Origin of the sequence: Anaerobacillus sp. 1_MG-2023 (assembly GCF_030547345.1) — a bacterium.
Taxonomy (GTDB): Bacteria; Bacillota; Bacilli; order Bacillales; family Guptibacillaceae; genus Guptibacillus; species Guptibacillus hwajinpoensis_B.
Genome location: NZ_JAUORD010000001.1, coordinates 633050 through 689629 on the forward strand (window position 1 = coordinate 633050; position 56580 = coordinate 689629).

The 56580-nt window shown below is 39.2% G+C and carries 65 protein-coding genes and 1 other annotated feature (2 of these 66 only partly in view); of the genes, 23 read left to right on the top strand and 42 right to left on the bottom strand.

Annotation, left to right across the window (positions count from 1 at the left end; all coding sequences use genetic code 11):
* Positions 1-142, bottom strand: partial view of a tyrosine-type recombinase/integrase gene (locus Q4550_RS03345; RefSeq protein ID WP_303530344.1) — the 5' end (the start) only. It extends 416 nt beyond the left edge of the window; the window shows 142 of its 558 coding nt (coding positions 1-142); the start codon lies at positions 140-142; its stop codon lies off the left edge, out of view.
* 153 nt (positions 143-295) lie between these two features.
* On the opposite strand from Q4550_RS03345, the gene Q4550_RS03350 reads away from it, so the two are divergent.
* A complete protein-coding gene (locus Q4550_RS03350) occupies positions 296-868 on the top strand; it encodes a thioredoxin family protein (RefSeq protein WP_303530346.1) in 573 nt (190 codons plus the stop codon).
* Positions 869-1048: 180 nt separating this feature from the next.
* Positions 1049-1858, top strand: coding sequence for a ZIP family metal transporter (locus tag Q4550_RS03355; RefSeq protein ID WP_303530347.1), 810 nt, complete (start codon positions 1049-1051; stop codon positions 1856-1858).
* A gap of 83 nt (positions 1859-1941) precedes the next feature.
* Here the strand turns inward: Q4550_RS03355 and Q4550_RS03360 are convergent, their stop codons facing one another.
* The 3 genes from Q4550_RS03360 to Q4550_RS03370 all read right to left on the bottom strand — a co-directional run bounded on the left by Q4550_RS03360 (position 1942) and on the right by Q4550_RS03370 (position 4455).
* The gene (locus Q4550_RS03360; protein ID WP_303530348.1) at positions 1942-2295 is read right to left on the bottom strand and encodes a hypothetical protein; all 354 of its coding nucleotides are present in this window, start codon (positions 2293-2295) and stop codon (positions 1942-1944) included.
* Between the two features lie 138 nt (positions 2296-2433).
* The gene (locus Q4550_RS03365) at positions 2434-4023 is read right to left on the bottom strand and encodes a BCCT family transporter (RefSeq protein WP_303530350.1); all 1590 of its coding nucleotides are present in this window, start codon (positions 4021-4023) and stop codon (positions 2434-2436) included.
* Between the two features lie 198 nt (positions 4024-4221).
* Entirely contained in the window at positions 4222-4455 is a 234-nt protein-coding gene (locus Q4550_RS03370; protein ID WP_303530352.1) for a hypothetical protein, read from the bottom strand.
* A gap of 248 nt (positions 4456-4703) precedes the next feature.
* Between Q4550_RS03370 and Q4550_RS03375 the strand changes: the two genes are divergently transcribed.
* Complete coding sequence (locus Q4550_RS03375) at positions 4704-5543, top strand: transporter substrate-binding domain-containing protein (RefSeq protein WP_303530353.1); 840 nt, start codon at positions 4704-4706, stop codon at positions 5541-5543.
* 80 nt (positions 5544-5623) lie between these two features.
* On the opposite strand, the gene Q4550_RS03380 is transcribed toward Q4550_RS03375, so the two are convergent.
* A complete protein-coding gene (locus tag Q4550_RS03380) occupies positions 5624-6043 on the bottom strand; it encodes an organic hydroperoxide resistance protein (RefSeq protein ID WP_303530354.1) in 420 nt (139 codons plus the stop codon).
* A 175-nt stretch (positions 6044-6218) separates the two neighbouring features.
* Here Q4550_RS03380 and Q4550_RS03385 point away from each other — a divergent pair, with 175 nt between their 5' ends.
* The gene (locus Q4550_RS03385; protein WP_303530355.1) at positions 6219-6746 is read left to right on the top strand and encodes an isochorismatase family protein; all 528 of its coding nucleotides are present in this window, start codon (positions 6219-6221) and stop codon (positions 6744-6746) included.
* A 4-nt stretch (positions 6747-6750) separates the two neighbouring features.
* On the opposite strand, the gene Q4550_RS03390 is transcribed toward Q4550_RS03385, so the two are convergent.
* Positions 6751-7422 (bottom strand): HAD family hydrolase, encoded by a 672-nt coding sequence (locus Q4550_RS03390; protein ID WP_303530356.1) that lies wholly within the window; start codon positions 7420-7422, stop codon positions 6751-6753.
* A gap of 124 nt (positions 7423-7546) precedes the next feature.
* On the opposite strand from Q4550_RS03390, the gene Q4550_RS03395 reads away from it, so the two are divergent.
* Both Q4550_RS03395 and Q4550_RS03400 read left to right on the top strand, forming a co-directional pair.
* Complete coding sequence (locus Q4550_RS03395) at positions 7547-8353, top strand: GNAT family N-acetyltransferase (RefSeq protein WP_303530358.1); 807 nt, start codon at positions 7547-7549, stop codon at positions 8351-8353.
* Positions 8354-8593: 240 nt separating this feature from the next.
* Positions 8594-9349 carry a FixH family protein gene (locus tag Q4550_RS03400; protein WP_303530360.1) on the top strand — a complete coding sequence of 252 codons (756 nt, stop codon included), beginning with the start codon at positions 8594-8596 and terminating at the stop codon, positions 9347-9349.
* A gap of 38 nt (positions 9350-9387) precedes the next feature.
* Here Q4550_RS03400 and tyrS read toward each other — a convergent pair whose 3' ends face one another.
* The 6 genes from tyrS to Q4550_RS03430 all read right to left on the bottom strand — a co-directional run bounded on the left by tyrS (position 9388) and on the right by Q4550_RS03430 (position 14915).
* Complete coding sequence (gene tyrS, locus Q4550_RS03405) at positions 9388-10635, bottom strand: tyrosine--tRNA ligase (protein ID WP_303530362.1); 1248 nt, start codon at positions 10633-10635, stop codon at positions 9388-9390.
* Between the two features lie 57 nt (positions 10636-10692).
* Positions 10693-10916: a binding site (T-box leader), on the bottom strand.
* A 130-nt stretch (positions 10917-11046) separates the two neighbouring features.
* Positions 11047-11982 carry a ferrochelatase gene (gene hemH, locus Q4550_RS03410; protein WP_303530364.1) on the bottom strand — a complete coding sequence of 312 codons (936 nt, stop codon included), beginning with the start codon at positions 11980-11982 and terminating at the stop codon, positions 11047-11049.
* 376 nt (positions 11983-12358) lie between these two features.
* Positions 12359-12709, bottom strand: a complete 351-nt coding sequence (locus tag Q4550_RS03415) for a hypothetical protein (protein ID WP_194220377.1) — start codon at positions 12707-12709, stop codon at positions 12359-12361.
* Positions 12710-12785: 76 nt separating this feature from the next.
* Entirely contained in the window at positions 12786-13160 is a 375-nt protein-coding gene (locus tag Q4550_RS03420; RefSeq protein ID WP_303530366.1) for a permease, read from the bottom strand.
* Positions 13161-13162: 2 nt separating this feature from the next.
* A complete protein-coding gene (locus Q4550_RS03425) occupies positions 13163-13366 on the bottom strand; it encodes a helix-turn-helix transcriptional regulator (RefSeq protein WP_303530368.1) in 204 nt (67 codons plus the stop codon).
* A 370-nt stretch (positions 13367-13736) separates the two neighbouring features.
* Positions 13737-14915 (bottom strand): MFS transporter, encoded by a 1179-nt coding sequence (locus Q4550_RS03430; RefSeq protein ID WP_303530369.1) that lies wholly within the window; start codon positions 14913-14915, stop codon positions 13737-13739.
* A gap of 434 nt (positions 14916-15349) precedes the next feature.
* Between Q4550_RS03430 and Q4550_RS03435 the strand changes: the two genes are divergently transcribed.
* From Q4550_RS03435 to Q4550_RS03445, 3 genes are read left to right on the top strand one after another with little or no spacing between them, the layout of a single operon-like run.
* Entirely contained in the window at positions 15350-16498 is a 1149-nt protein-coding gene (locus Q4550_RS03435; RefSeq protein ID WP_194220372.1) for an NAD-dependent epimerase/dehydratase family protein, read from the top strand.
* A gap of 31 nt (positions 16499-16529) precedes the next feature.
* The gene (locus Q4550_RS03440) at positions 16530-17672 is read left to right on the top strand and encodes a glycosyltransferase family 4 protein (protein ID WP_303530371.1); all 1143 of its coding nucleotides are present in this window, start codon (positions 16530-16532) and stop codon (positions 17670-17672) included.
* A gap of 16 nt (positions 17673-17688) precedes the next feature.
* Positions 17689-18144, top strand: a complete 456-nt coding sequence (locus tag Q4550_RS03445) for a GtrA family protein (protein WP_303530373.1) — start codon at positions 17689-17691, stop codon at positions 18142-18144.
* A gap of 36 nt (positions 18145-18180) precedes the next feature.
* Here the strand turns inward: Q4550_RS03445 and Q4550_RS03450 are convergent, their stop codons facing one another.
* Complete coding sequence (locus Q4550_RS03450) at positions 18181-19005, bottom strand: DUF368 domain-containing protein (protein WP_303530375.1); 825 nt, start codon at positions 19003-19005, stop codon at positions 18181-18183.
* Positions 19006-19247: 242 nt separating this feature from the next.
* On the opposite strand from Q4550_RS03450, the gene Q4550_RS03455 reads away from it, so the two are divergent.
* Positions 19248-20135: a DMT family transporter gene (locus Q4550_RS03455; RefSeq protein WP_303530376.1), complete on the top strand. Its 888-nt coding sequence runs from the start codon at positions 19248-19250 to the stop codon at positions 20133-20135.
* Positions 20136-20207: 72 nt separating this feature from the next.
* Here Q4550_RS03455 and Q4550_RS03460 read toward each other — a convergent pair whose 3' ends face one another.
* A complete protein-coding gene (locus Q4550_RS03460) occupies positions 20208-20705 on the bottom strand; it encodes an NUDIX hydrolase (protein WP_303530377.1) in 498 nt (165 codons plus the stop codon).
* A 209-nt stretch (positions 20706-20914) separates the two neighbouring features.
* On the opposite strand from Q4550_RS03460, the gene Q4550_RS03465 reads away from it, so the two are divergent.
* The gene (locus Q4550_RS03465; RefSeq protein ID WP_303530378.1) at positions 20915-21508 is read left to right on the top strand and encodes a membrane-associated sensor domain-containing protein; all 594 of its coding nucleotides are present in this window, start codon (positions 20915-20917) and stop codon (positions 21506-21508) included.
* Between the two features lie 66 nt (positions 21509-21574).
* Here Q4550_RS03465 and Q4550_RS03470 read toward each other — a convergent pair whose 3' ends face one another.
* From Q4550_RS03470 to fabG, 3 genes are all read right to left on the bottom strand, one after another.
* Complete coding sequence (locus Q4550_RS03470) at positions 21575-21961, bottom strand: gamma-glutamylcyclotransferase family protein (protein WP_194220366.1); 387 nt, start codon at positions 21959-21961, stop codon at positions 21575-21577.
* 70 nt (positions 21962-22031) lie between these two features.
* On the bottom strand, positions 22032-23753 hold the full coding sequence (locus Q4550_RS03475) for a pyruvate oxidase (RefSeq protein WP_303530379.1): 1722 nt from the start codon (positions 23751-23753) through the stop codon (positions 22032-22034).
* Between the two features lie 111 nt (positions 23754-23864).
* Positions 23865-24626 carry a 3-oxoacyl-ACP reductase FabG gene (fabG, locus tag Q4550_RS03480; protein ID WP_303530380.1) on the bottom strand — a complete coding sequence of 254 codons (762 nt, stop codon included), beginning with the start codon at positions 24624-24626 and terminating at the stop codon, positions 23865-23867.
* A 148-nt stretch (positions 24627-24774) separates the two neighbouring features.
* On the opposite strand from fabG, the gene Q4550_RS03485 reads away from it, so the two are divergent.
* The 3 genes from Q4550_RS03485 to Q4550_RS03495 all read left to right on the top strand — a co-directional run bounded on the left by Q4550_RS03485 (position 24775) and on the right by Q4550_RS03495 (position 26693).
* Entirely contained in the window at positions 24775-25152 is a 378-nt protein-coding gene (locus Q4550_RS03485) for a thiol-disulfide oxidoreductase DCC family protein (protein ID WP_303530381.1), read from the top strand.
* A gap of 77 nt (positions 25153-25229) precedes the next feature.
* Positions 25230-25847, top strand: a complete 618-nt coding sequence (locus Q4550_RS03490) for an NUDIX hydrolase (RefSeq protein WP_303530382.1) — start codon at positions 25230-25232, stop codon at positions 25845-25847.
* 21 nt (positions 25848-25868) lie between these two features.
* Complete coding sequence (locus Q4550_RS03495; protein ID WP_303530383.1) at positions 25869-26693, top strand: AraC family transcriptional regulator; 825 nt, start codon at positions 25869-25871, stop codon at positions 26691-26693.
* Here Q4550_RS03495 and Q4550_RS03500 read toward each other — a convergent pair.
* The 4 genes from Q4550_RS03500 to Q4550_RS03515 form a co-directional block, all read right to left on the bottom strand.
* Positions 26610-27839, bottom strand: a complete 1230-nt coding sequence (locus tag Q4550_RS03500) for an MFS transporter (protein WP_303530384.1) — start codon at positions 27837-27839, stop codon at positions 26610-26612. The genes Q4550_RS03495 and Q4550_RS03500 overlap by 84 nt on opposite strands.
* 65 nt (positions 27840-27904) lie before the next feature.
* The gene (locus Q4550_RS03505) at positions 27905-28507 is read right to left on the bottom strand and encodes an SGNH/GDSL hydrolase family protein (protein ID WP_303530385.1); all 603 of its coding nucleotides are present in this window, start codon (positions 28505-28507) and stop codon (positions 27905-27907) included.
* The gene (locus Q4550_RS03510; RefSeq protein WP_303530493.1) at positions 28504-28881 is read right to left on the bottom strand and encodes a DUF4937 domain-containing protein; all 378 of its coding nucleotides are present in this window, start codon (positions 28879-28881) and stop codon (positions 28504-28506) included. The genes Q4550_RS03505 and Q4550_RS03510 overlap by 4 nt, the downstream gene beginning before the upstream one ends.
* Complete coding sequence (locus Q4550_RS03515) at positions 28881-29456, bottom strand: DNA-3-methyladenine glycosylase I (RefSeq protein WP_303530387.1); 576 nt, start codon at positions 29454-29456, stop codon at positions 28881-28883. Before Q4550_RS03515 ends, Q4550_RS03510 begins: the two co-directional genes overlap by 1 nt.
* Positions 29457-29568: 112 nt before the next feature.
* On the opposite strand from Q4550_RS03515, the gene Q4550_RS03520 reads away from it, so the two are divergent.
* Positions 29569-30204, top strand: coding sequence for an FMN-dependent NADH-azoreductase (locus Q4550_RS03520; RefSeq protein ID WP_283152915.1), 636 nt, complete (start codon positions 29569-29571; stop codon positions 30202-30204).
* A 71-nt stretch (positions 30205-30275) separates the two neighbouring features.
* Here the strand turns inward: Q4550_RS03520 and Q4550_RS03525 are convergent, their stop codons facing one another.
* The 3 genes from Q4550_RS03525 to Q4550_RS03535 form a co-directional block, all read right to left on the bottom strand.
* Positions 30276-30431: a hypothetical protein gene (locus tag Q4550_RS03525; RefSeq protein WP_194220355.1), complete on the bottom strand. Its 156-nt coding sequence runs from the start codon at positions 30429-30431 to the stop codon at positions 30276-30278.
* 66 nt (positions 30432-30497) lie between these two features.
* Positions 30498-30995 (bottom strand): GNAT family N-acetyltransferase, encoded by a 498-nt coding sequence (locus Q4550_RS03530; RefSeq protein WP_303530389.1) that lies wholly within the window; start codon positions 30993-30995, stop codon positions 30498-30500.
* Positions 30996-31082: 87 nt separating this feature from the next.
* Positions 31083-31862 carry a hypothetical protein gene (locus Q4550_RS03535; RefSeq protein ID WP_303530391.1) on the bottom strand — a complete coding sequence of 260 codons (780 nt, stop codon included), beginning with the start codon at positions 31860-31862 and terminating at the stop codon, positions 31083-31085.
* 214 nt (positions 31863-32076) lie between these two features.
* On the opposite strand from Q4550_RS03535, the gene uptA reads away from it, so the two are divergent.
* Positions 32077-32673 carry an undecaprenyl phosphate transporter UptA gene (gene uptA, locus Q4550_RS03540; RefSeq protein ID WP_303530495.1) on the top strand — a complete coding sequence of 199 codons (597 nt, stop codon included), beginning with the start codon at positions 32077-32079 and terminating at the stop codon, positions 32671-32673.
* 108 nt (positions 32674-32781) lie between these two features.
* Here uptA and Q4550_RS03545 read toward each other — a convergent pair whose 3' ends face one another.
* Both Q4550_RS03545 and Q4550_RS03550 read right to left on the bottom strand, forming a co-directional pair.
* Positions 32782-33189, bottom strand: coding sequence for a GNAT family N-acetyltransferase (locus Q4550_RS03545; RefSeq protein WP_303530393.1), 408 nt, complete (start codon positions 33187-33189; stop codon positions 32782-32784).
* An 11-nt stretch (positions 33190-33200) separates the two neighbouring features.
* Positions 33201-33689 carry an NUDIX domain-containing protein gene (locus tag Q4550_RS03550; protein ID WP_242057330.1) on the bottom strand — a complete coding sequence of 163 codons (489 nt, stop codon included), beginning with the start codon at positions 33687-33689 and terminating at the stop codon, positions 33201-33203.
* 171 nt (positions 33690-33860) lie between these two features.
* On the opposite strand from Q4550_RS03550, the gene Q4550_RS03555 reads away from it, so the two are divergent.
* On the top strand, positions 33861-34142 hold the full coding sequence (locus tag Q4550_RS03555) for a hypothetical protein (protein ID WP_194220351.1): 282 nt from the start codon (positions 33861-33863) through the stop codon (positions 34140-34142).
* Positions 34143-34211: 69 nt separating this feature from the next.
* On the opposite strand, the gene Q4550_RS03560 is transcribed toward Q4550_RS03555, so the two are convergent.
* Together Q4550_RS03560 and Q4550_RS03565 are read right to left on the bottom strand one after the other, a co-directional pair.
* Positions 34212-35903: a M3 family oligoendopeptidase gene (locus tag Q4550_RS03560; protein WP_303530396.1), complete on the bottom strand. Its 1692-nt coding sequence runs from the start codon at positions 35901-35903 to the stop codon at positions 34212-34214.
* Positions 35904-36166: 263 nt separating this feature from the next.
* Positions 36167-36898 carry an MOSC domain-containing protein gene (locus tag Q4550_RS03565; RefSeq protein ID WP_303530497.1) on the bottom strand — a complete coding sequence of 244 codons (732 nt, stop codon included), beginning with the start codon at positions 36896-36898 and terminating at the stop codon, positions 36167-36169.
* A 132-nt stretch (positions 36899-37030) separates the two neighbouring features.
* Here Q4550_RS03565 and Q4550_RS03570 point away from each other — a divergent pair, with 132 nt between their 5' ends.
* Positions 37031-37213 carry a hypothetical protein gene (locus Q4550_RS03570; RefSeq protein ID WP_098442379.1) on the top strand — a complete coding sequence of 61 codons (183 nt, stop codon included), beginning with the start codon at positions 37031-37033 and terminating at the stop codon, positions 37211-37213.
* On the opposite strand, the gene abc-f (Q4550_RS03575) is transcribed toward Q4550_RS03570, so the two are convergent.
* The gene (gene abc-f, locus Q4550_RS03575) at positions 37210-38892 is read right to left on the bottom strand and encodes a ribosomal protection-like ABC-F family protein (protein WP_303530399.1); all 1683 of its coding nucleotides are present in this window, start codon (positions 38890-38892) and stop codon (positions 37210-37212) included. The two genes, Q4550_RS03570 and abc-f (Q4550_RS03575), sit on opposite strands and share 4 nt — an antisense overlap.
* A gap of 553 nt (positions 38893-39445) precedes the next feature.
* Here abc-f (Q4550_RS03575) and Q4550_RS03580 point away from each other — a divergent pair.
* Complete coding sequence (locus Q4550_RS03580) at positions 39446-41197, top strand: N-acetylmuramoyl-L-alanine amidase (protein ID WP_303530400.1); 1752 nt, start codon at positions 39446-39448, stop codon at positions 41195-41197.
* A gap of 46 nt (positions 41198-41243) precedes the next feature.
* Here the strand turns inward: Q4550_RS03580 and Q4550_RS03585 are convergent, their stop codons facing one another.
* The 4 genes from Q4550_RS03585 to Q4550_RS03600 form a co-directional block, all read right to left on the bottom strand.
* Entirely contained in the window at positions 41244-41681 is a 438-nt protein-coding gene (locus Q4550_RS03585; protein ID WP_303530401.1) for an OsmC family protein, read from the bottom strand.
* The gene (locus Q4550_RS03590; protein ID WP_303530402.1) at positions 41674-42252 is read right to left on the bottom strand and encodes a TetR/AcrR family transcriptional regulator; all 579 of its coding nucleotides are present in this window, start codon (positions 42250-42252) and stop codon (positions 41674-41676) included. The genes Q4550_RS03585 and Q4550_RS03590 overlap by 8 nt, the downstream gene beginning before the upstream one ends.
* 79 nt (positions 42253-42331) lie before the next feature.
* Positions 42332-43024: a DsbA family oxidoreductase gene (locus Q4550_RS03595; RefSeq protein WP_303530403.1), complete on the bottom strand. Its 693-nt coding sequence runs from the start codon at positions 43022-43024 to the stop codon at positions 42332-42334.
* 65 nt (positions 43025-43089) lie between these two features.
* A complete protein-coding gene (locus Q4550_RS03600) occupies positions 43090-43590 on the bottom strand; it encodes a carboxymuconolactone decarboxylase family protein (protein WP_303530405.1) in 501 nt (166 codons plus the stop codon).
* 236 nt (positions 43591-43826) lie between these two features.
* Between Q4550_RS03600 and Q4550_RS03605 the strand changes: the two genes are divergently transcribed.
* Entirely contained in the window at positions 43827-44939 is a 1113-nt protein-coding gene (locus Q4550_RS03605) for a diguanylate cyclase (RefSeq protein ID WP_303530407.1), read from the top strand.
* Positions 44940-44999: 60 nt separating this feature from the next.
* On the opposite strand, the gene coaW is transcribed toward Q4550_RS03605, so the two are convergent.
* The 8 genes from coaW to Q4550_RS03645 form a co-directional block, all read right to left on the bottom strand.
* A complete protein-coding gene (gene coaW, locus Q4550_RS03610; RefSeq protein WP_303530409.1) occupies positions 45000-45806 on the bottom strand; it encodes a type II pantothenate kinase in 807 nt (268 codons plus the stop codon).
* A gap of 137 nt (positions 45807-45943) precedes the next feature.
* Positions 45944-47785, bottom strand: a complete 1842-nt coding sequence (locus tag Q4550_RS03615) for a PAS domain-containing sensor histidine kinase (protein WP_303530411.1) — start codon at positions 47783-47785, stop codon at positions 45944-45946.
* A gap of 152 nt (positions 47786-47937) precedes the next feature.
* Complete coding sequence (locus tag Q4550_RS03620) at positions 47938-48744, bottom strand: AAC(3) family N-acetyltransferase (RefSeq protein ID WP_303530413.1); 807 nt, start codon at positions 48742-48744, stop codon at positions 47938-47940.
* The gene (gene abc-f, locus Q4550_RS03625) at positions 48741-50597 is read right to left on the bottom strand and encodes a ribosomal protection-like ABC-F family protein (protein ID WP_303530415.1); all 1857 of its coding nucleotides are present in this window, start codon (positions 50595-50597) and stop codon (positions 48741-48743) included. Before abc-f (Q4550_RS03625) ends, Q4550_RS03620 begins: the two co-directional genes overlap by 4 nt.
* Positions 50598-50797: 200 nt before the next feature.
* Positions 50798-50926 carry an RAxF-45 family protein gene (locus Q4550_RS03630; protein ID WP_303530417.1) on the bottom strand — a complete coding sequence of 43 codons (129 nt, stop codon included), beginning with the start codon at positions 50924-50926 and terminating at the stop codon, positions 50798-50800.
* A gap of 56 nt (positions 50927-50982) precedes the next feature.
* Entirely contained in the window at positions 50983-51300 is a 318-nt protein-coding gene (locus Q4550_RS03635; protein WP_303530418.1) for a DMT family transporter, read from the bottom strand.
* A gap of 12 nt (positions 51301-51312) precedes the next feature.
* Positions 51313-51636, bottom strand: a complete 324-nt coding sequence (locus Q4550_RS03640) for a DMT family transporter (protein ID WP_303530421.1) — start codon at positions 51634-51636, stop codon at positions 51313-51315.
* 1 nt (position 51637) lies between these two features.
* The gene (locus tag Q4550_RS03645; RefSeq protein WP_303530423.1) at positions 51638-52222 is read right to left on the bottom strand and encodes a TetR/AcrR family transcriptional regulator; all 585 of its coding nucleotides are present in this window, start codon (positions 52220-52222) and stop codon (positions 51638-51640) included.
* Between the two features lie 696 nt (positions 52223-52918).
* On the opposite strand from Q4550_RS03645, the gene Q4550_RS03650 reads away from it, so the two are divergent.
* The gene (locus Q4550_RS03650) at positions 52919-54076 is read left to right on the top strand and encodes a zinc-ribbon domain-containing protein (protein ID WP_303530425.1); all 1158 of its coding nucleotides are present in this window, start codon (positions 52919-52921) and stop codon (positions 54074-54076) included.
* A gap of 22 nt (positions 54077-54098) precedes the next feature.
* The gene (locus tag Q4550_RS03655) at positions 54099-55262 is read left to right on the top strand and encodes a S1C family serine protease (RefSeq protein WP_303530426.1); all 1164 of its coding nucleotides are present in this window, start codon (positions 54099-54101) and stop codon (positions 55260-55262) included.
* Positions 55263-55321: 59 nt separating this feature from the next.
* On the opposite strand, the gene Q4550_RS03660 is transcribed toward Q4550_RS03655, so the two are convergent.
* Positions 55322-56152 (bottom strand): SPL family radical SAM protein, encoded by an 831-nt coding sequence (locus tag Q4550_RS03660; protein ID WP_303530427.1) that lies wholly within the window; start codon positions 56150-56152, stop codon positions 55322-55324.
* 111 nt (positions 56153-56263) lie between these two features.
* Here Q4550_RS03660 and Q4550_RS03665 point away from each other — a divergent pair, with 111 nt between their 5' ends.
* Positions 56264-56580, top strand: the 5' portion of a protein-coding gene (locus Q4550_RS03665) for a hypothetical protein (RefSeq protein WP_303530428.1). 85 nt of this gene lie beyond the right edge of the window; 317 of the gene's 402 nt are visible here — the first part of the coding sequence; its start codon is at positions 56264-56266; its stop codon lies beyond the right edge, outside the window.

The following is a 56580-nucleotide window of genomic DNA, read 5'->3' on the forward strand; positions in this document are numbered from 1 at the left end:
TGAGATGTAAAAGAGGTGTTAAACGAATACCGGTATTAATACTGAGTATGAAAAGCAAATAATCTCGTTTTGATCGATTTATTAACGCTTCTTTTAAATGATAGATCTGTTTTGTATTTTGAATAGCTTCGACGGCATTCACTCTTATCACATCCTTTAATGTGACTCAATTGTATCACAGCATAGGTTATGTCACTATTGATATGCTTCTTTTAAAGAAAGCTCCACTGTAAAAAAAGGAATTCGTGTCTCTTTCGTAGTATAATAACTGTGTAGGAATAAAGGAGGGATCTCAATGAATCTAACAAATTGGTTTGACCAGGGTATGACGATGCAACAATACATTCATAGTATGGACGAGCACAAAGATGATCTATTAACCATCTACAACCATTTCGAGCTCGAAAAATCCAATTTTGAATTTCTTCATTCTCTTCAATCTGAGAAACTTCGTGCCCTTGTGATAACAGCTGACTGGTGCGGTGATGCGATGGTAAACCTTCCTATTTTCATGAGAATGGCTAATGAGGCCTTAATAGAATGCAAATATTTTATCCGCGATAACTATCTTGAATTGATGGATCTCTATTTAACGAATGGAACAGCGAGATCGATTCCAATCATCGTATTAATTAATTCAGAGGGTAATGAAGTTGGAAGATGGGGACCACGTGCTCCTGAAGTTCAAGCATATGTGGACCAAGCCAAACAGGCCCTTCCTCCAAAAGGAGATCCGAACTTTAAAAAGGCCTTTCTTTCATTTATAAGCGAAACGACTGAACGTTTTACGACTGATCATGACATGTGGACACATATAAAGGATGATATGCTCGCAATGCTGAGTCAATCGGTAACTGTCACAAAATAATAACTCTAAAGCCCGGCAAATGCCGGGTTTTTTTCATGCCATTACAAAATGCTCTATACAATTCACTAATGTTGACAGTTGACACCAGTCGCATTAGACTTGAGGGTATAGATTTTTCCTGAAGGCAAAAAATATGACGATAGGAAATAATAGATAGATTCTTAGAAGGAGAGTTTACTCATGGGTGATTGGATTGTTGGATTAAGCCCTGTAACACAGGCATTCTTATTTACGTTATTTACATGGGGCGCCACAGCACTTGGGGCATCTTTTGTATTCTTTACTAGAACCGTCAATCAGAAAGTCTTTGATGGTATGCTCGCATTCGCAGGCGGAGTTATGATCGCTGCAAGTTTTTGGTCCCTTCTCAGTCCCGGAATTGAAATGGCTGAACAACAAGGAGTACCAGGCTATATTCCTGCAGTTGTTGGTTTTCTATTAGGAGGTTTTTTCCTTCTTCTCGTAGATCGCCTCTTGCCTCACATTAATGAGGATTTATACTTTAAAGAAATTAAAGATAAAAAAGCAAAACACCGCACAGCGATGCTTGTTTTCTCCATTACAATGCACAATATTCCAGAAGGTCTAGCTATTGGTGTAGCGTTCGGAGCTGTGGCTGCAGAATTTTCAACCTCCACACTTGCTGGCGCCATTGCGCTTGCAATCGGTATTGGGATACAAAATATCCCTGAAGGAACCGCTGTTGCTGTTCCACTTCGAGGTGACGGCATGTCCAGAGCCAAGAGCTTTTTCTACGGACAGCTATCAGGAATTGTTGAGCCAATTGCTGCCGTAGTGGGCGCCTTAGCAGTTATCTACATTCAACCTTTACTACCGTATGCACTAAGCTTTGCTGCTGGAGCAATGATTTTCGTAGTAGCAAAAGAAATCATCCCTGGCTCACAAGAAAAAGGGAATGTGCAGATCGCATCTATCTCATTAATGATTGGTTTTTCAGTCATGATGGTCCTTGACGTAGCACTAGGTTAAGAAAGAAAGGCGCATCATCCTTAATAGGATGACGCGCCTTTTCTAATACCTTTAGTAGATGTTTCTGGTTTTAGCATAGCAATTCAAAATGCGTAGCGAAATAGTCCATAATAGAGAGGAATAAGCATTATGATCGAAAAGATAACGGTTGTCATCTTTACTGTTTTCTCACTCATTCCCTCGATCGCTTCATCACTTTGATCAAAGTAGAGTACAAATAGAAGATCCCAAAGTAAACCAAGGAAAAAAACAAATTTCCATAATAGCGCTGGTCCTATGCTTATTTCAGTAACATATCCAAATAACCCTGTCCAAGTTGTTGCTGACACGAGAAAGTCTATCTTCATTGAAGCGGTCTTATACTTTCCTTTTAACAAAAACCCGATCGCTGGTGCTCCAAGTACTCCAAGATACAAAATCCATAAAATATCCGACATTCTCAATCCTCTTTCGTTCACAAGTTCGTGACGTAGGAGCCTTAGTCTACCTCGAAACTAGGCACACACACCCTTAGTCTACAAGAAACATAGGCAACATGGATATAGTTACTTTTTACTTTCTGAGGAAATCAGAGTTTAAGAAGATTGTTTTTGACGATTTTCTTTTTTCTCTTTAGAAGCTTCGGCTAATTTTTTTAGTAACGTTTTTTCTCTTTTTCCTTCTGCTTCTTTCGCTTCATTACGTAATGATTTAAACAGATTAACACACATGATAATCAAGATCACTGTAAACGGTAACGCAGCAACAAGCGAAGCTGTTTGAAGTCCCTGAAGACCACTACTAATAATCAATACTGCTGAAATAGCAGCAATTAGCGTTCCCCAAACAAGCTTTGAAAATAAAGAAGGATTCAAATCACCGTCAGAGGTCATCATACCGAGAACAAAAGTAGCCGAGTCCGCAGAAGTAACAAGAAAGACGCAAATCAAAAAGATAGATAGCGTCGATAACACTTGAGTTAACGGAAATTGTTCAAGCGTCACGAATAATGCACTTGTCACATCCTCATTAACAGCATCGGCAATCGCTGTTCCTTGAAATAGATCGAGATGGAAAGCTGCTCCTCCAAATACAGCTATCCACACCATAGCAATAAATGGGGGGACAATCAGCACCCCAAAAATCATTTCGCGAATGGAACGTCCTTTAGAGACACGAGCAACGAAAGCTCCAATAAATGGCGACCACGCAATGACCCATGCCCAATAAAACACGGTCCATTCTTTCACCCATGTTCCACCTTGATAAGGAGTCATAAAGAAACTCATCTCAATAAACTTCTGAATATACCCACCTAATGCTAATGTAAAGCTCTCAAGTATAAAAACAGTTGGTCCAAGAAAAAGAACGAATAGCATTAAGATAAGAGCTAAAGCCAAATTTAAATTACTTAAGTACTTGATACCTTTGTTTAATCCTGTTGTTGAAGATGCCATATACAATACGAAAAGAATGGCTGTAATGCTAATTTGAACAATCGCATTTTGTGGAAGTCCGTACATATAATCCAGCCCACCATTGATTTGCAGAATACCAAATCCAAGTGAGGTGGCTACACCCATCACCGTTGCAATGACCGCAAGAATGTTAATAATCTTCTTCCACGAAGCATTACTTCCTGATTTAGACTTACTTGAAATCGTTTCACTGATTAGGCTTTTACGACCTTTTCTATATTGAAAATAAGCCATCACAAGTCCGACAACTGTAAAGACCGACCACTGATGAATTCCCCAATGGAAAAAAGAATAGCGCATAGCAAGCTTTGCTGCCTGCTCTGTCTCTCCTTCAACACCAAAACCTGCTGGTGGATTAGCGAAATGCGTCATTGGCTCTGCGACACCCCAGAAAACAAGACCAACTCCAAATCCAGCACTAAACAGCATACCAATCCAGGTGAAGAATGGATATTGAGGTTTCTCATCATCAGGACCTAAGCGAATTTTACCGTATTTACTAATAGCTAAATAGAAACAAAAAACTACGAAGAAAATAACCGCTATTAAGTAAAACCAGCCAAATGCATTCGTTGTAAACGAGTACACGGAACTTGCTACGGATGCAAATGACTTAGGTACCACAGCTCCCCAAATCACCAGTAACAATACAACTATCCCCGACACCCAAAAGACCGGGTTCTTTCTTTGACTTTCCTTTTCTTTCATAGATCTCTCCTTTCAGATTGGTAGCAAAATCAAATTCGACTTACTCCAATCATTTTTTCACTAGTCTGACTACATTATCATTTACCCTTATAAAATTCAAACTAACCAGATTCATCCTTTTTCCACCAATTTTTTACCAAACAAAAAAATCGACTTGAGCAGTCGATTTCAATCAAACATCATTTATGCGCTCTTCTATTAAACGTCCAAATAAAGAGTTTGCTTCGGAAGAGTTGGACGAGAAACTTTTACATTTGGGTCACTGAACTCCATCGATTCTAGAATTTGTTCTTCAGAAAAACCAGTCATTTGAGAAAGCTTCCGAATATCTATCTTCTTCTTAGATAATCGTTTCGAATGTTGAATCGCAACCTGTGTTTGATGTTGCACAACGGAATACCGATGCGTAAAAGTCCCCACAGAATGTTTCACAGCTAATCCCCTTCCGTTAATGAATTTAAGACATTACTTCCAAAAAAATTTAATTAAGGTTCAGTTACCCCCTATTCTATAAACTAAACTGGGTATTACGTCTCACCCGAATCATCCTCCTCATCCAAACCTATACGGTAGTGCCTCTCATCAGTTTTATAACTAGAAATATTTAGGACAAATGGTTTGCTTAAGCGGAAGATACTTTGCTATGGTAATGTTCTGATTTAAAAAAGGGGGACATGCTCATGAAATCGAATTGTTTTTTACTGTTGCTCGTTTTGATAGCCGTTTCAGTTTTAGCAGCGTGCAACAATAGTCATTTTGAAGAAGAAAAGAAAACAGCTTGGGAAGAGATCCAAGATGCTGAGTCAATTAAAATAGCGACTTCTGGTACACTTTATCCAACATCTTATCACGAGCAAGAAACAAACGATTTAACCGGATTTGATGTAGAAATCGTGAAAGAACTGGCCAACCGTTTGGATTTGGAAGTGGAATTTGTTGAAATGGGCTTTGATGGAATGCTGACAGCTGTTCAAACAGGGAAAGTTGATATGGCTGCTAATGATATCGGCATTACAGAAGAGCGCAAAGAAAAATTCGCTCTTTCTACGCCTTACAAACATTCTTACGGCACAGCTATCGTTCGTGCGGATGATCTATCCGGTATTAAATCAATTGACGATTTAGAAGGAAAGAAAGCAGCCGGTGCAGCTACAACGAACTTCATGAAACTCGCAAAGGAAAAAGGCGCTGAAGAAGTAATCTATGATAATGCGACAAATGAGCAATACCTTCGCGATGTTGACAATGGAAGAACCGACGTCATTTTAAATGATGTTTACTTGCAGCGATTGGCTCTAGCGGCATTTCCTGAACTTGATCTTACCATTCATCCTAATATTCAATATATGCCAAGTGAAGGCGGGCTTTTGATGAATAAGGAAAACGAAAAGCTTATTACTGAAGTGAATGAAGTAATTGAAGAGATGCTTGAAGATGGAACGATTCGTGATCTATCAAAGACGTTCTTTAACGGGGCTGATGTAACAGAACTCCCAGAAGATATAGAATTCCAGAAATAACTTACTTCTCTTATAGTTTAAAAACAGATTTTAGATAAGAAAAAAGCCGTTCTCCTCTGTTGGAGAACGGCTTTCATGTATTACACAGCTTTTGCATTAATTTCTACATCAATGTTGCCTCGCGTTGCCTTGGAGTAAGGGCATACTTTGTGAGCTTCTTCTGCGAGCATTTCAGCATCTTCTTGGCTTACACCTTTAATTTCTACATTTAAAGCTGCGCCGATTTTGAAGCCATTGTCAGCTTCATCTTTCAATAAGCTAACATCTGCTGTGATTTTGGAATCAATATCCATCTTCTTCTTAGATGCCACAAGATTTAATGCACCATCATAACAAGCCGCATAAGCAGCAGCAAACAGTTGCTCAGGGTTTGAGCCGGTTTCGCTTGATTTCTCTGTTGGCATAACAAGATTTAAGTCAATTAAACCGTCCGAAGATTTCACTTGTCCATTACGTCCGCCTTCTGCAGTTGCTTGTGAAGTAAACATTACATTACTCATTGAATATCAGCTCCTTCTAATTTGCATACAACTAAAATGTCCCCGTTTCTCCTCCCTTTTAAACGTCCTACTTTTACAAAAGCATGCTTTCATTCCATATTTCGGTTGATTTTCGTTCAAATACGGAGTATGATAGCACAAGAACGTTTGTTCGTTTATTTAAGGGGGAATATGATTGAACTCTACTGCTCTGCTTCTCATTGATGTCCAAAATGGAATGTTTCACCGAGGGTCTTCCGTCTACCAAGATGCCAGGCTACTATACAACTTAAAGAAAATCACCGCCTCCGCCAAATCAGAACGCATACCAGTTTACTATATTCAGCATGAAACAATTGGAAAGCACCTAAAGCGGAACACGGTTGATTGGCAGCTTCACCCCTTTTTCACCATCGAAAGGGATGATGAAGTAATTTACAAAACCACACCAGATGCCTTTCATCTCACTCGCCTGGAAGAAAAACTCTATTCCAAAAACATCGATCATTTAGTTATATCTGGTATTCAAACAGAATTATGTGTGGATTCAACATGTAGGAGCGCCTATAATAAAGGATTTTCTATCAGTTTAATTGAAGATGCTCACAGTACTTGGGATACGTCTCTACTAAACGCTAAAAAAATCATTCAGCATCATAACCAGACACTTCAATGGTTTGCAAATACGATCTCAACAGATCAATTTGTTGATAGATTACGCTGAAATTCTACATACCTAATCGCTTCCACTCATTCATCACTTGTGGAATTTCTAGTAACGATTGAATCGAGGCGTCTTCTAACTCTTTGGATGTATTAAACCGTTTCTTCCATATTGTTTTCATTCCAGCGTCACTAGCCCCCTTTATATCATTTATCTCATGATCCCCAATAAAGACGGTTTGAGAAGCATTTAAATCAAGCCGCTCAAGTGCACGCCGGAAAATCACTTTCTCAGGTTTTTTGACGCCCTCTTGTTCTGAAATAAGGATGACATCAAAATAGTTTTTGATTCCCAGAGCGCCGATATTTCTATACTGAAATTCTGTTTTTCCATTAGTGATTAAACCTAGTAAATATCCACTGGTTTTTAAGCTATCTAGCATTTCGATCAAACCATTGAAAGGTTTACAATGAAGGTGAAAAGAACAAATATAATCCTCTAGAAGCGCTTCTGAAGATATCGTTAGCTCATATTCATCTACTAGCTGTTCGTAAACGCGATCTTTCCACGTATACCCATTGTTATCTAAAGCAATGAAACGTGAGCAAAACTGTTCTTCCTCTACGTCTACTAAAGATGTGAGATAGCGTTTATATTGGTCATGTACAAAGGCATCCACTGAGTGTTTTCTATTCATAAGGGTTTCATCAAAATCAAAAAGAATGCCTTTTATCAATTGCCTCATTTCCTTTCCAATTTTTGTATCATTTCTAGATTAGCATAAATTTTCATAATCTATTTACTTTTGTAAAATTTTATGTAAAATTGGATGTTAGAATTAGAAAAGGGGGAAATGTCAATTGATTAGAAGATTAACTGAAAACGATCATCTTCAATGCCTCTCCTTATTAACACCACACGCCGCAGAGAACTTGTTCATTTTAGGAGATATCGAAGCTTATGGATATGATCAACCTTTCCAGAAGCTGTGGGGTGATTTCTTAGAGAATGGTACATTGCGAGCTGTTTTATTAAAATATGAAAAAAACTATATTCCGTTTGCACCTGAGGATTTTGACGCAAAAGGTTTTGCAGAAGTGATTTCAGAAGACAGCGATTTCCTTATGATGTCAGGAATTAAACGGGTCACAAGTCAAATACAACCCTTTGTTTCCCATTCTTTTCGTTCAAGTCGTGAATTGTTCTATGCGAAATGCGAGAGTACTAACGAACTTGCCCTCGATAACAACAGCAATGTACAGGTCGCTTCATCGCTTGACCTAAGTCACATCCATTCTCTTCATGAACAAATTGGTGAGTTTGACTCATCAGAAACCGTAGAAGAAAAGCGACGAAATCAGGAAAAAGGAGTATCGAGAACATACTTTATTGAGGAAGATGGGAAGCCTGTATCAGCAGCTTCTACCGCAGCAGAAAATTCTCAATCAGCGATGATCGTTGGTGTTTGTACATTGCCAAATTATAAACGAAAAGGCTATGCTTCAAAATGTACAAGTAAGCTTTGTTATGATGTCCTTAAAGAAGGAAAAGTCCTATGTCTTTTCTATGATAATCCAGAGGCCGGAAACATTTACAAGCGAATAGGCTTTCAAGATATTGAGAAATGGATGATGATTCATTTTGAAACAAAAGAAGCTCTTGTTTAATCTCTGCGATCCTTGCTTCAATAAGGATCGTTTTTTTATTGTCTCTTTTAAATTCAATCGTATAACACCTCTATCAATCTCTTTTGTCGTCAGCTTGACACAACTATTCGCGAATTAACCTTGAGATTAGATCAGAACTTTCTTACTATTGAAGTGTGGAATAAGGTTTACAAGATTACTGAAATGGCCATACTGTTTATTCAGAAATGGACGTAAGGAATGAAGGGAAGAAAAAATGTTATGAAAAAAATCGGATCATGGGTATCTATCCTTAGCATTTCTATGGTGCTAGCAGCGTGCGGACAGGATAATGCTAATGAGTCTAACGCCTCGACGGCAGAGGAATCTCAGGTCGAAACGCTTGATGTTGCACTAGATACTCCTGAAAAAGCAGAAAAAGGGGAAGAAATTACATTTTCCGCCACTGTTACTCAGGGTGATGAAAAGGTAGACGATGCTGACGAAGTTATGTTTGAAGTATGGAAAGAAGGCTCTAAAGAAGATAGTGAAATGATCGAAGCTTCTCATGATGGTGAAGGCGTTTATACTGCTGAAAAGGAACTCGACGATGCTGGTAAATACTTCGTTCAATCTCACGTGACAGCTCGTGATCTACATACGATGCCGAAAAATGAAATTATGGTCGGTTCTGAAGAAGAAGCTGCTTCTGAAACTGATGAACACGCGCACGAACACGAAAGCGACGTATCCATCCATCTTATGAAGCCCGAAGAGATGAAAGCGAATGAAGATGTTTCGTTCATGGTACATCTTCAAAAAGACGAAGAAGCTTTAACTGGCGCTGACGTTCGCTTTGAAATTTCGAAAGTAGATGAAGAAAAAGCTGAGTGGGTTGACGCTGAAGAAATGAAGGATGGCGAATACGAAGGAGTGACTTCTTTTAAAGAAGCTGGTGACTACACCTTTACCATCCATGTAGAGAACGATGAAGGTCTTCATGAACATACCGAAGAAAGTGTCACCATTACAGAATAATAAAATCCTCTCCCTCTATTCGAGGGGGAGGATTTTTACTATGCTAGTTTTATTTTCTTGAATTTTCTTTTGCCCACTTGAATGACCAATCCATTTTTCACTTCAATTTCCTCATTCACTTCTGTTACTTTTACCTCATTTAGCTTAATACCGCCATTCTTCACCATTCGTCTAGCTTCACTTGTTGAAGGTAGCATGCCTAGTTTAGCGATCAATGTTGGCACAGTTACCATTCGATCTCCATCCCATATGACTTCCTCAATATCGGTTGGAAGCTGCTTTTGCTGAAAGATTTGTTGAAACTCCACTTCTGCTTTTTCAGAAGCATTTTGTCCATGAAACATGCGAACGATCGTCTTAGCTAGATTCATTTTAGCTGTTCTTGGATGGATTTCTTCTTGTTCAATTTCTTTTCGAAGCGCAAGCTTTTCCTCTAGAGATAGATCCGTGATTAATTCGGTATATTTGACGACCAGCTCATCAGGAATCGACATCGCTTTTCCATACATCTCTGATGGCTTCTCTGTAATTCCAATGTAATTCCCTTTGGATTTAGACATTTTTTCAACCCCGTCTAATCCTTCTAGAAGAGGCATCATTAAGACAACTTGCTTCTCTTTTCCAAACTGCTCTTGAAGGTGACGCCCCATTAAAACGTTGAAATACTGATCATTTCCACCGAGCTCAATATCACTTTCAAGATGAACAGAATCATAGCCCTGCATTAAAGGGTAAAAGAACTCATGAAGCGAAACAGGCTTATTCGCCTTCATTCGGTTTTCAAAATCATCGCGCTCAAGTAAACGAGCAACCGTTATTTTTCCAGCGAGTTCAATAACGTCTTCAAACTTTAGTTCAGATAGCCACGCCGCATTGTAGTGGAGCTCCACTTTGCTTTGATCAAGAACCTTACCAAACTGCTCAAGATAAGTTCCAGCATTTCGTTTCACCTCTTCATCCGTAAGCTGCACTCTTGCTGTTGATTTTCCAGTAGGATCACCAATTTTACCTGTAAAGTCTCCAATAATGAGTTGGATGATATGGCCATTTTCTTGAAACTGCCTTAACTTATTTAACACAACGGTGTGACCAATATGGACATCTGGCGCAGAAGGATCAAGACCCAATTTCACTTTAATTGGCTGATTCTTAATAATCGAAGTGGCTATTTTATGCTTAAGTTCATCTCCAGGAATGACTTGACTCGTTCCATGTGTATAAACCGCATATTGCCTTTCCATTTCCTTTCTTTGTTCATCTGTTAATTGATCCATGATTGAGTTCATTCCTGTCGACCTCCTAATTATTAAATTTCATATAAAAAGCCACGTCCCTCTCTATATAGTAGGGACGTGGCTTACACGCGATACCACCCTGATTGAAGAAATAACTTCTTCCGGCTCGAATACGATAACGGTTTTCCCGTTCCTGACTAATTAGATCACTCTGTTCATCAAGAAGGCTCTGAGGGGTAATTCACGGTTAGACTGTACCAGTTCACACCAACCACTGGTTCTCTGACACTACTCGTCATAACACGCTACTGCTTCCTCTTCCTAGCCTATTGTTATTTACGATGCATGAATTTCTCATTACTTTATCTTCTTTTACGCTAGTTGTCAATTTGTTTCTTCAAGAGCAGTTAGGAATTTCTCACAAAAAAAGAACGCAGCTTTGCAAGGCTGCGTTCTTTTTCATTATTGTTTATTCAATTCTTTTAACACGACAGTTGAAAGAATATCAATGAATTCTTCCTGTGCGTTTGGCATCTCTGGTCGATAATAATTTGCACCGATTTCATCTGTTACAACTTTACATTCATAGTCGTTATCAAATAATACTTCCAAGTGATCGGCTACGAATCCAACTGGAGCATAAACAAACGATGTAAAACCTTGTTTTTCATAAAGATCTCTTGTTAAATCCTGTACGTCTGGACCAATCCATGGATCTGGAGTGTTCCCTTCACTTTGCCAACCAATCGCCACGTTCTTCACACCTGACTCTGCTACGATAAGATCTGCCGTTTCTTTCAATTGATCTGGATAAGGATCTCCATTAGCAATGATTTTTTCAGGTAAACTGTGAGCGGAAACGATTAGGACTGATTTCTCGCGTTCTTGGTCTGCCATTCCCTCAAATATCTCTTTAATACGCTTCGCCCAATAAGAGATAAATTTAGGCTCATCATACCAGCTCTCAACAGAATGAATAACTGGACCACCTAGCTTTCCAGCTTCTTCTTTTGCTCGTCCATTATAAGATTTGATACTAAATGTAGAGAAGTGAGGCGCCAGCACAATACTAACAGCTTCTTCAATATCATCATTGTGCATTTGCTGTACCGCATCTTCTACAAAAGGTTCGATATGCTTTAATCCGATATAAAGCTTAAACTCAATTTCATCTTGAATTTCATTAAGGTGAGCTTCAAGCCCTCTCGCCTGATCTTCCGTAATTTTGGCAAGTGGTGATATTCCACCGATTGCTTTGTAACGGTCCTGAAGATCTTTTAACTGCTCGTCAGATGGCTTGCGGCCTCTTCTAATATGTGTGTAATAACGTTCAATATCCTCTTCTTTATAAGGCGTTCCATACGCCATTACAAGTAATCCCATTGTCTTCTTAGCCATGAATGTGTTCCCCTCTCATACAGTGATTAATTAAATAAACTATCTTTTTATAATCATTATCATCTAGGTATCAGTATACCTTTTTTTCTCCCCTGAATCAAAGGAATCTGACTATAAATTCGTAACGTTTTGTGTCAGTCCTATTGAAGCAAACCTTTATGTATTTTGCCACTTCCGATGCGCTTCCTATCACAGTATAGCGAACATTAAGCGTTCTGTCTTTCTCTTCCTCCACTTCTATTTCATCCTATCCACCATTTTCAGATTTCATACTGTGGTTGAATAACCCGGTAATCAAGCGGGTGGCAGGTGCGTTACCCCCGCTTCACCCATAAAAAAAGCTGCGCATCATTTTGCGCAGCTTTTTCCAATTTATCTATTTTTCCATTGCGCCATTATGCTTCGATACAACTTCACGCAGATCCGTATCGTCTTGCTCTTCTGTATTAAAAGCTAACACATAGCGAAACTCTCTGTCCGCCTGCTCAGATGGATCAGCATTTTCTTCTTGCTTGCCTGTTGGCGTTTCATTAGAGAAAAACAAATCGTTATTCGCTCCAGCCGGGGTAGCTGTTCCCTGTCCCTGAACTGGTGTATCGATACTAAGCTTTTGATCTTCTGGAATATGTTCAACTGACAATTGACTTACCGAATAAGCCTGCAAATCAGCTTTTGCACTCTCTGCATCGTTCTCTGTTGTAAAATAAGCTTGTAATGATTTACTCATGTCAATCCAACTCCTTTTTATGATCTCACAAAAGGGGTTTCCCGATTCTTGCCATCTTTAATCATTGTGATAAAAATTAATGTCTTTTAGCGACGATCACCATGGAAACAAAGACTGTGCTAATCAGCATGGCGGCTAATGCACTCAGCACTGTTACTGAGCTAATGTTCACTATGTTGAATTGTAGAAGAAAAAGAAACACCATGATATAACCTAGTACAGCAAAGTACGAATAAAACATCCCCTTCTCTCGAATCATTCGACTTCGCTCGTCCCGTGCCTTAAACTGCGGCTGAAGATAGCTTAAGCAAAAGGTCATAATAGACATGCCAACCATCATATAACTGACAGGAATAGGCTCATTTCCTGTGCTAAGGCCAACACTAATCAGTAATAAAGCATTCAACGCAAAAAAGACGCCGAATCCGATATACGTTTTATTCATTGCCACTTCTAATCCTCCTCAGAATCCAAATAAAAAATCTCCTCCACAATCGTTCCAAACAACCTCGCCATTTCAAGTGCGAGCGGTAGAGATGGATTGTACTTACCTTTCTCAATTGAAATAATCGTTTGCCTTGATACGCCAAGTATTTCTGCTAGGCGATCCTGGGAATATCCCTTTTCTGTTCTTTTCTCACGGAGTACATTTTTCAACTAAAAAGCCTCCTTACTTCTCATCTTCCATTATAAGGTGAAGTGAACTTTACGTAAAGCTCACTTTACATCACGATGAATTAAAATCCTCTTGTAACAACACTTGATAGAAAGATCCTAACGAAATCAGGATGTAAAAAAAATGAAGCGTGAGACCAAACAAACAACAAGATAAACGATTCATTCTCCAAAGGACAAGCACCTGTCAATGTTGATGAAAAGATCAATGAAGACTTCTACGGCGAAGAGCCAGCTCAATCCACAAGTTACCTTGGCAACAATACACCCGCCATTAATGTAACGGGAAATAAGGACAAAAAGCCATAACCAACTTAAACTGCCCCTTTGCTAGCAAAGGGGCTCTACCTTATTATTCTGTTAAGAAGGGCATGCTCTTCATTAAGTAAAAAGCCGATGCTAATAGTAAAATTCCTGATAAAGCAAAAACAAATGGAACACTAATCGTCTCAGCAAGAAAACCGTATAGCAAAGAGCCAAGACCAAAAGTAATGGATATCAAAGCGCTTTGAGCGCTAAAAACTTCAGGAAGTGAATCTTTCGGGCATTTCTTTTGGATAAATGTCACCATCGCAATTGATTTTATTTGTTCCACCATTCCTGAGAGCACAGTTAACAGAAGTGCAATCACAGGAACACTTATTAACCCAAAAACAAACGTTGTGATACTAATCGCGAAGCACGTGGCAAGAAGGGTTTCTTTCATATAACGTTCAAACCAATTCGTGTATTTGGATACAGCCATTCCACCTGCTATCAAGCCGATAAAAAAACTCGCATTAAGATATCCCCACCACGCTTCTGATTTCATAAGAACTTCTTCAACAAAAATATAAAGGATAGCAGCAATCCAAACGACATTTGCTATCGCTTCAATAAAAATCATAACGTGAAAGATACGCAGAACAGGATGCTTCCAAATCAACCTCCATCCGCTCATCATATGAATTTTCGTCTTCCTTTCTCTGTAATCCCTCACAACAATTAATCCCATCATCAGTGTGGATATCACGTACAACACAAAGGTAACCCATATAACGAAGGAGCCTGACGTTGCTGCTACAAGAATACCACCAAGTGCCCAACCGCCGAATTGAATGGACTGATCAACAACCGCTACAAAACTATTCGCTTTCGCAAGCTCATCCTCTGTAACGAGTTGAGGTAGCATGGCATTTCGAGCAGGAGCGGCCCACCCATCAAGAAACGCGATGATAAAAACAAGAACTAAAATAATCAGTATTGAAGGATCAAAAAGCCATAAAGACAAGCCAAGCATCCCCAACAACCCCGTCTTTATACTTTGTGATCCGACTAGTAATCCTTTTAACGAAAAGCGGTTCAAAACTAGCGGTGCACACATTCCACTCATAAATCGAGCGATCGTTATAGTAAATGGTAACAGGGAAAGATAAAGTACTGAACCTGTTGATTGATAAAGAACAGCTATTAGCGCAACAATATATAAAACATCTCCCGTGTTGGCAAACCCCTGCCCAATCCACAAGAAACGAAATGAACGTAATCTCATCATAACTACCCCTTTTTATTTTGGTCTTACAAAAGAACTAAAGGGTAGTCAGTTTACATAGGGAAAATCACTCCTATTCTTCAGTGTCTTTTAATGTCCAGATAACAGTTGCTAGTACGAATGAAAAAAATAGTAGGCGTTATGATGAGGTAATTCGTTTAATAGCGTTTTTTATCATTTTACCATATACCTAAAACGATCGTTTTGAATTTTCTAAATTAATTAATTGTTTTTATGAAGCGTTTCATGCAAACTAAAAGGTGTAGTGATACTCTTTTTAGGGAAAGAAATAATGATACATTTTCGGATTGGTTTAAAGATTTCGTAAATTGATTGTTGCGAGTTGAATGCCATCTTGAGGAATGCTATCGTAAATATTTGTTAAAGCAAGGATTTCTACAACTAAATCGACCATTGTGATGGAGGTAAAATCTATGAGAATTATTGTAGCAGGCGGAGATGGTTTCTGTGGATGGCCAACCGCACTTTACTTATCAAAACAGGGCCATGAGGTTACGATCATTGATAACATGGTACGCCGTAAATGGGATGATGAGCTTCGATCGAACTCACTAACCCCCATCTTACCCCTTGAAGAACGCGTGAAATTATGGGAAGAAAAATCAGGTAAGCATATCGCAACGTATGATTGTGATTTGATGCACTATGACTTCTTAAAAGAAATCTTCAAGCAAGTACAGCCTGAAGCATTTGTTCACTTTGCTGAACAGCGCTCAGCACCATATTCTATGATCGATCGTGAGCATGCGGTATTTACACAAACGAATAACGTTGTTGGTAACTTGAACGTGCTCTATGCAATTAAAGAAGTTACACCTGATTGTCACTTAATTAAATTGGGCACAATGGGTGAGTATGGACAGCCTAACATAGATATCGAAGAAGGATACATAAAGATAGAACATAAAGGACGTGAAGACGTTCTTCCATTCCCGAAACAACCAGGATCGTTCTATCATTTATCAAAAGTTCATGATAGCCATAACATTCAGTTTGCCTGCAAAATTTGGGGCATTCGTGCAACAGACTTAAATCAAGGAATTGTTTATGGACTTCATACAGATGAAGATGAACTTGATGAAGGTTTAATCAATCGCCTGGATTACGATGGTGTATTTGGTACAGCCCTTAACCGTTTCATCATTCAAGCAGCAATTGGCCATAACTTAACAGTATACGGATCTGGTAAACAAACGCGCGCTTTCTTAAACATTAAGGACACGATTCGCTGTGTAGAAATTGCAGCGGAAAACCCGGCCGACAAAGGTGAATTCCGCGTGTTCAATCAGTTTACTGAAGAGTTTTCTGTACTTGAACTGGCTGAGAAAGTTCAGCGTGTAGCTGAAGCGAAAGGACTCAATGTGAACATCGATCACCTTGAGAACCCTCGTGTTGAGAAAGAAGAGCACTACTATCACGCTGTAAACACGAGCCTAATTGATCTTGGTCTTGAGCCTTCTCTTTTAACAGATGAACACATTTCGAGAACGCTTGATACAGCTCTCAAATACAAAGACCGCGTATTGAAAGAAAACGTTCTTCCTAACGTGACCTGGAAGTAAAGCGATGCACAATACTAACTGAGGTGTTCTTATGAAAATATCCATCGTAACAGAGACATTCCTTCCTTCAACAGATGGCGTGGTGACAAGACTTCGTGCATCGATCGATTATTTAATTGATCAAGGGCATGATATACAGGTCATTGCTCCAGATTTAGGAGTGCGCAGCTATCGGAATATTCGTTTTGATGGAGTTCAGCCTCGTACATTCTTTCTATATAAACATCGGAAATTCGGCATGCCAACTCGTGTGATTAAAACCTATTTAGAGGAGTTTGATCCTGATCTTGTACATGTCGTTAATCCGGCTTTTATGGGCTATTCTGGTATCAAGTATGGTAAGAAACTAGGGGTTCCGCTAATTGCTTCTTATCATACTCACGTTCCTAAATACGCTGATCACTACAATATGTCATGGTCGGAACCTTTACTCTGGTGGCACTTCAGAAGAATGCACAACAAAGCGGATATTAACCTCTGTACATCACAAGCCATATTAGAAGAGTTAAATGAACAAAACTTCTATAACATGCATTTATGGAAACGCGGTGTTGATACTGAACGGTTTAATCCTGAACTTCGAGACAGCGACATGAGACGACGGTTATCAAATGACAATCCAGATAAAACCCTTCTACTCTTTGTCGGAAGACTTGCATTCGAGAAAGAAATCGATTCGCTCGTTCCGATGCTTGAAGAAAAGCCAGATGCTCACCTGGCGATTGTTGGGGATGGCCCTTATCGAGATGAACTTGAAAAGAACTTCGGTCATCTTGACAACGTATCTTTTACTGGTTTTCTACACGGTGAAGAGCTAGCAAGGGCTTATGCTTCTGCAGATGCGTTTATGTTTCCCTCAACGACCGAAACGCTTGGACTTGTCATACTCGAAGCAATGGCAAGTGGCCTTCCTGTTATTGCTGCAGAATCCGGCCCAACGAATGAACAGGTTGAGGATGGTTCAACAGGTTTACTCTATCGTTCAGGAACGAACGGTAACCTCACTGAAGTCATTAATCGCCTTCAGGAAAAAGGGCTATTAGAAAAAATGTCAAAAGAAGCGTACGAGCATTCTAGAGATTACGGTTGGCGAGGTCCAGCACAGCAGCTACTTGATTTCTATGAGTCCGCCATTGAGCAAAGGCAAGAAGCACAGCAGCAGGCGATCCAATAGATAGAAGGATGAGTATATGAAGCAGCGGAGAATTGGCAAGGGTTCTAAACAGGTGATGAGTTTCAGTGTAATTGGTGTGATGAATGCACTAGTTGATATCGGTGCATTAAACCTGCTCATGCTGTTATTCCCAACAGATGATCGAATCCAGCTTATTATTTACAACACAATTTCATACGTTCTGGCGATCATTAACAGCTATTTCTGGAATGCCAAGCTCACGTTCCCTTCAAAAGCGATCCATGACAAAAAACAGGTGCTGTTATTTTTAGTTCAGGCCATCATCGCACTTGGTATTAGCAACCTTGTCTTTTATGGCGCTCTTTTGATATTCGAATGGATTACGCTGCCACGCTACATTGAACGTAATATTTCAAAAGGACTTGCCATGTTCCTCTCTTCTGCTTCAAGCTTCTTTATGATGAAACATCTTGTGTTTCCTCGTACAAAACCAAAGCAAGAAGAGCAATAAAACACACAAAAACCGCAGGCTTTCCTGCGGTTTTTGTTATTCTTCCTTATGTTCAATTTTTCCAAGTACACTAGCCGCGCCAAGTCCACCCAATAATGTTAAGATGCTCGCTACCGCAAGTCCAACATCTGACTGAAATCCTGGATACAACACAACGACTGAGCCGATCACCAACCCAATCATAACGGCATAAGTGGAAATCGTATATTTTGAAAGTAAGTGAGCAATGACCTTTCCTGTTAAGCTTAATCCAATAATAATTCCTGCTCCTACCGTTAGTAAAAGGGGAATTTGAAACGATGAAAGACCGTGGATAACAGTCTGATATGACCCAAGCAGTAATAAGACAAAAGAGCCGCTTACACCAGGGAGAATCATGGCTGTACTAGCTAACCACCCAGAGAAAAATAAAATGATGTAATCAACCATACTTAACGATTTCATCACCTCTCCTGATCCATCCCCTTTTAGAAACAAAGTGGAAGCAATTAAGATTGCCGCTACAATTAACAATCCATAATGGAAAGGCTCGAACGTTTTCTTATAGTCTACTTTTTTTAATAAGAACGGGACAACACCAATAATTAAGCCAATAAAGAAAAAGAACGTAGGCTGTGGATAATGCTCGAGCAATTTCTCCATAAGCTGACTAACGAGCAGTAATGCAAGTCCTACTCCTATTAAAAGAGGAATAAAAAACCCTAGTTCTTTTTTCCAATTCTTACTCATCAATCCATTAATACCGCTAATCAGTCTTCTATAAATGCCAAGCACCATGGCAATCGTACCACCACTTACGCCAGGGATTAAATCACTTACGCCCATTAATAATCCTCGATAAATATTACGCCACACAAACATGTTCACGTTTCTCCTTTTGCTTTATGTCTAGTACCTACATTACCCATATATACCCTCTCATTAACCGAACATTTTTATCAACGCGATTTCGAAAAGGTTCAATCACCCTTCTACTATGCCACAATCCCTTCTAGAAAGAATGAATCAATTTTGTGACATTTCTTACTTTAAGCTCTGTAGTTGAAAAAGAGGATTCCTTTGCAGTAAAGTGATAGAAGTGATTGACAAACTGGAGGAATTTGATGAGTGACCGAAATAAAGGAATTATCCTATTGCTAATATCATCATTTGGATTTGCGATGATGGCTGCTTTTGTAAAGCTATCAGGTGACGTGCCAACGATTCAAAAAACGATGTTTCGAAATGCCGTCTCTGCCATCATTTCATTTGGCTTTGTGATGTACTACAAAGAAAGACTATTCGGTAAAAAGGAGAACCAGAAATTCTTGCTCCTGCGATCAGCGCTTGGAACACTAGGAATCATTTTCTATTTCTACGCGATTGACAACCTTGTCCTTTCTGATGCCGACATGCTCAATAAGCTTAGTCCTTTCTTATTAATTATTTTTTCCGCTCTTTTCTTAAAAGAAAAAGCGAAACGGTTCCAGATCATTGCGATCATCATCGCTTTCATCGGAACACTATTAATTATAAAGCCACAGTTCTCAGTCGAGACAGTTCCGTATATTTCCGGACTGCTTTCTGCTATTTTTGCTGCAGGTGCCTATACGGTACTCAGAGTTCTTGGACAGCGTGAAAAATTCTATACAGTTGTTTTCTATTTCTCCTTCTTCTCAACAGTAGTATTATTGCCATTCGTGATTATCTTCTATGAACCAATGGAAACGAAACAGCTGATCTATCTATTATTAGCAGGCGTATTCGCAACGCTTGGACAATTTGGGCTCACCGTAGCCTATAAATTTGCACCTGCTCGAGAAATCTCGATTTTCTTCTACTCGACCGTCGTTTACTCTGCTTTAATCAGCATTGTACTATTCGGTCAAATACCTGATGCCTGGAGTATTATTGGCTATATTATCATTTTCTCAGCTTCGTTCTATATGTTTATACGTAACAACCGTGAAGCGAAAAAGGTTGAGAAGAGACAACCTCAACCCTCGCATTAATTCACGTAATTAAAAGAACGCCAAACTTCCATTTAAGTTTGGCTTTCTTTTTTTTGTTTTCCTATGACAGATTTATTTGTGAACAGTTTTGACTTCATTCTCTACTAGTGAAGAGACCGAATAAGATTGCATTTGATGATCGTGATAGATAAATTTGTGCTCCTGTAAATAGTTCCCTCCAAGTACTTCGGGCAAAAACTTCTGCAGATTGCTTACTACACCCTGATTATCTTCATCTAGAATCCAATCTATTCGTTTCCAGTCTAGTATTCCTTCTGCCGTATTTATAGGAGTCGTAAGAACCATTCCTTCTGGTAAATCCGCGATAAAAATGTACATACCTGAGTTGCCCTGCTCACTATAAAAAAAAGCATTCCCTGCATATGTAACGCTCTCTAATTCAATCCCTGTCTCTTCATAGGTTTCTCTTATTATACACTCAAACGGCGTTTCATTCTGTTGTAGCTTCCCACCAACGCCGTTCCAGAGACCCATTGTTGGGGCTTTGCGTCGATTTAATAGGAGAAGATCTTGATTTCTTTTGATAAAACAAATCGTATATTGAAGCATGTACCGTCACCTAGTTTCTCATAATTTGATCCAATTATATAAGTTTGATAAAAACCTAAAGCAATCACCTATCTATTTTACTAAACATTCACTCCATATGGATAAAACAGTTAAATTACTGTTACAATGATCAAGTCGTCTTAAAACGATAGTAGAGTTGAATAAAAGGAACAATTAATGTTTCTCTGACATTCAGGAGGAAAGTAAGCATGCCAACAATCAATCAAGTCATTGAAAGCTATAATGAAGTGGAAAAGCTCTCAGATGCTCCACTCACCATCATATCCGAGGTATTATGGATCATCGTTGGACTCATTTTCATTATGCACCTGATCCGTAACCGTAACATCTTATCCCCATCAAAATTTCTATTTAGAGGAGCCTTCCTGTTCATCATCTTACTCATCATAGGGTATTTATCGTACACGTTAAACAGCTATGATTTTTCAATGGACGAGAAATCATGGAAAGAAAATACACTCGCACCTTATCTTCAGTCTTTACATGAGCACAACGAACAAGTAGAGGATTTTTCTCAATTACTAAAAGACCCTAATAACGGTATAAAATCAAATTATGTAGACGAAGACATATCTCCAATTTGGATCGAGCTAGTCACCACTACCGATACTGGTGTAAAACAAGAAAAAATTGTTGAAGCGACGATTGTAAAAGAACCGATTCAACAGCCCTATTTAACTTACAGAATGATTGAAAAAAACATTTCAGATCACTACTCAGATGAGGCTTATTATGAAACAACCCTTCACATTCCTGAAGATTATATGATTCTAACAGACTAATTATTCAAAAAGCACACGCTCCATTTTGGGAGGTGTGCTTTCTTTCATTGAGCTAGTCTCGATTAGTTACCTTTTATCTTTCCGATACGCTATCCAGTCTCCACCTGGTATTTCGATAAAACGCTTTTCTGGATTTTTCATAATATAAGTAATGGCTTCATAACTTCCTTGCTCACTTTCGATTTCCTGCATGACACGGTCATACAAGTTATGATCGCGCCCTTCCTGATAACCTTCGAGAATATTAATTCTTTCTAGTAACTGATTATCCACCTCGTAGACTTCTCCATATACGTTATGCTCCTCGCTTTGAACTAAAGCAGGGTAACCATCCTGTGTGTCATAAAGCTGTCCCTTTGTCCAACAGAAGCTTTCTTTTAGAGCAGCTTCTTTTATGACACCATGATTGCTTTCTCCTAATCGTAGCGTTCCATAGCAAAATACAAGATGCATGGTTGTCTCTCCTTTATCTCCATAGCTATAGCGAAAAGCCCGCCAATAAGCGGGCTCCCCAGTAACTTAATTAAAAAATTCGCTTCAATGCCTTTTTAAGCGGTGGCATATCAATTTCCTGTTCTTCAAATGCTTTTTTGAGCATGTATTTCGAATAGCTTGCTGCCTGTTCATACGTGATTTTGCCTGGAAGAGGCGGCTGCTCTTCAATCACAATGTCGACAATAACAGGCTTCGGTGATTTCGCAGCTCGTTCAAAAGCCGGAAGCAATTCTTCATACTTTTCGACGCGGTAACCTTCCCCACCAGCTGTTTCAGCAAATGCGGCAAAGTTAAAGTCTTTTAATTCCGTTTCATAATCTATGTTCCCTATTTCCTGCTGTTCATATTTAATCATGCCAAGACGTTCGTTGTTAAAGACGACAACCATCATAGGTAGCTTATATTTCACAGCTGTTAAGAAATCTTGCATCACCATCGTAAAACCACCGTCACCGCAAATCGCTACGGCCTGACGATCTGGATGAGCTATCTTACCTGCAATCGCTCCTGGAAGACCACATCCCATCGTCGCCATCCATGAGGAAATGATGAATTTTTGATTCGTGATGCGTAAATGCCTTGCTGACCAAACTGTCACATTCCCTACATCGATTGACAAGACGGCATCATCATCCAAAACTTTTTGAAGTTGTGGCATGATTTGCTGTGGTTTAATTGGTGTAGACTGTTCCGATTCAATCTTTTCAAGATGAGCCCACCAGTTTTTCATGTTGTCCTGACATTTTTCAATAAATTCACGGTCTTCCTGGTAGGTAGTATGCTCGGTTAAATAAGATAACGTCCACTTGGCATCTCCTATTAATCCTACCGTTACAGGATAACGTTTCCCGATTTGAGTTGGGTCAATATCAACCTGGATCGCCCTTGCTTTATCAGGTAAATAATCGCGATACGGGAATGACGTACCGACCATGATGAGTAAATCAGTTTCTTCCATTGCTTCATAAGCAGGCTTCGTTCCAATTTGACCGAGTTGACCAAGGTTATAAGGATGAACGTCTGGAATAGCTCCTTTTCCTGGTAAACTTAAAATAACCGGGGCTCCTGCTTTTTCTGCAAAGCTTAAAAGTTCTTCTCTCGCATGTTTAGAACCTTTTCCTGCTAAGATGACCGGTCGCTTCGCTTCATTTAACATAGCGACAGCTTCGTTTAAATTGGAGTCATGTGGATGAACGACTGCTTTCGAGCGAATGAGGGACGTATTCTCCACCTTTTGTTTTACTTTCTCTGCTGCAAGGTCATCTGGAATTGTAAGGATCGCTACGCCCTTTTTCTCAACAGCTGTTCGTATAGCTTGATGAGTTAAGTCAGGTAACGATGCCGCTGTTTCCACCCTGCGATTAAATACAGATACATCATCAAACATTCGTTCAAGGTTAATTTCTTGGAATTGATCCGTTCCAAGTTGGTCGCTTGCGACTTGTCCAGCAATAACGAGGACTGGTGCACCGTCAGCCTTCGCATCATATAGACCATTCATCAAATGAACTGCTCCTGGTCCTGCAATGGAAAGGCAGACACCTATTTTGCCTGTTATTTTCGCGTACGATGCTGCTGCAAGGGCACCTACCTCTTCATGGCGCACTTGAATGAACTTCATACGATCTTGAGCATTCCGCAAATTTTCCACGAAATGGTTAATCGAATCTCCTGGTAAACCATACACATGGTCTACTCCCCATTCAGAAAGTGTATTCAGTAAAATCTCACCAGCATTTTTATCAAACATCATGACTCCTCCTTCGTTTCCTTATCCATAATGGGAAAGTACCCCTCTATAGTGTCAGTGAAACGTCAGAGAAAAGAATAAAGCAGCCCAGTTGGACTGCTTTCATTGATATTACGTTCGTGGTCCACCTGCAACATAAAGAACTTGTCCACTAACAAAGGATGAGTTTTCATCTGCAAAAAAGAGTGCAGCATTCGCAATGTCTTCAGGTTTCCCTGTTCTAGCAACTGGAATCTGCTTTTTGTTGTATTCAATAAACTGATTAAATTCAACACCGAGTCGTTCGGCCGTTGCTTTTGTCATATCACTTTCAATAAATCCTGGCGCAATAGCATTGGCCGTAATGCCATATTTACCAAGCTCGAGTGAGAGCGTTTTGGTTAACCCCTGAATGCCCGCTTTGGCAGCTGCATAGTTCGTTTGTCCACGATTACCAAGTGCAGAAGTAGAGGATAGACTTATGATGCGACCGTAACCTTGATCAACCATATACTTTTGTGCCGCTCTTGAAGCATAAAAACTCCCAGTAAGATGTACCTGCATGACCGTCATCCAGTCTTCATCGCTCATTTTAAATAATAGATTATCTCGAATAACTCCAGCGTTGTTTACAAGAATATCAATTGACCCGTATGCTTCTGCCGCTTCTTTCATACTGGACTCTACCTGCTCTCGCTGTGTAACGTCCACAACTCCTATCATAACCGAGAAGCCTTTCTCTTCTAATTTCTTTCTTGTTATCGAAAGGGCTTCTTCGTTCACATCGGCAAGGTATACCTTAGCCCCTTCATCTGCAAACTTTTCTGCAATGCTCGCACCGATTCCTCTACTCCCACCAGTTATGTATGCCACTCTACCTTCAAGTCGTTTCACTCAACTTCACTCCTGTAAGCGATTTCTTAAGATTAATTAAACTATAATAATATTAAAATTTTCTGTCAACTATTGTCATCCAGTTTAAAATCGGGATAATAAGTGAAAAGGATAGAAGAATGAATTATTTATATTGGAGGCTATCGCGATGAAACATCTCGTTTTCTATGATGCTGAATGTCCTTTTTGTTTTTATGTTAAGAAATCACTTCGCAAACTGGATTGGTTTAATAAGATCGAATGGATACCGGTCCAAGAAGTTGAGAAGCACCCGGAAGACTATCCCTATATGCAGTTTCGCCACAAACGAATGTATGATGAAATTCATATGCTCACGACATCTGGGAACCTTCATGCAGGCTATTATACGGTAAGACGACTGTTAATGGCACTTCCTGTAACGGTACCTCTCTCTTTACTACTATACTTACCTTTTATGGATAAGCTTGGTTCACCATTCTATATATGGTTTTCAAAAAACCGTTATGATTGGTTTGGACGTTATTCAGAGCCCCGTTTTGAATAACTTTTTTAAAAGCAGGCGTTAATACTTTTTTCTAGAATACTATTTGTCAGAGAATTAGTTTGGAAGGATGCTTTGATATGGAAGAAAAATGGCTTACCTGGGCGAAACAAATTCAATCCATTGCTCAAGCAGGGCTAACTTATACGCAGGATAACTATGATTATGAAAGATATATTGAACTGAGACAGCTAAGTGCAGAAATGATGGAAACCTACACGGAATATGATATGAAAACAATTAGCGAACTTTTCACGAATGAAACTGGTTATCAAACGCCTAAAGTAGACGTTCGTGCAGCTGTTTTTCATGAAGGTAAATTGCTTTTCGTTAAAGAAAAAGCGGATGGCAAGTGGTCTCTTCCCGGCGGCTGGGGTGATGTGGGCTTTACACCAGGAGAAGTAGCGGTAAAAGAAGTTCAGGAAGAGGCAGGATACATTGTAGAAGCACGGCGACTTCTTGCCGTGCTCGATCACAAAAAACACCCTCACCCACCATCGCCTTATCATATTTATAAGGTGATGATTGAGTGTGAGCTAGTCGGTGGAGTTGCGGCCGAAAGTATCGAAACAAGTGACTGTGGTTTTTTCGCTCAAGACGAGCTTCCCCCTTTGTCGACTGGCAGAATAACTGAATCTCAGGTTGGGATGCTTTATAATCTCCATAACAACGTTACCCTTCCACCTGTTTTTGATTAAGTGAGATGAGGAGCTATCACAATGATTAAACCATTTAACAATGGGCTTCTTCTTATGAGGAAGGACAAATTACAAGAACGAAGCTGGAGAAGTGATGAGTGTTATAAGTTTATATTCTCTCACCAGGGGTCAGGGCTTTACGAAACACCACGTGGTGATATTACAATTGATAAAGGACAGTTCTATGTCCTTAACCCAGGTGACACCCACCGCCAACTTAACGTTACGGATGAAAAATTTCTAATCGAACTGGATGAAACGATATTTCAAGAAGTAGCAAAAGATCTTAATCTCAGTGCACGTTTTCCTGAATTCGCGTCTATTCCTTATCATCATCCACAGCTTCAGCAGTGGGCTTCTTTTGTACGAGATTGTATGGGGAACGGTTTGCAATCCGAAGAAAGTACTTACTTCCTTGAGCACAGTGCGGTACAACTCGTTATCCTTATGCTCAAACATGCTCCAGGATTGCATCAACAGGAGCTCCCTATCCCTTCAGCGAAATTCCCGCTAACTACTGCTATTACAGCTATGAAAGAAGGGTTTCAAGAAGAATGGTCGCTTGAGCAGCTCGCAAACCTGACAGGTCTCTCGAAATATCAATTCGCTCACTCCTTTAAAGAAACGTTTGGTATTTCGCCTTATTCATTCCTGCAACTTTATCGCATTATGAAAAGTCAGGAAAAGCTTCTTCACTCTAGTGAATCAATTCTATCAATTGCTTTTTCATCAGGATTCAAGAATCTTTCTTCTTACAATCATCTATTTAAAAAGTTGTATGGAAAATCTCCTTCTCAAATCCGTAGTAGTTCCTATAAGATAGAAGATACTAATGATCATCATTAGCATTCCACTAACAACCATTATAACTTGAATTGGCAGAAGAACAGCGAATGCACCAAATAGAGCCAATGAAAGAGTATTAGCAAGATAGAGTAGAACAGCGTTCGTGCTAAACCCTCTTCCAAGCTGCTCTTTCGGTACGATGGTTTGCAGGAGATAAACTCTTGCAAGTCCAGCTATCGGAATCCCTATTCCTACTAGAATAGCACCTACAAAAAAATGTTCTAACTCGTATAATACGCCATAATAAAATACGCCCGCTCCCCAAATGAAAGCACCAATCATATATGTTTTTAAATCCATTTCCTTTACAATATAAGGAATGACTAAATTCGTTCCAATCACAACTGCACCAAACAAACCTAGTATCAAACTATAAATCTCTTCACTCCTTGAGGTCATATCTGAAAGCGCAAGTAGGAGCCCCACTTCCCAAACCCAGGTATTAAGAAATACAATTACAAAAGTACTTAGAAACAAATGCTTCAGGGTGATATTCCCCCCAGCCCATTTAGTAAACGATCCGATTGAGCGCCAGACTCCGCTCAAGGATTTTTCCCCACTATAAGTGGTTTCTTTCACTTGTAATTTCATAAGAAAGAATGCACTCAATCCATAAGTTATGGCGTCAATAGTAAAAAAATGGACAGCACCATGCGTTGTAAGAATCCATATTGAAAGAAAAGGACTTATGACCGTAACGCCTCTTTGAAGTGTATCATTCAATCCATTAACCATTGTTCGTTCTTTCTCTTCTGTCATAAGCGGCAGCAAAGCACGATGAGCTGGGTTAAAGAAGCAACCAATCGATTGAATAAGAAAACTAACAAGCAGTAAATAAGCATATCCTAACAAATCTGCGTAATAGAACAAAACAATAGATCCAATTAATGGAATTCTGACAAAATCTAAAATAATGAGCATTCTCTTCTTCTGTACCCAATCAGAGATCACCCCTCCTATTAACCCAAAGAGTAAATAAGGGAGAGTTTCCGCGATCGCCATTCCAGTCGTCAATACCTTAGATTCGGTTATCTCATAAGCAAGAAAAAGAAATGCCATACCTGAAAGGACATCGCCTAGCTTTGAAATCCCTCCTCCAAGCAAGTAGTACCTTATGTTTTGATTGAACATTAATTTGATATACATAGAATCACCTCTCTCTTTATCATAAAAAGAAAGAGGTGATTTATCTTATAAGATCTTGCTACAATTTAGCGCAATAAATTGTCTTTATATGATTTCAGCCATGTATCAGCCATAAGACGATTGCCTACTGAAGTCATATGAACGCCATCCGTTGTGAGAGTATCTTTCTTATCCCTTAGCGCTTGTAGGAAAGTTTCATGAGTAGGAACAACAATTGCGTCAAACTTAGCTCCCAACTTCCGAACGATTTCAACATAAGGCATAAGCAGCTGATTTCCTTTTGAAGAGATATTTTCTTCAATAATCGTTGGTTCCATTAAGACAATTTGCACGATACCATCATTTACTTCTATTAAAAGTCGTTCATATATCTCCTCAAACTCACTTGGCAACACCTGCTCCATCTCAGAATGATCCAATTGTCTCCACACATCGTTTATGCCAATGGAAATGGAAATCAGATCAGGTTCCAATGCTAAAACCTCCCGTTTCCATCTACTTTCAAGATCAGTGATTCGATTACCACTAACGCCTTTATTGATGATCTCCACATGGAATTCCTTTATTATCTCTTCCTTAATCATCCTTACATATCCATAACCAAGTCCTTCAGTGTCCTGGTTTCTGCCTGAATCCGTAATACTATCCCCGATAAACAACCACTTCATATAAGCTCCTCCAGGTTCTCAGTCGTAATGGTCCATCGCTCATTTACCTTACTATGCTGCTCTAACATCCAGCTTTTTGCGTATTGTTCAATATCCCTCACATCGGTTTCCTCAAGTTGAACATCAATCGATTCAATACTTCCCTGTTGATTTGTTTTTAGATAGATGGCATCATGATCATCATTCATGAAATGGTTATAGGATTGGGTACTTTTCCAAAAACCAATAATAATCGCCATGTTCTCTTCTGTCCAGCCGCCGTACTGAGCTATAAATCCTTCGTCATTTCGCAATTCAATCCAACGTTCTTGCCCTCTAGAAAAAGTTGCTTCCTGACCTTCTCGCACGTTGCAAACTATTTTTTTAATCACCATCACTGTTGAGCCTTTTCACTAAAATCAGGATGTCTGAAGCAGTCAGTTGTATGATCATTGACTAAACCAACAGCTTGCAAGAAGCTATATATAATAACAGGACCTACAAACGTAAAACCGCGCTTTTTCATATCTTTACTAATCTTCTTGCTAAGTTCTGTTTCTGCTGGTACTTCCTCTATCGATTTCCAGTCGTTAATGATCGGAGTGTCTTGAGTAAAACCCCATATGTATGATGAAAAGCTTCCGAACTCTTCTTGAATCTCCATAAATGCTTTCGCATTCTTTACCGTTCCGCGCACCTTTAATTTATTACGTATAATGCCTTCATTATGGAGTAGCTCTTGTATTTTATCCTCATCATAAGCCGCTACTTTCTCAACAATAAATTGATCAAAAGCAGCTCGATAATTCTCTCGCCTTTTTAAAATCGTAATCCAACTTAACCCCGCCTGCGCTCCTTCTAAAATAAGCATTTCAAAAAGTTTTTGATCGTCATAAACAGGAACTCCCCACTCATGATCATGATACTCCTTATAAACTTCTTCTTCATTCACCCATGCACAACGGTTCATTATGTTACCTCCAATAAAGGCTAGTTGCCTACAATTTCTTAACGCTAATCCAGTTGAATACTTTCTCCTACGCTAGCCATACTAAGTGGCGATAACAAAGGAGATGATCGTGATGGCTAGATTGCTTTATATTACCGTGAATCCAAAACCAGTAAAAGAATCTTTCAGTTTAAGTATAGGGGAAGTTTTCCTCGAAACCTACCAAGAAAAACATCAGAATGATGACGTCGTAAAGCTAGATCTTTATAATATCGATCTTCCTTATATTGATACTGACGTTTTTAACGGATGGGGAAAGCTGCAACAGGGAAATGCATTTGATCATTTATCAGGAGACGAACAGCTTAAAGTCAGTAAAATTAACGACCTTACAGATCAATTCATATCAGCAGATAAATATGTCTTTGTTACGCCATTCTGGAATTTCAGCTTTCCCCCTAAATTAAAAGCTTACATTGATACAGTGGCTATTGCTGGTAAGACTTTTAAATATACAGAAGAAGGCCCAGTTGGTCTCCTAACTGATAAGAAAGCCCTTCACATCCAAGCGAGAGGTGGCATCTATTCAGAAGGGCCTGCAAAAGAAATGGAATTCGGAGATCGGTACTTACATGCCGTACTTGGATTCCTAGGCATCCCTTCTGTTGAATCAGTCATTGCTGAAGGAATGGCACAAATGCCTGAGAAAGCTGAAGAAATCAAGAAAAAGGCGATGGAAGAAGCGAAACAAGCTGCAAAGACTTTCTAAAGAATACACTATTCGTTCGTGCCTCTGAAATAGCATTTCCCCAAAATAAAAAAAGCGCACATTGCGCTTTTTTATTCATCCCTTAACGAGTGGTCGAGCGGGATCATTAAACTGTAATCAAAAGGGAAACTCATCTCAGCGATCTCCTCATTCTGTTGTGGGACTTCACTCACGTTCATTTCTCCTGGTATACCCTCTAGCGGGATATGTTTTGTATGATCAAACATTTCATCGTCTCCTTCCATTTCTAGTATGGTTGAAGAACGATCTAATTATGAGATCTAGTTGCAATTCTATAGCAGCTTCGACATATAGTATTCATCAACAAATTCATCAGCTATGAACAGTGAGTGACGTTTCAAGCCCTCCACTTCAAAACCTGCCTTCCGGTAAAGAGCTAATCCACCTTCATTTCGTGTGACCACATTTAATTCGAGACGGTGTAGGTTTTGAGTCACTGCCCACTTCTCTAATTCAATAAATAACTCGGCCCCCACTCCCTGTCCCCGATACTCTTCTTCAATTCCTATCACTACATAGGCACTATGTTGATTGCGCTTCGCCTGTCCGCCCACCGCAATTAGATAGCCGATCAATTCACCAGCATTCTCAGCTACGAATATACGAGAATGACGATCACTCTCCATTTTTTCAATACGTTCACGCTGCTCAGCTATTGTCGTCTTTCTCTCGCCGTCTTCAAAGAGCATAAATGGGGAGTCGCTCTCCACACCTTTTATTAGCTTCACAAATGCTTCGGCATCATCTGGGCTAATTTGTCTAATTTTCATTTGTTTGTCCTCATTTCCTATAACTGGTCTTTACAGCTTACCATAAGAAAAACGCGTATAAAGGATTATACGCGTTTTTCCCTGGTTTTACTGCTCAACAACCGGCCTTGTCTTCTTTTCTAGCTTTCTTACTTCTTTCATAAGTTCTTTATATCCGAGTCTCGTTAATTCAAACTCATCGTTCACTAGCTCATACTCGATTAAAGTATTCCGCTTTGATTCTGGAATGTCGTTATAAATGAGTCGAAGCTCTTCATTTAACTCAACAAATGAACTAGATTCAACAGAATCAATCCCAATTAACTCAGCAACCAGCTTCATATCAGGGGTTTCTTTAATGAAAAGTCCCTTCTTATCAATGACTGCTTTTTGAATTTTATCTTTAAACAGAAGCACTTCTTGCTTGATCCGATTGCTTTCAGATTCCTTATGCTGCATTCTGTTACGATAGCTTTCTTTCTCTATTTCATCGAGATCCGCTTTAGAAAGAAGCTCTTCAAAAAGCATCGTTTTATCACTATTGATCTGCTCAAGTTCACGCTCTTTCTCAGCTTCCTCCATCGATTCTGCCTCGATAGCCGTGTTTTCAAGTGAAAATGAAAGCTGATCATCTGCTGTAGTAGTTGAAGTGGCCGTATCCTCTACCTGCTCACCCTTTAGCTTTGCATCAAAATCATGAATTTTTTTAATAACATATAGTGAAACTCCGACGCTAAGACACGTTAAGAACAACCTGAACATAAATGGGGAAAACGCCACAAGATATAATAATAAAATGAATCCAATAATGGAAAGAACCGTTAGTACTTTTTCTTTTCCCGTTTTCGCTTGCATAGGCTGATCTAGTGTCGCAAGAAATTTCTTCATGGATGTTAACATCCTGACTTTTCACCTCTCTACTCTATTGTCATCCTCTTCTGAGAACGAACATTACCCGGATTGCTTACATTCCGGGTTCTATAATTGTTCGAAAGCACCTTCTATTTTACGAGGATAGCTATTTTCGAAGGTCTAACAATCCTATGTGGACAATACACTTGAAAACAAGTCATTCGTTTGTCCATGAAAGGAGTTGTTAACTATAGAAACCCTTATTCATCAATGTTTAGAGTGGCTGCTACAGCTTGGTTACCCTGGCATCGCCCTTGCTTTAATGATTGAAATTATTCCGAGTGAGCTCGTACTCGCTTATGGAGGATATATGGTATCTGAAGGAACGATTCGTTTTACTGGTGCTGTTATTGCTGGAACGATCGGTGGCACAGTCGCTCAGCTCTTTTTATACTGGCTAGGCCGTTTTGGTGGACGTTCGTTCTTAGAGCGCTATGGAAAATTCCTGTTTATTTCTCAAAAGCATCTTGCCATTGCTGAAACCTGGTTCGATCGGAATGGAGTGAGCGTCATCTTTACAGCTCGCTTTATTCCTGTCGTTCGTCACGCGATCTCTATTCCAGCAGGTATTGCCAAAATGTCGATCATGCGATTTACCTTCTATACGATCCTGGCTATGATTCCGTGGTCCATTCTCTTCCTATATATCGGAATACAGCTCGGTGACAACTGGTCCCAGATTCATTCTGCTGCAAGAATTTATACGTTACCAGTTAGTCTCGGAGCAGGATTCTTTCTTATCTGTTACATATTTCTACTTATTATGAAGAGGCGACGCATTCGCTAATTCTAACAAAAACTGCCCACCCTAAGTATACTAAGCAATCGTTCAAGCAATGTTGACCTATACACCTAATCCCATTCTCTTACGACTAATGATGAGGCACTTAGTGCACTAGCTAAGTTTTTTTTGCAAGAAATATTGGGTATGACCTTGAGGATGATTTTCTACTTTACCACAAATTTCATACCCTTCCTTTAGATAAAATCCAGGTGCTTGAAAACTGAATGTATCAAGCAATATAAGTCGACATTCCTTTTCCTCTGCAAGTCTTTCAACTTGTTGGAGAAGTTTCCTTCCAACACCGTTCCCTCTCTTCTCATCTGTCACCCAAAGAAAATCGATATGAAGGTGCTGCCAGAACAATGTTGCCGAAATCCCGCCAATCACTTCATCCTCTTCTTTCATAACGAATGCGATTTCTTCAAGCGGAGTTTTAACTGCAGATGAAAGCTTCTGTTTGTTATATTCAACAACGTTCTTTCGAATGAAATCTCGTGACTCATCTCTTCTTTGTATCATTCAAATCCTCCTCATCCGAGCGTTCTTCTTGTTTCCTTAACTGGAATCTCGCTTCCTCTCTCGTATTCTACGGAAACTTCAAACGTTCCCTCCTCAAAGAACTTTGGCAGTCTCTGCTTAAACCAATCTTGCATAGGAAGCGTATGAACTAAATTTCTCTTCACCCACATTAATTCACCTTCTGGTGGATCGGGGTGCTTACTACCAGAGTAGGAAGTAGCTACATAATTAAACACGATGTACCGAAACTCTTCATCTGGAATAATAAATTCATCGACTCCCTTATATGTAAGATCGCAAGGATGAACAATAAATCCCGTTTCTTCATAAAGTTCTCTTGCAGCACCTTCGGCAAAGCTTTCTGAGAGTTCAATCTTCCCGCCTGGACCGATATAGCCAGGAAACCCGGCTTCAGGAGGTCGATTCAGTAAGAGAATTTCATCTTTTTCTCTATTATGTAAAATAACCATGGATAGTAAAGTAGCTTTTATCGTTGTCATCCATTCCACCTCCAGCCAATCCTATCTTCGTCTATGATGACAGTATATATCATTCTGAGTTAGGAACCTACTATACTATGATGAATGATTTTTAAGAAAAAGGGTAACATCCAATATAGAAAGCATGATCGCGTAAGTCATACCGCCCAAGTTAGGAAAAGGAGTGATACCATGTTAACCCGCACACATTACAAAGAACGCAATCCAATGAATGAGCGATTAATCAACTGGTCAGTTGAAAATACGAAAGAAGATGACTATCAAGAGTCACAGCTTGCGATTGTGGAATGCACCTGTACGAATAGCGATGGAGACGAATTGCAAACAGTTAAAACGCTTGAAATGTCACCTGAGCATAACTCCTGGGAAGAGTGGATGGATGAACTGAAAAAAGATCGTTTTGAAATCATCCAGTGCCCAAGCTGCAAAGTATGGACGATTGATGACAAGTAAAGAAGCGTTTATAAATGTAGACGATAGCGAAAAGCCCTTCTCTAACATAGAGAAGGGCTTCCTTATTTATTACGATAGTGCATCTAATTCAGTTGAAATAAAATCCATCAATCCTTTGATCATCGTTTCAGAGAAATCAAAATGGATACCTGCCGCTTCATACACTTCGGATAACGACACAGAGCTTCCAAGTGATAAGGCACGGTTGTAATTCTCTAGAGCCTGTTCTGGATTTTCTCTATACTGGCGATACATTTGGATCGCACCAAGTTGGGCGATAACATATTCAATATAGTAGAACGGTACTTCAAAAATATGCAGAATCAACTGCCAGTTATTCTGAATCCATTCTTCCTGCCCTGTCCAATCTACATAGGAGGAATCATATGTGCGCGATAGCTCCATATATTTCTCGCTACGTTCTTTGCTCGTATGATTTGGATTCTCATACATCCAGTGCTGAAACTGATCCACTACAATACCACTAGGAAGGAAGAGGATTAACCCTTCAAGCTGATCTTTCTTAGCTCTTAGCAATTCCTTTTCATCCTGATACATCAGATTCCAGTAGTCCATCGTTAAGAGTTCCATCGACATGCTTGCTAGCTCAGCTGACTCCATAGGCGTATCTTGATAAGCTGATAGCATTTGATTACGCTTGAAATCGTTATGAATGCAGTGACCCATCTCATGAAGAAGCGTAATAAAATCGTCATGTGACTTTGTACTATTCATAAAGATAAAGGAAAGCTCAGAAACCGGAAGATACTCACAAAAACCTCCCTGCGCTTTTCCTTTCCGACTTTCGAGATCAAGTGCACCTTTCTCATTCATCTCGTTTAAAAGATAAGAGAAGCGCGGAGAAAGCTTATCGAAAATATCAGATGTGCCTTTGATTAGCTCTTCGATTTTATTAAATGGACGAAGCGGCTGCTTATCTTTCGGGACAGCCCTCGTATCCCATGGTTTATACTCTTCAACACCAAGCTCTTGCTGATGCTTTTTCTGCAGCTTTTCTTTTAGAGGAACAACGTGCTTTCGAACTGCCTCAGCTAGAGATTTACAATCCTCTGGTGTGTAATCGAACCGCTCGTATTTCTTAAACATATAATCTCTGTAATTATCGAGATTCACATTCTCAGCTTTTTTCTGACGGAGCTGGATCAGCTCGTCCATAATTTCCTGTAAGTCGTCTTTTTTCGTTAAGAGCGTCGTGAAGATTTCTTCCATAGCGCTTTTGCGAACTTCCCGATCCCCGTCTTGCATCATTAAAAACATTTCACTAAGTGTTTTTTCTTCGCCATCCCAATGAAATGAGAGACTACCTGTATGCTCAAAATAACGATTAACGATGCGATCTTCTTCAACTTCTAAGTTAATATTTTCCTCATTAAAAAGCGTCATTGCATTTTCTTTCCGAAGAAGAAATTGTTTATAATACTCTTGGTTCAGCTGCGACTTGTAAGGCGACTCCTGAAACTTTTCATCAAAAAGCCCCTCATATCGCTTTACCATAGGTTCTATGTATTCTTGATCGTGCTCGATTGTCTTTTTTGCTTCTTCACTGCTGCTATGACACTGGAAATCAATATAATGTCCGGCAAGTCCTTCTGCCACACCATCCATTAATGAAGATAAGCTCATCACCCATTTTTCTAATTCATCAGCAGAATGAATCGACTGATTGAGGAGCGATTTAAACTCTTCTTCAAGAATAGAAGGATTTTTAAAATCATACTTTTCAACATAAAACGTACTCATCAGCTTCCCCCTTAAGATGCTTTTATGTACCATTTCATAGTTTACCACAGAATTTTCTGACAGGATATGTCATATCCTTTCTCATGTATCCACATTTATGAAAGGCTTAAACCAGAAGACACAAAAATGGGACCCCACCCCGTGGATGGGACCCCTCCTGTGTGGAAAACGAAGCATCCCATCCAAGGACGGGGCTTCATTCATGCTTGTACCCGTATCATTATGATCTATAACGTAAAAACGCCAATTCATTGATTGAAATATTATCCTTCTTTCTGATCGACTATCCACACTTCATCATTCGCACTGATTTTTCCAGCTTGAATCACTTTCGCATACATCCCAAATAAATTACGCCGTTCTATGGCAACCTTTTTCAAGAGGTCCGGATGTTTCGCTCCAGTCTCAGGATCAACGGTAATAATCATACATCGCTCACAAGGTTTTACGACTTCAACCATCACTTCTTTTCCGATTTGTAGAACTTTTCCTTCCCACGTTTCTTCTACAAATGGCGTTTTCTCCAATAAAGAGATCTGCAGGTTTGGTCGAAAACGTCTTTCATCTGTTATTTTCCCCCAGGATGATGATAACGCATCAAGAGAAGCATCCGTCACAATTAAAAGATGCTCTTCTTCAATCGGTCCTATTGGAACATTTTCCGGATGATAAACTTTTTTTGTTAGCTGCTTTGAAGATTCTTCTTCTATTTCACGTAGCCAGGTCGAATCAGACCATTTATAGGTATCTCCTTCTGGTGTCGTGATGATCGGTTCAGGATATGCATCAAGTGATTCCGGTGCACTGAACGATGCTTGATAACGCACGAGTGGTGGAAATTGTGTAATCGTAAAAAACGATTCTTTCTCATCTAAAATCACATGACTTCGATCGCCATAAAGACCATAGTTCATCACCATTGTCTGAGTAACGCGTTCTCCTGTCATCGACTTCACAGGATGACGCATCATCTCACTAATTATTCCAATTTGAATGATCATCAGCTCCCTTCTTCCTCCTTAGTATATCCAAAGAGAAAGAATCTCATTTTTTCCTATAAGTCTAGTATAAACAATAAGAGATTTGCATAAAACTAGTAGAAACAAAGGAAAAAAGGAGAGATCCGAATGGAAATAAAAGAATACTACTCCATTACCCTCTATAATGAAAGGCGAAGAGCGATCTTTCATTCAGAAGATGAATATGATAATTTCGAAGAGGCACAGCGTGAAGGATATGTTCTTCTTCGCAATCATCCGAAAGCAGACTTATATTCGGTAGAACGTTTTTTTGCAGTAGAAGACGTCTAAAGAGACCTTTTCTTTTCAAGTAAAAGGGCCAGTTTTTGATCAAACTCAGCTATTTTAGGATCACCAGGTAATAATAGACTAATCTTACTAATTAGCGCAGATATTTCGTTATCAAGAAGCATCTTTTGTTCTTCTTTCTTTTTTGAAGAAACAGAAGAGCTTTTTTCTTGCATTCTTGTTCGATATTCTGCTAAATTCCTCTCCACCCTTTTAATTTGTTGATCTTCAAATACAAGAAGCTGATCACACATTTTCTCCATAAAATAGACATCATGCGAAACAATGAGAAGAGTTCCCGTAAACTCTTGCAGTGTATCTTCCAATTGCTCTCGTGAAGGCAAATCTAAATGGTTAGTCGGCTCATCGAGTATCAAAAGATCATATTTATTCATCAACATACGCGTCAGTTTCAGTTTTGTTCTCTCCCCAAGACTGAGTTGATTAATGGTGGAATGGATTCGATCTCTCCCCATCCCCATCGAAGCAAAAATCGATTTTGCCCGAAAGATCTCTTTCTTCGTTGCTACGTTTAAAACTTCAAGCGGCGTTTTTTCTTCAGGAAGATCGTGCACATCCTGTGACAGATAGCCAATCTGAAGCGTTGGACTTTTCCACAGTTCTCCCTCGCTAAGCGCCTCCATTCCAAGCAGCATTCGCAATAAGGTGGTTTTCCCACAACCATTTTCACCAACAATCCCCACTCGTTCCCCAGACTTCATGTAGAAAGAACTTTTTTGAAATAACCATCGTTCTTCAAAACGTTTTCCGGCATTATTCGCTTCTAATACGCGTTTACCTCGTGTATCATTCGCCTGAAATTGAAAACGCACTTCTTTCTCCTGATCAGGTTCTTCCACTTTATTTTTCTGCAGTTCCTTCTCGAGTCTCTTCTGTTTCGACTTCACCTGACGATCCATTTTCTTTGCTTTCATGCGGTAATGTTCCTTATATCCTTCCTGTTTTGTTGACTCACCGTGTGCCTTTTCAGACCAATTCGTTAATCCTGCAAGCTGACCTTCTATTCGCTTTATTTCTTTTTGCTGCGCGCCATAATGATGGAGCTGGTCTTCGTATCTTCTTTGCTTTTCGGCTCGGTATGCCGTGTAGTTTCCTTGATAATTACTAATGATACTATTTTCAACTTCAAGGATTCTATCAACCGTCTGATCGAGAAAGTAACGGTCATGAGATATAACAAGAACAGCTCCCTTAAAAGAGTGAAGCTCTCGAATTAACCAACTTACCCCTTTTCTATCTAAGTGATTTGTTGGTTCATCTAGTATTAATAAATCCGGATGAGTCGACCAAATCTCTGTGAGCGCTAGTTTCAACTTTTCTCCACCGCTTAAATATTCTGCTCCTTCATTAGTTAGAATAGGGCGTATCCCTAATTCCTTTTTCCTTTTTAAATCAGAAGAATCGACTTCCATCCCATATTGCTCAACCACCCCTGTCTGGTCAATCGACTGCTTCAGATAGCCGATATCACCTTTGAGTGTAATTCCCCCTTCATCTGGCTCTATCTCTTTTACGATTATTCTTGCTAAAGTTGTTTTACCAGCACCGTTAGGTCCAACAATTCCAATGCGCTCTCCCTTATGAATATCAAGGTTCACTTGATTAAATAACGTGTTCTCATGATAACTTTTTTTCAATCCTCTTATCGATATAACGTTCACGGTATCTCCCCCAAATTTTCAGTTCATTGCTTTGAGGAGAAAAAAACCTCCCCATCACCTGGAGAGGCCTGTCATTCCAATTTCCTATACTACCGAAAAAAGTGCATCACAAAGAAGCACATTTTCGCTAGCACAAGTGATTAAAAAGGGCAGACTAATCCTATTCTCCAGAAAATCCATTTCACAATTTGAAATTAGATCTGAATAAATAAGATTAGTTCTTCATTGCTTCTTAACCATTCCCTTCGTCTTTAGTTGCCATTATTTTAAAGAATTATGTAAGCGATGTCAAATTCTTTTTTAGCCATTTTTATAATGAATCCTCTTTAAAAAATCGAATTTTGTAGAGTACTTTTGGAAAATTAGTCGATTTTTATCCTTTTTTAGTACAAAAGGACCCTATAATGTCTGTTATTCCAGACCGATATTAGAAATAGTTAAGAAATACTTTCCATTTGAGACTAATTTTGAAGGGAGGCCGTTTCGTCTGTTGTTGTGACGTCACTGCGTACATAAGAAAAATAGAAACTTAGAATATGGGGGAATACACATCGTGCGGAGTAAAATTCTTGCGTTTATGATGATCGTTATTTTAATTTTTACAGGAATGAGTTTTCCAGAAAAAACATCAGCAAGTGGTGAAATCGAACGTATTAGTGGTGCAAACAGAATTGATACTGCTCTTGAAATTTCTAAGAAGGTATCACCAGGTAAGCTTGCAACAGCTGAGAAGTCTGTTATCCTCACTCGTTCAGATATGCCATTCGATGCTTTAGCAAGTTCTGGTCTTGCAGGAGTAAAACAAGCACCGATATTATTAACAGGCTCATCTAAACTTGATGACAAAGTATCGGATGAACTCGCCCGTCTTGGCGCGAAAAAGGTTTATATCCTTGGAGGAACAACTGCCATCAGTCAGGGGATTGAAAATGAATTAAAAAGGACATATACAGTAGCGAGAGTTGAGGGATCAAACCGTTACGAGACGGCCAACGCTATTAATAAAGCATCAGGCCTTGATCACTCATCTACAGCTATTGTGGTAAATGGAAATCAAGTAGCAGACTCCCTTTCAGCATCCAGCGTAGCTGCTATGAAAAATTATCCAATCTATTTAACAACAGAGACAAAAGCGCCATCGCTTCCTACAAATATTAAGACTGTTTATGTAATTGGAGGAAATGCTGTTCTCTCAGACGCTGTTATAAAGAATTTAGAACAACAAGGTAAGAAGGTTGTTCGCCTTGCTGGTGACGATCGCTTCCTAACAAACATTGCAGTTAATAAAGCCTTCTTCACATCAAACTCTTCTTATATTTTAGCAAGAGGAACTTCGGTGCAACAAGATAAAGAAGATTATCCAGATGCTGTAGCTGCCGCTTCCTTAGCAGAGAAATTTAAAGCACCAGTTGTATTAGCTCACAATACGAGACCAATTCCAGACGTTCAAACTTATCTCTATCAAAACGCTTCTTCCTTGATGGTGTTAGGTGGAGAAGCAGCTATTCCTTCTAGTATTGTAGATTCTTATAAAATAAAAGACAAAGTTGAAGAAGTTGTTCTAGAAACTGGCATTGTTACAGCTTCAAGCTTGAATGTTCGAACTTCACCAGAAATGAATGGAACTAGAATCGGTGCATTGCCACGTAACGCTGAAGTTGACATTTATGGCTATTCAGGTGATTGGGCTAAAATTAAATATCAAGGTCAAGTAGCTTACGTACATAGTGGTTACTTAATCCTTAAAAGCAGTAACCTTTTAAACAACTTAACGATCGTAGTCGATGCAGGACATGGAGATCATGATCCAGGCGCAAGTAATGGAAAACTCCTTGAGAAAGACATCAATCTTGATGTATCTCTTTATCTCGAGAAGCAGCTTAAATCAGCAGGGGCTAATGTTGTCATGACGCGAAGAGATGATTCATTCCTTGAGCTTAGAGAACGATCAAATATCGCAAACAATTTGAATGCAGATGCTTTTATTAGTGTGCATACGAATTCTGCCACAGAAGCAGCTCATGGCATTGAAACATATTGGTACGACAAATACAGTTCTGCAGAAAGCAAGGCCTTAGCAGAAAGCATCCAAAAACGTTTGATTGAAGTAACGGAAGCAAGAGATCGCGGTGTCAAAAATCAAAGCTTCTCTGTTATTCGCGAATCTAGGATGGCAAGTGTACTTGTTGAAGTTGGTTTCTTAACAAACAATGAAGAATACCAACTCCTTCTGACACAGTCTTATCGTGAAGAGCTTGCTGATGGGATTTACCAAGGCGTTTTAGATTACTATAAAACAAATTAGATTTTAAGAAAGGGAGTTCTTCTTTACGAGAACTCCCTTTCTTGTGTTATGCTTTTATCCAATTTGGAACCATTTCAACATCAGCTGCTTTTAACGTTGTAAATACTGGGCAACGGGCATCAACAATTTCTTTCAATTCTTGAACACGCTCTTCCGTCTCAGAAGTATTCACTTGGGCATTAACAGTAACTTTTTGGAAATAAGGACGCACTCCGTCTGCTCCCATCATTCCGCTCGGATCTAGTTCACCACGAACATCAAACTCAATACCCTGAAGATCAAAATTAATTTCTTTAGCTACCATGTTGGCAATGGCATTTTCACAACCTGCTAGAGAGATTAGTAGAGTAGCTAGTGGATTAGCTCCTTCGTCTGTACCACCCATTTGAGCTGGCTCATCAATGATTACCTTGTGCCCTTTAGAATCACCTGTTGTATTCATTCCTTTTGATACTGCTGTAATTTTTTCAATCATTTTAGACATTGTAATGTCCTCCTTTGTTATTTAAATAATGAAATCGTATTGTATCTGTAATGTTTTTTAAAATCATGATATCCTGATAATTTTTCATTAACAGAATTCCACCTTCAAGTTGTGCTACGATCGTTTGCGCATGTTTGTAAGGTTCTTCTACCATAAGATCCTCTAAAACATCTGAAAGTCGAGCAATCCATTGATCCAAAAGCCCATTAATTTTTTCACGGAAAACCTCATCATGTTCACTCATCTCTAGTGCAAGGTTCCCGAAAGGACACCCATGCATATTAGCCTCAGTTTCATGATAGTGAATTGCCCATGACAGCATTTTGTTTAACTTCACTTCAGGAGACTCATTCGTACTTAAGATATTCTGTATAAGATCTCGCTCCCATTTTTCTACAAAGTGATCAACAACTGCAATACCAAGATCTCTTTTAGAAGAGAAATAATGATAAAACTGTCCTTTTCCGATCTGCGCTTCTGACAATATGTCGCTTAACTTCGTGCTCTCATATCCCTTAGCATGAATAACCCCTGCAGTCGTTTTTATAATTTCACGCTTTCGATTTGCCATGTTATCACCTTCCGCTATTTATAACCGACCAGTTGGTACAGTTATAAGATAACACATTTCAAAAACGTAACTCAAGAAATTAACAGCCTTCAGGACCGCAAGTCAAGCCCATTTGGTTATTCAACTGTTCTTTATCGTTTTGAATCTCCACCATCTTTTTCAAGTTCTCTAGTGGCTGGGCACCTACCGTTTCCATGTCTCCGTACCTATATGTTGGTACTCCCGTGATGCCGTTTGCGTGAGCCTCATGAATCGATGCACGCAATTTATTATGATATACAGGATTTTCAATGGCTTCTAATAATTTGACTGGATCAAGATTTACTTGTTTAGCCACTTCACGGAGCACATGATCTTCAGCGATATCTTTTCCTTCTACCCAATAAGCATGGAAAACAGCATCTCGATATGACCCTTCAGCGCCATGTTCTTTTGCAAATTCGAAACCGAGCAAAGCTTTGCGAGAATCACTCGTCACCTCAGTTAGGACTTCTGGTCTCATCTCAATACCATACTCCTTAGCAAGGTATTTCACGTTCTCAAGGGCCTGTTTCATATACGGACCTTTTGCATCAGGTTGTCCCTCTGGATGAAGCTCAAACTCCTTCCACTCAAGCTCTAATCCAGGAATTTCTTGTTGGAGTCTCTCAGCATTTACTTTCCCAATGTAGCAAAAAGGACAAATAAAATCTGAATAAACAACTAATTTCTGTTCCTGCACAATCTCACCTCTGAACCCATATTTAAAACCAACCAGTTGGTACAGAAACAATATAACACCACTTAATTATTCTTGCCAAGCAAAACGCTCATCTGAAGTGATGAGCGTTAGCAAATCTATAATCCTAAACCGATCGACGTTTGATTAGTATAGGACGTATATGCAATAAGTTGGTTAATCTCCACAATTTCCTTTTCACTATAGTCATGTTCTTTTAATTTCTCTAAATCCGCTTTCTCTAGACTCTTTGGGCTTCTGACAAGTTTCTCAGCATAGCTAAGAATACTTTTTAAATGATCTTCAAAAGCATCTGAACTTTCATATCCTTCAAGCTTCTCAAGAATAGAGTCATCTCCACTGATTTCTTTTAATAAGCTTCCATGTCCTGTATAACAATAATCACACCCATTCAAATGAGACACAAAAACGACAACTGCTTCCGTTTCAAATTCATTCAATACGCCTGCTTTAACAGAAGCTGCTAAAGGCATAAACGCTGAAAAAATGTCCGGACTTTTTGCAATAAGTCGATTAAAAACAGGAACAGGGTGTTCAAGATCTTTGTAGATTTCAAGCTCCTTTAAATCTGACTGTTTGGCCGGTTTAATCCATGGCATTTTCTATCATCCTTTCTTGATCCATTCTTTATCATAACAAATAGTTCTGATATGTATAAAAAAACACTGTGCTAAGAAACACAATGGGGCGAGCCAGCTTTAAAACGTTTCTTTTTTATTCGACGATACTTTCCGATCATTACGTAAAAGATCTTGAGGAAATCTTGACCCGATTATTTATTGAAAATGGTAAAATAAAGGCAAAAGAAATCACCAGAAATTCGAGGTGTAGTCGAATGCAGTTAATACATGACTTTTTTGTAAATATGATGATTATACTAGCTCTACTGTTTATTTATTATCAATTTTTTAAAGAAGAAAATCTAGCGCCGACATCTTCTTTGAAAAGAAAATTCCTTAGTGGTTTGTATGCAGGAATAATCGGGGTTTTCCTGATGATTTATAGCATTCAAGTTGATGCAACGACCATTGTCGATCTAAGACATATCCCTCTTTTACTAGTCACCTTATATGGAGGTCCTGTTCCTGGAGTTATTGCTCTTATTGTGATCCAAATAACGCGATTTATCATTGGAATGAATCTTTCTTCCTTTGTTTCACTTGGTTTGCTAACTTCTCTTTATATCGGTTACCTTCTCTTTAGAGAATGGAAGATTGGGATTTTCATCAAAGCTCTCTGGATGCTCCTTTATTCCAATCTCGTCTTCAGTATCTTAATCGTCTACTTGCTACTTGATATAAAAAGCTTATTTAGTGAAATCAACGTTCTCTTCTGGCTTACATCCACTGTGACAGGAGTAATGGCGCTTTACACAACAGAGCATTTACGAAAAATAAATCATCTGTTTAAAGAATACAAAAAGAGTGCTACTATCGATCCCCTTACCGGGTTAAACAACGTAAGAAGTTTTGATGAAGCATTAAATCGCGCCATACAGGAAACATCTACGAACGATGAAAAGCCCTTATCACTGCTAGTGATTGATATCGATCATTTCAAAAATGTGAACGATACATACGGCCATGCATCTGGGGATACCGTTTTGACACAGTTTGGTAAGACGCTAAGAAGTGCCGCCAGATTGAACGATATTGTATCTCGAAACGGTGGAGAAGAATTCACCATCTTATTAGGGGATTGCACTAATAGAGAGGCTTTGGAGATTGGAGAACGGGTCCGATCCATGATTGAGGAAAATTCTTTTGCAATCAATAAGGATATAAGTATTCATATCACTGCTTCACTCGGTGCAAGTACTTTTCCCGAAACTGTTTCATCTCCTGCTCAGCTTTATCGAGAAGCAGATGAAGCCCTTTATCACGCAAAGCGAAGTGGACGGAATCGCATCTGTTCAAACGAACAAACAATGAAAGTCTATGAGTATTAAAAAAAGGGGCTTCCTGCCCCTTCTTCAAATTCCAATCTTATTATTCTGTATGAACCCCGTTTAACGATACAACAATGCTCCGACTGCTCCACTAAACTGCCCCCGATGTGGAAAGTAAGCTTTGATATCAAATAATTCTTCATAACGTTCAAGCTGCTCTCTAATTAATGGATTCGATTGAAAAGTAGAACCGATAAATACTATGTTTGACGTAGAAATGGTTTTCGCAAATGGGATAGCCATCATTAAAATCGATTCAGAAATCATTCCAATTAAGCATGCTAACACATCTTCATCCTTTACTTCTTGCTTCTTAATCCGATCAATGAAACCAAAATTACTGGCAGTTAAATCACCGCCAATGGGGGAGGCCTCTCCATAAATATCCTTCACCTTTAAATCGATACCATTTCGATCGCCTTTTTCTGCTAGTCGGGTAATCTCTTGAAAATCTGTTCGTCCTGTCAATAAGTAAGCAAGTCCCATGAGCATCCCACCCCCTACTCCAGTTCCTCCAAGTCTTTCAGCACTCTGGCCATTAACAGAGTGAATTGATGTACCTGTGCCAACGTTCACTACTAAATAGTTATCAGGTAAAGGAAGCTTTGCTCGATCCACTAGCGCTCGGATGCCTGATGTAGTCGCTTCAAATTCCGGAACCATTTCGACATCATTTTCCACAAGCTTAGCAAGAGCCATTTGCTTCCCACCAGTAATCATTAACTTTGCTTCCCCATGGTTTTTCACCCATGACGCAACATCATTTATATCACTCGTTGCAAAAGTCTGATAGCAGTATTTTTCATTCTTAAGGTGCACCGTTTTAATTAATGTCCCACCAGCATCGATGCCTATTTTGTTTGCCATACTCACCCCTTCTTTCCCTATTTTAATGAGATAGTTTTATTCTATCCCAGTTCGTTTGAACAAGTAAAACATAGTCAGCCAGAATCAAAGCCCCTCTATCCTTTGAAAGGATAGAGGGGCTTTGCACGAATGAATGGTCACTCTTTCGGTAGTTGAATTAATACCTTAGTACCCTGTCCTGGCTTACTCTCAATTTTAAGTCGTCCTCTATGCTCGGTTATGATTTTGTTACTAACGGTCATTCCAAGCCCAATTCCTTTTTCTTTATTGGTATAGAAAGGGACCCCGATCCGCTCGAGACGTTCTTCGTCAATTCCCATGCCATTGTCATGAATCTCAATGATAACGCCGTTCTGATTTTCTTCAAGAATCACATCAATTTGTCCATCTTGCTCAATGGCTTCAACCGAATTTTTAAGAATATTGATAAATACTTGTTTCATTTGGTTTCTCTGACATCGAATAACAATTGACTTGAGCTGACTACTTATATTAATTCTTATGTTTTTTGATGAAGCTTGTGGTGTAAGGACTGTAATCGCGTTTTTTATTAGCTTCAGCAAACTTACTTCAGCTACTTCAGAAGCCTCAGGCTTACCAAGAGAAATAAAGCCATTCACAACTTCTTCGATATTGGTAAGCTCATCTTCAATGATTTGGTGATACGTACGATCACTTTCCTCCTGCCTTGCTAGAAGCTTTACGAACCCCTTTATGGAAGTAAGAGGATTCCGAATTTCATGGGCAAATCCTGCTGCTACATCCCCTATCAATGCAAGCTTCTCAATATTTTCACGGTATTGTTGAAGCTGAATCTTTTCAGTGATATCTCTTGAAATAAACACGAAATGATTGACGTTTCCCTCTTCATCAATAACGGCCATTCCTTTTGCTTCAAGTATAATATCATGTCCAGAAGCATGCAGTTTACGATAAATAGTCGTAATAGGCTGTTTGGTTTCAGTTAATTTCTGAATAGATCTCTGACACTTTTCAAAATCATCAGGATGGATAAATGTTAAAATATCTTTTCCTACAACTTCATTTTGTTCATATCCTAATACTTCCTTATAAGAAGGTGATGCATAAACAGATGTTCCTTCATTATTCATCATACAAATTAAATCATTGCTATGTTCTAGAATCATACGATGCTTTTTTTCATTCCAATGAAGCAACATTTCGGCCTCATGTCTCTCCGTAACATCTCTTGAAACGACAACATAAGATCGCTTATTTTCATTAGAAATACATGTCCCCTGTGATTCAATGTAACGATATACCCCATCCTTACGCTGCATGCGGTATTGAATGATAAGTGGCTGTCGATATTTGACTAATTTAAAAAATTCTTTTCTAACACGTTCCTTGTCTTCTTCATGCACATATCGAATTGAACTACGTCCAATTTCATCTTCAATTCCTTCTCTTGCGTAGGCTCTATATGAAGGTGAAACGTATAGTAGATTTCCTTTAGGGTCAAGTAAGCTTATAATTTCATTCATATTCTCTGTAATGAGTTGATAGTTTTCAAGAGTATTTTGTACATTGGCACGATCATAATCAACCATTTTAATAATGGCTGTCGTTTGCCCAAGAAAATTCTCCACAGGAATCCCAGTAACTTCAACAGGGATATAGGATCCGTCCTTTTTCAACCACCTTTGAACGAGAACTCCAGGATTAACACCATTAATAGAAGCTTCGATCCGTTTTGAAACAACCTCTCTATTTTCTGGATGAACCGTCTCCCAAATTGACTTACCTTCGAGTTCACTAAAGTGATCAAACCCGAGAAGATGAACGGCCGCATCATTTAAATAGAGCCACTTTTCTTCTTTTTGAACCACTAGTGCTGTAGTAGAACTTTCGTAGTACTTAACTAATCCTGCTAATTTATCATCCCTCGGTTCCTTAGTTTCATTCTCAGGAGGAGGGCCCGAACGTCTATAGATAGCTGTATTCTCGTTATGATTCATAGCTTCTCCTTCTAAAATATGATATTCGTGCAGCGGGTCTTTTGAGGGATATGAATACTTACATATCTTCTTTAAAAATAGTCGTTTTCCTGCAACTATTCTTTAATTCCAAAAAAGAAGATAACAAATGACGTTATCTTCTCCTCCTTTATTCAATTAGAACGTTCTTCGTACCACCTACGTCCAAAATCAACGAGATCTCGTTGATTAAAAAGCTTGCATATAGCAGCACCTATCTTCATTCTTCTAAAGTGTTCATTATTTTCAAATTGAAACCCAATTTGATCAAAGCAATCTGAATCATAATCAATCTCCGTATATGTTTTCCATACTCGTTTATCATTTTCGATTAATGCTGCAGACTTTTCTGAGCGTTCCTTCTTGGTTGAAGCGTGTTCAGAAAGGTGAAATGAAGTGTTACTATCATGACCTACTCCAAGCATAAGAATTTTTCCATCAAGCTTATATATCTTTCCAAGAGGTGAGTTCTCTCCAAAACCATCCTCAATTGATTGGTCCTTTGTAATGAAGTATTTATGTTTGCCCCAGGCAGCAAATGAGTACATCGGATGATAACTGCGCACGACACCTGGGAATGTTCTAAACAACTCCGCTACCGCTCCCATGCCGCGCGTAGGAGTGGTATCACAGCAAAATGCTGGCATATTCTCTCGAATAATAGGCCACCACTCTTCTGGAACTGGCGGATTCATCCACTCTGCTGGCTCTGAATTACTCGCTGACTGCGCTGGCATGACAAGCGTTCCATCTTCTCCAACAGCTCTTATCAATGCTAATATAAGAGCTTCTGCACCCCCGCATACCCATCCTAACGAGCTTAAAGATGTATGAACGATTAATGTCATTCCGTCCTTTACCCCAAGCTCTTTCAAATCTTTTTCAAGACTATCGATTGTAAGGGGAAAACATACCTTATTCATTACATTTCTCTCTGTCATGATTCTTCCTCCAGTAAAATATCATAGTATAATTCTCGTTTGATGCTCAGCTTCTCTTTTTCATCAAATAAGGTTTGAAGCTCTGTAAGATCCTTCATTTCATTAAGCTTCTGATCGATTTGATCAATCTGGGATTCAATTTCCTCAAGCTCCCATTCTATTGAATTCGATTTCGGTTTATTTTCCACCTTCTTAATGGGAGGTGACGGGACTATACTCTTCCATGACCTCCAACCATCAATCATTTCCTCGTGCTTTATCTTAGCTTCTGAATAGCTATATAAATGCTGGTAAAGGTGTTGATTTTCAATCCAATATGTCACTGGAAAACACTTATTCAGAAAATAGCGATCATGCGAGACACAAACGATCGTCCCAGGGAAACGCTCAATGGCATCCTCTAATACCTCTCTGGAGTCAATATCGAGATGATTTGTTGGCTCATCAAGAACTAATAAATTTAGATCCTTACTCATCAATTCAGCAAGACGTAAACGCATCTTCTCGCCGCCACTTAAGAAAGAAATCTTAGCAAAAACGTCATATCCGTAAAATAAAAATCGAGCTAATTCATGTCGAGCATCTCCTTCTGATACTTTCGCTGATTCACGATAAACATCAATGACACGTTCTTCTCCACGATCTTCTAGGACATGTTGAGAAAGGTAACCAATTTTCACACTTCCGCCTACCTTTACTTGTCCAATAGAAGGATCTACATTTCCGAGCAAAACATTGAGAAGCGTTGTCTTTCCACTTCCGTTTCTCCCTACAATAGCGACCCGCTCACCGTACCTTACGTGCAAATCAACTTCAGTAAATAATACGTTTTGTTTATAACCCGCTGTAACATTTTCGAAAGTGAGAACATCTTCTTCACTGCGCTCCTTCACGTCAAAGTCCAGGCCAATTTTCTTCCGATCTAAAACCGGACGTCTCAATTTGACCATACGCTCTAAAGCACGCTCCATATTTCTTGCACGCTTATGAAGTGCGGCATTCGGAGGATTAGCTTGATTAGCCCACTCTCTTAAACGTTTGATCGCTTCTCTCATTTTTTTGATTTTCTTTTGCTGTTCCTGATAGGCAGCAAACTCTGTGAGCAACAGCTCTTCTTTTTTCTTTACAAACTCACTATAAGATCCGTGATAGACAGTTAACGCACCATCTTCAAGATCCATGATTTTCGTAACCACTTCATCAAGAAAATACCGATCATGTGAGATCATTAAGACCGTTCCACTATATTGCTTCAAAAAGCTTTCAAGCCACTCAACCGCTTCCACATCAAGATGATTTGTTGGCTCATCAAGTAAGAGCAAATCTGGTTCTTTTAATAACAGTAACCCTAGACTTATCTTTGTCTTTTCTCCTCCACTCAAACGATCGAATGATGCATTCAACAAATGCGCAATACCAAGTCCATTCGCTACACTTTGAATAGATGAATCTATTTCATATCCTCCCATACGAGTAAAACTCTCAAGCAATTGCCCATATTCTTTGAGTTCACGTTCGGTTTCTTGTCCAATCGCCATTTGAGATTCAAGTACGTTCATTCGTTCTTGCATTTCTACAAGATCACTAAAAGCTTTTCTTAAGACATCTTCTACCAGTACCCCTGGATAGTTTGGAATTTGGGCTAAGTATCCGATCTCTGTCCCTTTTTTATAGTAAATCATTCCATCATCTACCTGCTCAACACCTGCTAACAATTGAAAAAGAGTCGTCTTTCCACAACCATTCCTTCCAACAATACCTACACGTTCCTTCGCATTTATCTCAAAAGATATATCTTCAAAAATAAGAGTTCCACCAAGCATCTTACTAATTGATTGTGCTGTAACGATCATTATAATCAGTCCTTTCATTCAGATAAGCATACAAAAAACCACAGATAAGGATACACCTCACCTGTGGTTGAATCTGGCATCATTTCACTTTAAGTCTACTAAAACCTTAAGATACTTAAAGCAAATAAAAAAGAGCGACAAATTTGCCGCTCTCTTTCCAGTAAATTTATACATTCCGCCTGAAGCAGGGTAAGAGAGCCTTACGCTTTGTTTCCTATGAAGTTGCTGTTTTTGGACACACCTGTCCCCTCGGCAGCTACTTCATGAAAAATCGCACGGCAAATTGATACATAATCCATAAATTCCGTACGTACAAAAGCGTTAGACATCCCTTCCTCACCTCCTTAAATTAATACTTCCATTCTATCTGAATGCTCTGACAAAATCAACCTTCAGCTACGCGAAGACCAATGACAGAAATGACCACACAAGATATTAACACTAATTGCATTCTATTTTTGGGTTCTTTAAACCAATACATACCGATCAATACACTGCCCGCTGACCCTATGCCAGTCCATATCGCATAGGCTGTACCTACCGGTAGAGCTTTTAATGATAAAGACAACATAAAAAAGCTCATGCTTCCGAAAAGAATTGTAAAAATAGAAGGCTTTAATTTTGTAAATCCTTCTGATAACTTCAAGCTAATAACACCGCCAATTTCACCTAGACCAGCGATTAACAATGCAATCCATGCCATTTTGCTTCCCTCCTAAGCTTCCTTTGCATTTAACTTCAAACCGATAATAGAAGAAATAAGCAATAAGATAAAAAATAGTTTTATGAAACTAATCGATTCATTTAAGAACATCATTCCAACCACAGCTGTCCCCGCTGCGCCTAATCCTGTAAATATGGCGTATGCTGTACCTACAGGTAAATATTTTAATGCCCTAGCGAAAAAGTAAAAGCTTGTTGCAATACCTACGATCGTTAACAAGCTTATAAGTGGTTTCGTAAAGCCATCTGAATATTTTAATCCAATAGCCCATAATACTTCCATCAGACCACCGATCACAAGATAGATCCATGCCATCTTATTTCTCCTCCTTACTATGAACGCCTCTAATAAATAGTGACCAGGAATTTTCTAACCGTTTATTATGTTCTTCAGGTGAATAGTAGAAAATTTGTTCAAACATGCCGTCAAGTAAACATAAATAAGCATCAAAAACTCGTTCCCATTCCTCATTTGGGAGCATCTGCTCGAGAATAGACTTAATCACTCTCTTCATCACATTCTCCGTTTTTTCAAACATTTGAGCGATTTCCTTCCGTAACGACTCTGGTGGAAATAGCATCATTCTTTTGAAAATAAGACCCATTTCATCATTCCGTAGATACTCTGTATTTTCACGAAGAAGGTCATATAATTGTTTCTCAGGTGATTGATTGCTTAATCGTTCAGCCGTCTTTACAAAAAACGCATTGTAATCAACTGATACTTTATGAATCACACCTAAAAATAAATCTTCTTTACTTTTATAATGCGCATATAAGGAAGGTTTTTTTATGCCTACTCCTTTAGCAATATCTGAAAGGGAAGTCCCTTCAAATCCATTACGTGCAAATAGAATGAGGGCAACCTCTTTAATTCGATCCTGTGTCGATTCTTTTTTCATATATCATTACCTACCGATCGTTAGTTATTGATAAATAAAAAACGCAGGCATTTGCCTACCACTCGTTAGTTATTATATCAACATTACCTATCATATGCAACTATCACAAAAAAAGCAGCCACTAGGTAAATATCGTAGTGGCTACATCTAAGGGAATAAGGGTTTTCAACTAATTAGACGAGCAACTACCTCATGAGGTTTCAAAAAAAGAAGTTTTTTTCATTTCATTCTTATTCTAGGTTTATCGACAAAAAAGAGAGTGATTAGTCATTGATTGATTATAGTTAAAATGAATGCTACACAGATATCGAGGCAAAAAAAAGGACCGGCAAATGCCGGTCTTCCTGGTAACGGAATATTTGAAAGGGGGTCTTAGGATCATCTTATCAAAGGGGTATAGGTGTGAACAGGTCCTTCAATACCGGTACAATCGAACGAGGTAACTTCTTTTTTATCATTTAATGTCCTTTGAACTAGTACAATCTATTCACTTTTAATCATAGCAAGAAAAAATATGTCTTTTGAATCAATCCCCCCCCACTTTATAGGCTATTTTATAAGTAAGCTCTTACTCGATTTGAGCGAAAATTGCTTTATATTTCAATTCCCCAACAACCTACTGAAAAATATTTCCCTTACAAGGGAAATGTGTCAAAATATAACTAGCAATTGAGATTGAAAGCAGGTGGAATAAGGATGTACTGTCCACATTGTGGAAAAAAAAGAGGCGATGATGAGCAATTTTGCTTCTCTTGTGGAAAAGAACTAGTCACTCAAAATAAATCTAAGCATAGCCTTTCCATTCTGTGGCGTTGGTTACCAGTGATCGTGTTTTTTCTTCTTTCTAGCACACTTGCCGGCTATTATTTTTATGAAGAATCAACGTCAAAGGCAGCGATTCGCTCATTTGAAAAGGGAGAGGAATTAGCTAACAACGGCAAGCTCGAAGCAGCACAAAAAGAATTTAATGAGGCTCAACAAAAACGACCTCGTTTCCCAGCTGCCCAAAAAAACGAGAATATTGTAACGATCGCATTAAACGTTGAAAAGACTTTAAAACAGGCGGAAACCGCAAGAAAAAAAGATAACTACAGTAAAGCCTTAGATTTGATTAAAGAAGCTGAGCAAACCTCAGCATCCTATAAAGGAGATCTATTCTCTACTTTACAAGAAGACATCGGAATGGTTCGGACAACTGTGATGGTTGCCGAATTAAAGTATGATATGAAAGGAAAAAAATCCATTGATGAATTGAAACCTGTGTTAACAAGGGCTGAAAGTTTACAAGTGGATGAAGCCCAAGACATAGCCGGACAAATTCGTAATCAAATTGTCGACTTTTCAATTAATGAAGCAAATGGTTATTTGGAAGAGAACCACTTTACGGAAGCATTAAACTCAGTAGAAGAAGGCTTAGAAATCAATAAAGGTAACGAAAAGCTATCAAACCTTCAAACCGTAATCGAAAAGAGACGAAATTCGTTTGAGGAGGAGCAACAGAAGCGAATTGAACATGCTATGGTTGCTGCAGCAAAAGAAGAAGAGATGAATCGTACAAGCGCGATTGAGCTCAATGAATTAGAAACAAAGGTGACAGATTACAATGAATTAAAAATAACAGGTACGGTCACAAGCAAAGCCACTGTTCCCGTCAATTCGATCGGGGCTTCTTATAAAGTATTGGACGGAGATGGAAAAGAGTTTGATAAAGGGGAGGTTTATATTAACCCCGACAAACTTTATCCTGACGATACAGGTAAATTTGACTTTATAATCTACGATGTAGGTGAAGACGTGAAGGATCTTGATCAATTCACAGTCGAAATTGATCATTTCACATGGTACTTGGATTAGCAGAAAGGAGTATTCAAGACGGATGTCTAAGAAATTGGCTTTGCTACTATCCCTTGCAAGCTCCCTCTTTATTCTGATTGGGGGCGGCGCAGGTTTTTATTTTTTACATGATTACTATTCAAATACAACCGTTGAAGCAACATCTTCTCTAGGAGAGAAAACAAATGCTCCAGAGAACCAAAAGAATGATTCAGACTTAAAATCCGTCATTCATGAGACACAAAAAAGCGTTGTGCAAATTGAAGTCGCCTTAAAAGATGGCACTTCTTCTGGATCAGGCTTCCTCTATAATACGAACGGAGACGTCATTACGAACGCTCATGTTATCGAAGGTGCACAAAAAATTACCGTTAAAACCTCTGATGCTAAACAATTCGAAGCTCAAATCATTGGTATGGGTGATACGATAGATGTTGCGGTGATTCGCGTTCCAGGATTAGAGGGAAATGATCCCCTCCCTGTTGCAGAAGAGCGCATGGCGGAAGTTGGGGACAATATCATTGCTCTTGGTAGCCCACTCGGACTTCAGAATACCGTTACAACAGGGATTGTCAGTGGTCTCGATCGAGAATTCATCTTAGAGCCCTATCGCTATGAGCATATCTATCAAATCTCTGCCCCCATTACAAAAGGGAACAGCGGAGGTCCCCTTATTGATGCTAATACTGGAGAGGCGATCGCCATTAATTCCGCAGGAACAGACTCAGGGGCAATCGGCTTTAGCATTCCGCTCCCCAACGTTATTGAGCAAATTAAAAATTGGTCTGATGACCCAGTAGAAATAACGGTAGATGATGAAAGTAAGGAAGAAGTATCAACACCACAAGGACTCACAGGAGAAGACTTTAAGAATAATGCTACCTATCTTATTGGATATTTCTATGAAAGCTTGTCTACTCAAGACTATGTCACTGGCTACTCCTTACTTGGCAGTCGCTGGCAGAGTGAAATGCTGTATGAAGATTTTCGAAGTGGCTATATCCATACCCTTGACGTGGAAGTTTCAAATATGACCGGAAGTTTAAATCAAACGAATGATCAAGTAAAGGTAACAGCTACTATTAAAGCACAAGAACGAACCGAGGATAAGAAGACAACAACTTCTCTATACAACGTCACTTACCAGGTTGGCTATGAAAATGACCAATTGAAAATTCTAAGTGGTAAGGCTGAAAAATTAAAGTAAAATAGGCAACATAAGGCTAGAGATACATTCTCTAGCCTTTTTGTCGTTTATTATTTATACTATCCCTCGTCTGGAGGTGAAAAACCTTCTTGAGAAATATAAATGGCGCTTTCAGGAAAAAAGGCCTGTAATCTCTTCTTTATTTTCAAATAGGCTTTACGTTGATACCAATCTTCTAGGCCCGCGTCTTCAAAGAGCTTACGAATGCCAAGCTGCTCTGTTCTTTTTCCACCGCTCCCATCACCCATGAAAAAGTCATCTAGCGTGAGGCGATCCGTTACTTCAGCTAACTTCTTAGGGAAATGTTCAGAACACGGGAGAAGTGGCGCCACTGCCGCTTGTACAGGAATACCGTTTGCTCGTAACGTTTGTAGCGCCTTTAACCTTGCTGCAATTGGCGGTGCTGATGGCGCAAAAATTTTGCGCACTGAATCAAGGTCTGTTTCTACTGTCATACTGACCAGAACCTTTTTGCCGAATTTTTTTAACAAATCAATATCTCTAGTGACGAGTGGAGAGCGGGTTTGAAGAAATAGAAAATCAGGCATTTCTTCTACCATAGCTTCAAGTAATCTTCTTGTTAAATTAGTCTTAAATTCAATAGGCTGATAAGGATCTGTCGAAGAAGACATAAAAATCGATACTTCTCCTTTTTTCCGAGCTTTCGGGATCTCTTTTTTCACAAGATCCACAGCATTTTCTTTAATATCTACCCATTCTCCCCAATCCTCTTCCCTAAAAAGGGCAATCGGCATTCTTCTGACATAGCAATACGAACAACCGAAGGCACATCCAGCGTAAGGGTTCAGAGTGTGACTATATCCATTAAGAAATCCACTACCTTTTGTTAAAATAGACCGAGATGTTCGCTTCTTAATTGAAGGCTGCAATGGCTATCCCTCCTTCTTCCATTAGTGTACCACAAACCGAACATACATTCGATTATTACGAATAATTTTTCACTAAGCGGGCACGGTAAAGGTGAAAGGTGGTATAAATTGATGAAGCGTACTGTAAGCTGTCTCCTTTTCTTACTTCTTCTTTTACCAATTCATACTTATGCAGCTGGTCCGATTCAGCTCATTCAAGGAAAGTGTCCAACTTCACTAGATCAATCGGCATCAAAAAAAGGCCTTACAATGAAAGCTACAACGATTCTTTCAGGGTTAATGGCCAACACTCCGGGTACAAATTCATGGCAGATCATTAGCATGTCACCTTTAAAAAAGAAGTCACCCTATTACGCGCCAGCCGTTAAAACCTGTGAAAAAAAAGTCGCAAACCACACTTACCTCATTGATGTCCTCGTAACAAAGAA

Coding starts and splice junctions, on each gene's coding strand:
- Q4550_RS03350 (WP_303530346.1), top strand. CDS start 296: ATGAATCTAACAAATTGGTTTGACCAGGGTATGACGATGCAACAATAC.
- Q4550_RS03355 (WP_303530347.1), top strand. CDS start 1,049: ATGGGTGATTGGATTGTTGGATTAAGCCCTGTAACACAGGCATTCTTA.
- Q4550_RS03360 (WP_303530348.1), bottom strand. CDS start 2,295: ATGTCGGATATTTTATGGATTTTGTATCTTGGAGTACTTGGAGCACCA.
- Q4550_RS03365 (WP_303530350.1), bottom strand. CDS start 4,023: ATGAAAGAAAAGGAAAGTCAAAGAAAGAACCCGGTCTTTTGGGTGTCG.
- Q4550_RS03375 (WP_303530353.1), top strand. CDS start 4,704: ATGAAATCGAATTGTTTTTTACTGTTGCTCGTTTTGATAGCCGTTTCA.
- Q4550_RS03380 (WP_303530354.1), bottom strand. CDS start 6,043: ATGAGTAATGTAATGTTTACTTCACAAGCAACTGCAGAAGGCGGACGT.
- Q4550_RS03400 (WP_303530360.1), top strand. CDS start 8,594: ATGAAAAAAATCGGATCATGGGTATCTATCCTTAGCATTTCTATGGTG.
- tyrS (WP_303530362.1), bottom strand. CDS start 10,635: ATGAACTCAATCATGGATCAATTAACAGATGAACAAAGAAAGGAAATG.
- hemH (WP_303530364.1), bottom strand. CDS start 11,982: ATGGCTAAGAAGACAATGGGATTACTTGTAATGGCGTATGGAACGCCT.
- Q4550_RS03415 (WP_194220377.1), bottom strand. CDS start 12,709: ATGAGTAAATCATTACAAGCTTATTTTACAACAGAGAACGATGCAGAG.
- Q4550_RS03430 (WP_303530369.1), bottom strand. CDS start 14,915: ATGAGATTACGTTCATTTCGTTTCTTGTGGATTGGGCAGGGGTTTGCC.
- Q4550_RS03435 (WP_194220372.1), top strand. CDS start 15,350: ATGAGAATTATTGTAGCAGGCGGAGATGGTTTCTGTGGATGGCCAACC.
- Q4550_RS03440 (WP_303530371.1), top strand. CDS start 16,530: ATGAAAATATCCATCGTAACAGAGACATTCCTTCCTTCAACAGATGGC.
- Q4550_RS03445 (WP_303530373.1), top strand. CDS start 17,689: ATGAAGCAGCGGAGAATTGGCAAGGGTTCTAAACAGGTGATGAGTTTC.
- Q4550_RS03450 (WP_303530375.1), bottom strand. CDS start 19,005: ATGTTTGTGTGGCGTAATATTTATCGAGGATTATTAATGGGCGTAAGT.
- Q4550_RS03455 (WP_303530376.1), top strand. CDS start 19,248: ATGAGTGACCGAAATAAAGGAATTATCCTATTGCTAATATCATCATTT.
- Q4550_RS03460 (WP_303530377.1), bottom strand. CDS start 20,705: ATGCTTCAATATACGATTTGTTTTATCAAAAGAAATCAAGATCTTCTC.
- Q4550_RS03465 (WP_303530378.1), top strand. CDS start 20,915: ATGCCAACAATCAATCAAGTCATTGAAAGCTATAATGAAGTGGAAAAG.
- Q4550_RS03470 (WP_194220366.1), bottom strand. CDS start 21,961: ATGCATCTTGTATTTTGCTATGGAACGCTACGATTAGGAGAAAGCAAT.
- Q4550_RS03475 (WP_303530379.1), bottom strand. CDS start 23,753: ATGTTTGATAAAAATGCTGGTGAGATTTTACTGAATACACTTTCTGAA.
- Q4550_RS03485 (WP_303530381.1), top strand. CDS start 24,775: ATGAAACATCTCGTTTTCTATGATGCTGAATGTCCTTTTTGTTTTTAT.
- Q4550_RS03490 (WP_303530382.1), top strand. CDS start 25,230: ATGGAAGAAAAATGGCTTACCTGGGCGAAACAAATTCAATCCATTGCT.
- Q4550_RS03495 (WP_303530383.1), top strand. CDS start 25,869: ATGATTAAACCATTTAACAATGGGCTTCTTCTTATGAGGAAGGACAAA.
- Q4550_RS03500 (WP_303530384.1), bottom strand. CDS start 27,839: ATGTATATCAAATTAATGTTCAATCAAAACATAAGGTACTACTTGCTT.
- Q4550_RS03505 (WP_303530385.1), bottom strand. CDS start 28,507: ATGAAGTGGTTGTTTATCGGGGATAGTATTACGGATTCAGGCAGAAAC.
- Q4550_RS03510 (WP_303530493.1), bottom strand. CDS start 28,881: ATGGTGATTAAAAAAATAGTTTGCAACGTGCGAGAAGGTCAGGAAGCA.
- Q4550_RS03515 (WP_303530387.1), bottom strand. CDS start 29,456: ATGAACCGTTGTGCATGGGTGAATGAAGAAGAAGTTTATAAGGAGTAT.
- Q4550_RS03520 (WP_283152915.1), top strand. CDS start 29,569: ATGGCTAGATTGCTTTATATTACCGTGAATCCAAAACCAGTAAAAGAA.
- Q4550_RS03525 (WP_194220355.1), bottom strand. CDS start 30,431: ATGTTTGATCATACAAAACATATCCCGCTAGAGGGTATACCAGGAGAA.
- Q4550_RS03530 (WP_303530389.1), bottom strand. CDS start 30,995: ATGAAAATTAGACAAATTAGCCCAGATGATGCCGAAGCATTTGTGAAG.
- Q4550_RS03535 (WP_303530391.1), bottom strand. CDS start 31,862: ATGAAGAAATTTCTTGCGACACTAGATCAGCCTATGCAAGCGAAAACG.
- Q4550_RS03545 (WP_303530393.1), bottom strand. CDS start 33,189: ATGATACAAAGAAGAGATGAGTCACGAGATTTCATTCGAAAGAACGTT.
- Q4550_RS03550 (WP_242057330.1), bottom strand. CDS start 33,689: ATGACAACGATAAAAGCTACTTTACTATCCATGGTTATTTTACATAAT.
- Q4550_RS03555 (WP_194220351.1), top strand. CDS start 33,861: ATGTTAACCCGCACACATTACAAAGAACGCAATCCAATGAATGAGCGA.
- Q4550_RS03560 (WP_303530396.1), bottom strand. CDS start 35,903: ATGAGTACGTTTTATGTTGAAAAGTATGATTTTAAAAATCCTTCTATT.
- Q4550_RS03570 (WP_098442379.1), top strand. CDS start 37,031: ATGGAAATAAAAGAATACTACTCCATTACCCTCTATAATGAAAGGCGA.
- Q4550_RS03585 (WP_303530401.1), bottom strand. CDS start 41,681: ATGTCTAAAATGATTGAAAAAATTACAGCAGTATCAAAAGGAATGAAT.
- Q4550_RS03590 (WP_303530402.1), bottom strand. CDS start 42,252: ATGGCAAATCGAAAGCGTGAAATTATAAAAACGACTGCAGGGGTTATT.
- Q4550_RS03600 (WP_303530405.1), bottom strand. CDS start 43,590: ATGCCATGGATTAAACCGGCCAAACAGTCAGATTTAAAGGAGCTTGAA.
- Q4550_RS03605 (WP_303530407.1), top strand. CDS start 43,827: ATGCAGTTAATACATGACTTTTTTGTAAATATGATGATTATACTAGCT.
- coaW (WP_303530409.1), bottom strand. CDS start 45,806: ATGGCAAACAAAATAGGCATCGATGCTGGTGGGACATTAATTAAAACG.
- Q4550_RS03615 (WP_303530411.1), bottom strand. CDS start 47,785: ATGAATCATAACGAGAATACAGCTATCTATAGACGTTCGGGCCCTCCT.
- Q4550_RS03620 (WP_303530413.1), bottom strand. CDS start 48,744: ATGACAGAGAGAAATGTAATGAATAAGGTATGTTTTCCCCTTACAATC.
- abc-f (WP_303530415.1), bottom strand. CDS start 50,597: ATGATCGTTACAGCACAATCAATTAGTAAGATGCTTGGTGGAACTCTT.
- Q4550_RS03630 (WP_303530417.1), bottom strand. CDS start 50,926: ATGTCTAACGCTTTTGTACGTACGGAATTTATGGATTATGTATCAATT.
- Q4550_RS03635 (WP_303530418.1), bottom strand. CDS start 51,300: ATGGCATGGATTGCATTGTTAATCGCTGGTCTAGGTGAAATTGGCGGT.
- Q4550_RS03640 (WP_303530421.1), bottom strand. CDS start 51,636: ATGGCATGGATCTATCTTGTGATCGGTGGTCTGATGGAAGTATTATGG.
- Q4550_RS03645 (WP_303530423.1), bottom strand. CDS start 52,222: ATGAAAAAAGAATCGACACAGGATCGAATTAAAGAGGTTGCCCTCATT.
- Q4550_RS03650 (WP_303530425.1), top strand. CDS start 52,919: ATGTACTGTCCACATTGTGGAAAAAAAAGAGGCGATGATGAGCAATTT.
- Q4550_RS03655 (WP_303530426.1), top strand. CDS start 54,099: ATGTCTAAGAAATTGGCTTTGCTACTATCCCTTGCAAGCTCCCTCTTT.